The organism is Embleya sp. NPDC020630, from assembly GCF_044334985.1.
GTDB lineage: Bacteria > Actinomycetota > Actinomycetes > Streptomycetales > Streptomycetaceae > Embleya.
In genome coordinates, this window is sequence record NZ_JBIRUB010000006.1 from 221,949 (window position 1) to 278,655 (window position 56,707).

General features: G+C 72.1%; 50 protein-coding genes and 1 pseudogene (1 of these 51 running past the window's edge). 35 read left to right on the forward strand and 16 right to left on the reverse strand.

The genetic code is table 11. The features are described 5' to 3' along the window. The 3 genes from ACH4XV_RS22410 to ACH4XV_RS22420 all read left to right on the forward strand — a co-directional run. Positions 1-17, forward strand: the 3' end of a protein-coding gene (locus ACH4XV_RS22410; RefSeq protein WP_395792416.1) for an NmrA family NAD(P)-binding protein. It extends 850 nt beyond the left edge of the window; only the last 17 of its 867 coding nucleotides appear in the window; its start codon lies beyond the left edge, outside the window; it ends in the stop codon at positions 15-17. Positions 18-194: 177 nt separating this feature from the next. After that, positions 195-566: a VOC family protein gene (locus tag ACH4XV_RS22415; protein ID WP_395792418.1), complete on the forward strand. Its 372-nt coding sequence runs from the start codon at positions 195-197 to the stop codon at positions 564-566. After that, on the forward strand, positions 563-853 hold the full coding sequence (locus tag ACH4XV_RS22420; RefSeq protein WP_395792420.1) for a hypothetical protein: 291 nt from the start codon (positions 563-565) through the stop codon (positions 851-853). The genes ACH4XV_RS22415 and ACH4XV_RS22420 overlap by 4 nt, the downstream gene beginning before the upstream one ends. 10 nt (positions 854-863) lie before the next feature. On the opposite strand, the gene sigJ is transcribed toward ACH4XV_RS22420, so the two are convergent. After that, positions 864-1,841 (reverse strand): RNA polymerase sigma factor SigJ, encoded by a 978-nt coding sequence (sigJ, locus tag ACH4XV_RS22425; RefSeq protein ID WP_395792422.1) that lies wholly within the window; start codon positions 1,839-1,841, stop codon positions 864-866. A gap of 296 nt (positions 1,842-2,137) precedes the next feature. Here sigJ and ACH4XV_RS22430 point away from each other — a divergent pair, with 296 nt between their 5' ends. Beyond that, positions 2,138-3,373 (forward strand): epoxide hydrolase family protein, encoded by a 1,236-nt coding sequence (locus tag ACH4XV_RS22430; protein WP_395792424.1) that lies wholly within the window; start codon positions 2,138-2,140, stop codon positions 3,371-3,373. A gap of 42 nt (positions 3,374-3,415) precedes the next feature. Here ACH4XV_RS22430 and ACH4XV_RS22435 read toward each other — a convergent pair whose 3' ends face one another. After that, positions 3,416-4,198, reverse strand: a complete 783-nt coding sequence (locus ACH4XV_RS22435) for a response regulator (RefSeq protein WP_395792426.1) — start codon at positions 4,196-4,198, stop codon at positions 3,416-3,418. Positions 4,199-4,649: 451 nt separating this feature from the next. Here ACH4XV_RS22435 and ACH4XV_RS22440 point away from each other — a divergent pair, with 451 nt between their 5' ends. From ACH4XV_RS22440 to ACH4XV_RS22450, 3 genes are all read left to right on the forward strand, one after another. Continuing rightward, positions 4,650-5,558, forward strand: a complete 909-nt coding sequence (locus ACH4XV_RS22440) for a universal stress protein (RefSeq protein ID WP_395792428.1) — start codon at positions 4,650-4,652, stop codon at positions 5,556-5,558. Positions 5,559-5,706: 148 nt separating this feature from the next. Next, positions 5,707-7,377, forward strand: a complete 1,671-nt coding sequence (locus tag ACH4XV_RS22445; RefSeq protein WP_395792430.1) for a GAF domain-containing protein — start codon at positions 5,707-5,709, stop codon at positions 7,375-7,377. 119 nt (positions 7,378-7,496) lie between these two features. Continuing rightward, on the forward strand, positions 7,497-7,955 hold the full coding sequence (locus tag ACH4XV_RS22450) for a pyridoxamine 5'-phosphate oxidase family protein (protein ID WP_395792432.1): 459 nt from the start codon (positions 7,497-7,499) through the stop codon (positions 7,953-7,955). A 40-nt stretch (positions 7,956-7,995) separates the two neighbouring features. Here the strand turns inward: ACH4XV_RS22450 and ACH4XV_RS22455 are convergent, their stop codons facing one another. Continuing rightward, positions 7,996-8,238 carry a hypothetical protein gene (locus ACH4XV_RS22455; RefSeq protein WP_395792434.1) on the reverse strand — a complete coding sequence of 81 codons (243 nt, stop codon included), beginning with the start codon at positions 8,236-8,238 and terminating at the stop codon, positions 7,996-7,998. Positions 8,239-8,273: 35 nt separating this feature from the next. On the opposite strand from ACH4XV_RS22455, the gene ACH4XV_RS22460 reads away from it, so the two are divergent. Together ACH4XV_RS22460 and ACH4XV_RS22465 are read left to right on the forward strand one after the other, a co-directional pair. Continuing rightward, positions 8,274-8,564: a hypothetical protein gene (locus ACH4XV_RS22460; RefSeq protein ID WP_395792436.1), complete on the forward strand. Its 291-nt coding sequence runs from the start codon at positions 8,274-8,276 to the stop codon at positions 8,562-8,564. Positions 8,565-8,635: 71 nt separating this feature from the next. Beyond that, positions 8,636-9,295: a hypothetical protein gene (locus tag ACH4XV_RS22465; RefSeq protein WP_395792438.1), complete on the forward strand. Its 660-nt coding sequence runs from the start codon at positions 8,636-8,638 to the stop codon at positions 9,293-9,295. 41 nt (positions 9,296-9,336) lie between these two features. On the opposite strand, the gene ACH4XV_RS22470 is transcribed toward ACH4XV_RS22465, so the two are convergent. Beyond that, positions 9,337-10,113, reverse strand: coding sequence for a hypothetical protein (locus ACH4XV_RS22470; protein ID WP_395792440.1), 777 nt, complete (start codon positions 10,111-10,113; stop codon positions 9,337-9,339). A 572-nt stretch (positions 10,114-10,685) separates the two neighbouring features. Here ACH4XV_RS22470 and ACH4XV_RS22475 point away from each other — a divergent pair. The 8 genes and pseudogenes from ACH4XV_RS22475 to ACH4XV_RS22510 all read left to right on the forward strand — a co-directional run bounded on the left by ACH4XV_RS22475 (position 10,686) and on the right by ACH4XV_RS22510 (position 21,034). Next, complete coding sequence (locus ACH4XV_RS22475) at positions 10,686-11,342, forward strand: maleylpyruvate isomerase N-terminal domain-containing protein (protein WP_395792442.1); 657 nt, start codon at positions 10,686-10,688, stop codon at positions 11,340-11,342. Between the two features lie 53 nt (positions 11,343-11,395). Beyond that, positions 11,396-11,887: a DinB family protein gene (locus tag ACH4XV_RS22480; RefSeq protein ID WP_395792444.1), complete on the forward strand. Its 492-nt coding sequence runs from the start codon at positions 11,396-11,398 to the stop codon at positions 11,885-11,887. 257 nt (positions 11,888-12,144) lie between these two features. Beyond that, positions 12,145-13,368: an alpha/beta fold hydrolase gene (locus ACH4XV_RS22485; protein WP_395792446.1), complete on the forward strand. Its 1,224-nt coding sequence runs from the start codon at positions 12,145-12,147 to the stop codon at positions 13,366-13,368. A 302-nt stretch (positions 13,369-13,670) separates the two neighbouring features. Then, positions 13,671-15,491, forward strand: coding sequence for a hypothetical protein (locus ACH4XV_RS22490; RefSeq protein WP_395792448.1), 1,821 nt, complete (start codon positions 13,671-13,673; stop codon positions 15,489-15,491). 157 nt (positions 15,492-15,648) lie between these two features. Then, positions 15,649-15,990, forward strand: a pseudogene (locus ACH4XV_RS22495) (ATP-binding cassette domain-containing protein); the annotation flags it as partial. A 188-nt stretch (positions 15,991-16,178) separates the two neighbouring features. After that, positions 16,179-19,190, forward strand: coding sequence for a LuxR C-terminal-related transcriptional regulator (locus ACH4XV_RS22500; RefSeq protein WP_395792450.1), 3,012 nt, complete (start codon positions 16,179-16,181; stop codon positions 19,188-19,190). 276 nt (positions 19,191-19,466) lie between these two features. Next, on the forward strand, positions 19,467-20,150 hold the full coding sequence (locus ACH4XV_RS22505; RefSeq protein ID WP_395792452.1) for a papain-like cysteine protease family protein: 684 nt from the start codon (positions 19,467-19,469) through the stop codon (positions 20,148-20,150). Next, positions 20,147-21,034 carry a hypothetical protein gene (locus ACH4XV_RS22510; protein WP_395792454.1) on the forward strand — a complete coding sequence of 296 codons (888 nt, stop codon included), beginning with the start codon at positions 20,147-20,149 and terminating at the stop codon, positions 21,032-21,034. The genes ACH4XV_RS22505 and ACH4XV_RS22510 overlap by 4 nt, the downstream gene beginning before the upstream one ends. A 132-nt stretch (positions 21,035-21,166) precedes the next feature. Here ACH4XV_RS22510 and ACH4XV_RS22515 read toward each other — a convergent pair whose 3' ends face one another. The 4 genes from ACH4XV_RS22515 to ACH4XV_RS22530 all read right to left on the reverse strand — a co-directional run bounded on the left by ACH4XV_RS22515 (position 21,167) and on the right by ACH4XV_RS22530 (position 26,172). Beyond that, positions 21,167-22,003, reverse strand: coding sequence for a hypothetical protein (locus ACH4XV_RS22515; protein ID WP_395792456.1), 837 nt, complete (start codon positions 22,001-22,003; stop codon positions 21,167-21,169). Positions 22,004-22,215: 212 nt separating this feature from the next. Then, complete coding sequence (locus ACH4XV_RS22520) at positions 22,216-22,719, reverse strand: SigE family RNA polymerase sigma factor (RefSeq protein WP_395792458.1); 504 nt, start codon at positions 22,717-22,719, stop codon at positions 22,216-22,218. A 355-nt stretch (positions 22,720-23,074) separates the two neighbouring features. Continuing rightward, a complete protein-coding gene (locus tag ACH4XV_RS22525) occupies positions 23,075-23,887 on the reverse strand; it encodes a helix-turn-helix transcriptional regulator (RefSeq protein WP_395792460.1) in 813 nt (270 codons plus the stop codon). Between the two features lie 113 nt (positions 23,888-24,000). After that, positions 24,001-26,172, reverse strand: a complete 2,172-nt coding sequence (locus ACH4XV_RS22530) for a transporter substrate-binding domain-containing protein (RefSeq protein ID WP_395792462.1) — start codon at positions 26,170-26,172, stop codon at positions 24,001-24,003. 135 nt (positions 26,173-26,307) lie between these two features. On the opposite strand from ACH4XV_RS22530, the gene ACH4XV_RS22535 reads away from it, so the two are divergent. Then, on the forward strand, positions 26,308-27,777 hold the full coding sequence (locus tag ACH4XV_RS22535; protein ID WP_395792464.1) for a S28 family serine protease: 1,470 nt from the start codon (positions 26,308-26,310) through the stop codon (positions 27,775-27,777). A 56-nt stretch (positions 27,778-27,833) separates the two neighbouring features. Here ACH4XV_RS22535 and msrA read toward each other — a convergent pair whose 3' ends face one another. The 3 genes from msrA to ACH4XV_RS22550 form a co-directional block, all read right to left on the reverse strand. Next, positions 27,834-28,346, reverse strand: coding sequence for a peptide-methionine (S)-S-oxide reductase MsrA (gene msrA, locus ACH4XV_RS22540; RefSeq protein WP_395792466.1), 513 nt, complete (start codon positions 28,344-28,346; stop codon positions 27,834-27,836). Positions 28,347-28,455: 109 nt separating this feature from the next. Further along, entirely contained in the window at positions 28,456-30,213 is a 1,758-nt protein-coding gene (locus ACH4XV_RS22545) for an alpha/beta hydrolase (protein WP_395792468.1), read from the reverse strand. Positions 30,214-30,345: 132 nt separating this feature from the next. Then, positions 30,346-31,800 carry an amidase gene (locus ACH4XV_RS22550; RefSeq protein ID WP_395792938.1) on the reverse strand — a complete coding sequence of 485 codons (1,455 nt, stop codon included), beginning with the start codon at positions 31,798-31,800 and terminating at the stop codon, positions 30,346-30,348. A gap of 127 nt (positions 31,801-31,927) precedes the next feature. Here ACH4XV_RS22550 and ACH4XV_RS22555 point away from each other — a divergent pair, with 127 nt between their 5' ends. Beyond that, positions 31,928-32,524: a TetR/AcrR family transcriptional regulator gene (locus tag ACH4XV_RS22555; protein WP_395792469.1), complete on the forward strand. Its 597-nt coding sequence runs from the start codon at positions 31,928-31,930 to the stop codon at positions 32,522-32,524. A gap of 896 nt (positions 32,525-33,420) precedes the next feature. Continuing rightward, positions 33,421-34,296 carry a hypothetical protein gene (locus ACH4XV_RS22560; RefSeq protein ID WP_395792471.1) on the forward strand — a complete coding sequence of 292 codons (876 nt, stop codon included), beginning with the start codon at positions 33,421-33,423 and terminating at the stop codon, positions 34,294-34,296. A 615-nt stretch (positions 34,297-34,911) separates the two neighbouring features. On the opposite strand, the gene ACH4XV_RS22565 is transcribed toward ACH4XV_RS22560, so the two are convergent. After that, the gene (locus ACH4XV_RS22565) at positions 34,912-35,286 is read right to left on the reverse strand and encodes a VOC family protein (protein WP_395792473.1); all 375 of its coding nucleotides are present in this window, start codon (positions 35,284-35,286) and stop codon (positions 34,912-34,914) included. Between the two features lie 239 nt (positions 35,287-35,525). Here ACH4XV_RS22565 and ACH4XV_RS22570 point away from each other — a divergent pair, with 239 nt between their 5' ends. The 3 genes from ACH4XV_RS22570 to ACH4XV_RS22580 all read left to right on the forward strand — a co-directional run bounded on the left by ACH4XV_RS22570 (position 35,526) and on the right by ACH4XV_RS22580 (position 39,096). Further along, positions 35,526-36,983 (forward strand): aminopeptidase P family protein, encoded by a 1,458-nt coding sequence (locus ACH4XV_RS22570; protein WP_395792475.1) that lies wholly within the window; start codon positions 35,526-35,528, stop codon positions 36,981-36,983. 310 nt (positions 36,984-37,293) lie between these two features. Next, a complete protein-coding gene (locus tag ACH4XV_RS22575) occupies positions 37,294-37,662 on the forward strand; it encodes a hypothetical protein (protein ID WP_395792477.1) in 369 nt (122 codons plus the stop codon). Positions 37,663-37,899: 237 nt separating this feature from the next. After that, entirely contained in the window at positions 37,900-39,096 is a 1,197-nt protein-coding gene (locus ACH4XV_RS22580; RefSeq protein ID WP_395792479.1) for a sensor histidine kinase, read from the forward strand. Positions 39,097-39,128: 32 nt separating this feature from the next. Here the strand turns inward: ACH4XV_RS22580 and ACH4XV_RS22585 are convergent, their stop codons facing one another. Next, a complete protein-coding gene (locus ACH4XV_RS22585; RefSeq protein ID WP_395792481.1) occupies positions 39,129-40,472 on the reverse strand; it encodes a GAF domain-containing protein in 1,344 nt (447 codons plus the stop codon). A 172-nt stretch (positions 40,473-40,644) separates the two neighbouring features. Here ACH4XV_RS22585 and ACH4XV_RS22590 point away from each other — a divergent pair, with 172 nt between their 5' ends. Both ACH4XV_RS22590 and ACH4XV_RS22595 read left to right on the forward strand, forming a co-directional pair. After that, a complete protein-coding gene (locus tag ACH4XV_RS22590) occupies positions 40,645-41,454 on the forward strand; it encodes an alpha/beta fold hydrolase (protein WP_395792483.1) in 810 nt (269 codons plus the stop codon). 99 nt (positions 41,455-41,553) lie between these two features. Then, the gene (locus ACH4XV_RS22595; RefSeq protein ID WP_395792485.1) at positions 41,554-42,492 is read left to right on the forward strand and encodes an SAM-dependent methyltransferase; all 939 of its coding nucleotides are present in this window, start codon (positions 41,554-41,556) and stop codon (positions 42,490-42,492) included. Positions 42,493-42,796: 304 nt separating this feature from the next. Here ACH4XV_RS22595 and ACH4XV_RS22600 read toward each other — a convergent pair whose 3' ends face one another. Beyond that, entirely contained in the window at positions 42,797-43,555 is a 759-nt protein-coding gene (locus ACH4XV_RS22600; RefSeq protein WP_395792487.1) for a DeoR/GlpR family DNA-binding transcription regulator, read from the reverse strand. Between the two features lie 274 nt (positions 43,556-43,829). Between ACH4XV_RS22600 and ACH4XV_RS22605 the strand changes: the two genes are divergently transcribed. From ACH4XV_RS22605 to ACH4XV_RS22630, 6 genes are all read left to right on the forward strand, one after another. Continuing rightward, the gene (locus ACH4XV_RS22605; protein WP_395792940.1) at positions 43,830-44,681 is read left to right on the forward strand and encodes an endo alpha-1,4 polygalactosaminidase; all 852 of its coding nucleotides are present in this window, start codon (positions 43,830-43,832) and stop codon (positions 44,679-44,681) included. 198 nt (positions 44,682-44,879) lie between these two features. Then, a complete protein-coding gene (locus ACH4XV_RS22610) occupies positions 44,880-46,208 on the forward strand; it encodes an extracellular solute-binding protein (protein ID WP_395792489.1) in 1,329 nt (442 codons plus the stop codon). A 26-nt stretch (positions 46,209-46,234) separates the two neighbouring features. Next, the gene (locus tag ACH4XV_RS22615; RefSeq protein WP_395792491.1) at positions 46,235-47,194 is read left to right on the forward strand and encodes a carbohydrate ABC transporter permease; all 960 of its coding nucleotides are present in this window, start codon (positions 46,235-46,237) and stop codon (positions 47,192-47,194) included. Further along, the gene (locus ACH4XV_RS22620; RefSeq protein WP_395792493.1) at positions 47,191-48,072 is read left to right on the forward strand and encodes a carbohydrate ABC transporter permease; all 882 of its coding nucleotides are present in this window, start codon (positions 47,191-47,193) and stop codon (positions 48,070-48,072) included. Before ACH4XV_RS22615 ends, ACH4XV_RS22620 begins: the two co-directional genes overlap by 4 nt. Positions 48,073-48,139: 67 nt before the next feature. Beyond that, positions 48,140-49,096 carry a carbohydrate kinase family protein gene (locus tag ACH4XV_RS22625; protein ID WP_395792495.1) on the forward strand — a complete coding sequence of 319 codons (957 nt, stop codon included), beginning with the start codon at positions 48,140-48,142 and terminating at the stop codon, positions 49,094-49,096. Continuing rightward, entirely contained in the window at positions 49,096-50,406 is a 1,311-nt protein-coding gene (locus ACH4XV_RS22630) for an alpha-glucosidase/alpha-galactosidase (RefSeq protein ID WP_395792497.1), read from the forward strand. Before ACH4XV_RS22625 ends, ACH4XV_RS22630 begins: the two co-directional genes overlap by 1 nt. 295 nt (positions 50,407-50,701) lie before the next feature. Here ACH4XV_RS22630 and ACH4XV_RS22635 read toward each other — a convergent pair whose 3' ends face one another. Next, entirely contained in the window at positions 50,702-51,955 is a 1,254-nt protein-coding gene (locus ACH4XV_RS22635; protein ID WP_395792500.1) for a GNAT family N-acetyltransferase, read from the reverse strand. Between the two features lie 160 nt (positions 51,956-52,115). Between ACH4XV_RS22635 and ACH4XV_RS22640 the strand changes: the two genes are divergently transcribed. The 3 genes from ACH4XV_RS22640 (at position 52,116) to ACH4XV_RS22650 (ending at position 54,508) form a co-directional block, all read left to right on the forward strand. After that, on the forward strand, positions 52,116-53,309 hold the full coding sequence (locus tag ACH4XV_RS22640) for an MFS transporter (protein WP_395792502.1): 1,194 nt from the start codon (positions 52,116-52,118) through the stop codon (positions 53,307-53,309). A gap of 129 nt (positions 53,310-53,438) precedes the next feature. After that, positions 53,439-54,029 (forward strand): CGNR zinc finger domain-containing protein, encoded by a 591-nt coding sequence (locus ACH4XV_RS22645; RefSeq protein WP_395792504.1) that lies wholly within the window; start codon positions 53,439-53,441, stop codon positions 54,027-54,029. Continuing rightward, a complete protein-coding gene (locus tag ACH4XV_RS22650) occupies positions 54,026-54,508 on the forward strand; it encodes a protein-tyrosine phosphatase family protein (protein ID WP_395792506.1) in 483 nt (160 codons plus the stop codon). The genes ACH4XV_RS22645 and ACH4XV_RS22650 overlap by 4 nt, the downstream gene beginning before the upstream one ends. Here the strand turns inward: ACH4XV_RS22650 and ACH4XV_RS22655 are convergent. Next, the gene (locus ACH4XV_RS22655) at positions 54,499-55,464 is read right to left on the reverse strand and encodes a polysaccharide deacetylase family protein (protein WP_395792508.1); all 966 of its coding nucleotides are present in this window, start codon (positions 55,462-55,464) and stop codon (positions 54,499-54,501) included. The two genes, ACH4XV_RS22650 and ACH4XV_RS22655, sit on opposite strands and share 10 nt — an antisense overlap. A gap of 153 nt (positions 55,465-55,617) precedes the next feature. On the opposite strand from ACH4XV_RS22655, the gene ACH4XV_RS22660 reads away from it, so the two are divergent. After that, a complete protein-coding gene (locus ACH4XV_RS22660) occupies positions 55,618-56,292 on the forward strand; it encodes a formylglycine-generating enzyme family protein (protein WP_395792510.1) in 675 nt (224 codons plus the stop codon). Positions 56,293-56,707: the final 415 nt, after the last annotated feature.

The following is a 56,707-nucleotide window of genomic DNA, read 5'->3' on the forward strand; positions in this document are numbered from 1 at the left end:
CCCACCACTTCCAATAGCCCTGAACGCACACGCAGGCGCGCCGAGGCCGAAGCCGAAGCCGCAAACTCTGCCGATGCCGCCCACCGCCCTGATCGTCGTCGTTCCTTCGCAACCACGACGATCAGGCGGCCGGGCACCGGAACACTAGGGTGGACGTCACGAGAGTCCGGTGACGTGATGGGTCCGGAGGCGCCATGTCCCCGCAGATGAAGTTGGTCGCGATAACGCTCGATTGCCCCGATCCACCGGCGTTGGCGGCCTTCTACCAGGAGGCGACGGGCTTCGAACCGCACCCGAAGTCGGATGCCGACTTCGCGGGGCTCAACCGCGAGGACGGGCTCTTCATCGGTTTTCAGCGCGTCGACGACTACCGGGCACCCGACTGGCCCGGACAGAAGGTTCCCCAGCAGTTGCACCTGTGCTTCGACGTCGTGGACCTGGACGAGGCCGAGGCCCGACTGTTGGAATTGGGCGCCGGTAAGCCGGACCACCAGCCCCATGACGCCGCCAAGACGCGGGTCCTTACCGACCCGGCGGGCCACCCCTTCTGCATCTGCCGGGCGTGACGGGGGATTCGGATTCCACCGGCTACTGCCCCGACCCCCGCTCGTGGCCGGCCGTCGCCGGCGCGCTGACCCGGGCCGGGATCGCGCACCCGGGCGGCTTCACCCACGGGGTGGTCTTCCGCCGCTGCCCCTCCTGTCGGCAGCTCAACATCGTGCGCGATCGGCACTACGTCTGCGCGGTCTGCGACGAGGCGCTTCCCCGCGCGTGGAACGTCGACGGGGCCCGACTTCCCCGACCACGCGAAGACTTCCGGGCGAGCCCGGGTCCCGGCCCACACGACACGTAGCCCGCCCCGGTCAGTCCGTCGGCAGCAGGCCCACATCCGACACCGGGCCGAGGTGGGCGAGCTTGTCCGGGTTCGCCACCGAGCGGATCGCCCGGATCATGCCGTCGGCGATGTCCAGTTCGACCACGCTGAGCACGCGGTCCTCGGCGTCGTGGAACACCACACCCGGTCTGCCGTTGACCAGGACCGGGTGCAGGGACGCCCCGAGCTTCCGGATCCGGCGCAGGCCGCCGACCAGCAGTTGCGCGACCCGCCGAGGGTCGGTCATCGGCCGACCGAGGGCGCGTGCCTTGCCGCCGCCGTCGCCGTGGAAGACGACGTCGGGCGCGAGCATGTCGAGCAGCGCGTCCAGGTCGCCGCCTCCGGCGGCGTCGAAGAATCGGCGTGCGAGTTCCGCGCCCTCAGCCCGCCGCGCCGGGGGCTGTGCGCTCTCTCCCGCCTCTCCGGCGGCGGCGATGCGCTGTTTGGCGCGCGTGAAGATCTGCCGGCAGTTCACCTCGGTCTTGCCGGTGATCCGTGCGACGTCCGGATAGCCGTGTCCGAACACCTCGCGCAGCATGAACACCGCCCGCTCCACCGGCGACAGGGATTCCAACAGCACCAGAAACGCCATCGACAACGAATCGGCCAGCTCGGCGTGTTCGGCCGGTCCCGGCGCCTCGGCCGAGGTGACGACCGGTTCGGGCAGCCAGTCCCCCACGTACGTCTCCCGCCGTACCCGCGCCGAGCGCAGGTGGTTGATGCCCAGGCGCGTCACCGCCGTCGTCAGGTACGCCTTCGGCTCGACGATCGTCGTACCCGCCTGACAGGCGCGCGTCAGGCCCACAAACGCGTCCTGGACGATGTCCTCGGCGTCACCCACGGAGCCGGTCATCCCGTAGGCGATGGAGAACAGCAGCGGCCGGTATCCGATCGCGCCCGTCTCGTCCAGCGCTCCACTCACCGCTCCCCTCACGGAACCCCTCCCGCCCGGCTCATCACCGCTCATGTCCATGCCTTCCCGTCGGGGACGCCTCCGTGCGACGTCCGCAGGGTAGTCGCACGCGATGGTCGGCACCGAAGGCCGCCGTGTGTTCGTCACGCCCTCCAGGACAAGACACCCGGCCCGGCTGTGACACGGTGTGAGCGGCCTCACAGCCGGCCGCCCACGCCCGGACACACCCGGGCGCGCTTCCCATCCGTACCCCGCCCCAACCGTCCCGGCCGCCCGACACGACCCCGGGGCGAATGTGGAAACATCCCATCGTCGGAGCTCGCTTCCCCCGCCCGGTAAGGAACCACGCCATGACGACCTCGCGCGCCTTCCCCCTGGAGCCCACCCCGATCCACGTCGCCGACGAGGTCCTCGACGATCTGCGCGCCCGTCTCGCGCTGACCCGTGCGCCGCTGGACGAGGGGAACGAGGACTGGTCCTACGGCGTCCCGGACGGCTATCTGAGCGAGTTGGTCGCCCACTGGCAAAACGGCTACGACTGGCGCAAGGCCGAGGCCGCCATCAATGCCCACGAGCACTACCGGGTGAGCGTCGCCGGTGTCCCGGTGCACTTCATGCGCAAACCCGGCCGCGGCCCCCGCCCGATCCCGTTGATCCTCACCCACGGCTGGCCGTGGACGTTCTGGCACTGGTCGAAGGTGATCGACCCGCTCGCCGACCCGGCCGCGTTCGGCGGCGACCCCGCCGACGCGTTCGAGGTCATCGTGCCGTCGCTGCCCGGCTTCGGTTTCCCCGGCCCGCTCACCGGTTTTCCCGACGTCAACTTCTGGAAGGTCTCCGACCTCTGGCACACCCTGATGACCGGGACCCTGGGATACGAGAAGTACGCCGCCGGGGGTTGCGACATCGGCGGGCTCGTCTCCAGTCAACTCGGCCACAAGTACGCCGACCGGCTGTACGGCATCCACATCGGGTCGGGCCTGCCGCTCGACTTCTTCACCGGCCCCCGCGCCTGGGACTTCGCCCGGAACCGGCCCCTCACCGACGACCAGCCCGCCGAAGTCCGCGCCCGCATCGTCGAGATGGACCACCGCTGGGCAACCCACCTCGCCGTGCACATGCTCGACGGCGCCACGCTGGCCCACGGGCTGAGCGACTCGCCCGCCGGACTGCTCGCCTGGCTGCTGGAGCGCTGGAACGCCTGGAGCGACAACGGCGGCGACATCGAGTCGGTCTTCTCCAAGGACGACCTGCTCACCCACGCCACGATCTACTGGGTGAACAACTCCATCGCCACGTCGATGCGTTACTACGCCAACGCCAACCGCCATCCGTGGACCCCCGCCCACGACCGCACCCCGATCGTACCGGCCCCGGTCGGCGTCACCCTCGTCACCTACGAGAACCCGCCCGGCATCCACACCGCCGCCGAGCGGGTCCGGGCGTTCGAAACCGGCCCGCAGGCCGCGTGGTTCAACCACGTCAACGTCAACGCGCACGACCACGGCGGCCACTTCATCCCCTGGGAGAACCCCGACGCCTGGGTGGACGACCTGCGCCGCACCTTCCGCGGCCGCAGGCCCTGAAACGGCGGGACCCGGCCCTCGAACGCGGCTTCGGCGGTGCCGTCACCCGCGCCCGGGAGTTCGCGTCACCTCCGGTGACGGTGCGGCCGGGTGGGCCAGGGTGCCCGCGAAGACCGCCGCCTGGACACGGCGTTCGAAGCCGAGTTTGTGGAGCATCGTGGAGACGTAGTTCTTGACGGTCTTCTCCGCGAGATGCATACGCTCGGCGATCTGGCGGTTCGTCAAGCCCTCGGCGACCAGGTCGAAGGTGCGCCGTTCCTGGTCGGAGAGGGTGGCGACGAGCGAGTCCTCGCGGTTTCCGGTACGCACACGTTCCAGGACCTTCGCGGTACTGGCCGGATCCAGCAGCGACCGGCCGGCTGCGATCTCCCGGACGGCGCGCACCAGATCGTTGCCCCGGATCTGCTTGAGGACGTAGCCCGCGGCGCCGGCCATGATCGCGGAGAACAGCGCGTCCTCGTCGTCGTACGAGGTCAGGATCAACGCGTTGATCTCCGGGAACGACGAACGCACCGCACGACACACATCGATCCCGCTGCCGTCCGGCAACCGGCCGTCCAGGATGGCGACATGCGGGCGCAGCGCCGGTATCCGGCGGGTCGCCTCCGCCGCCGACGCCGACTCGCCGACCACCTCGATGTCGCCCTCTGCGCCGAGCAGATCGGCCAGGCCGCGGCGGACGATCTCGTGGTCGTCCAGGAGGAACACCCGGATCGTCTCGCCCGGTTGTCCGGTCACCCGCCCCGGCGCGGAAGTTCGCGTGGCACCGGTGTCGCGGGGCAGGCGCGCTCCGGCGACGACTTCGGTGGTGGACCCGGCTTCCATGGTGTGTGCTCCCCGACGATGACGAACAGGCGCCACCCGGTCGGGTCGGCGTCGTGCTCATTCTGCGCGGGGCGAACCGCGCCCGACAGGGCCGGAGGTCCCGAAACCACCAGGGCCGAGAGACCTTGATCGGCGACCGCGAGCGGCGGGGCGCACCCGGCGAGAGCGATGACCCTGGCCGAACGGCCCTGGGGACCGGGTATTGCGGCCCTGCCGGGCCGGCCGGATCGCCGCCATGCTCGACGGGTCCGGCCGAGGACGCCGATGCCGTCGGCGACTCTTCACCTGCGGGCAAGGGGGTACGCATGGGTGCACGGGACGAGCGACGACATCGTGCCCCGGCGGCCACTGCGACGCGAACCCCCGGACGAGAGCCGGGACTTCGCCGGACCGGCCGCGTCACCAACCTTACGGGCGCATACCCCTACCCCACCCGACTCGGGAGCAGTCCATGAACCACAACCCCTCGCCCGTCCCCACCCCCGAGCGCAACGGCGCGCCCCTGCGCGACCACGTGGTCGTCGGCGTCGACGGATCCGGGCTCGCGGACCTCGCCGTCGAACAGGCCGCCGACGAAGCGGCCTTCCGAGGCGTGCCGCTGGAGGTGCTGCACGTCGTCGACCGGGCGCCGGACCGCGAGGAGGACCAGTCGGCGGCGGAACTGCGGGAGGAAGCGGAATCCCTGGTCCGAACGGCCGCCGAGCGGGCCCGGCTGCGCCATCCGGACCTGGCGATCGTCACCACGGTCGCACTCGCCCGCATCGTGCCGACCCTGGAGCAGGCCACCGACCGCGCGGCGCTCGTCGTCCTCGGCAGTCGCGGACTGGGCGGCTTCGTGGGCCTGTTGCTGGGTTCGGTGTCGTTGTCCGTCGCCGCCGCCGCGCGCTGCCCGATCCTGGTGGTCCGCGCGCCGCACTCAAACGTCCCGCTGGACGCACCCGGCACGGTCGTCGTGGGGGTGTCCGGCATCGACTGCGCCCCCGCCGTCGAGGCCGCGTTCGCCGCTGCCCAGGCGCGCGGCGTGGCACTGCGCGCGGTACACGCGTGGGCACCCCCGATGTCGCCCGCCGCGCCCTACGCGGCCCCGTTGTGGGTCGGCGACGATGGCCGCAAGACCGCCGAGGCCACCCTCGCCGCGGCCCTCGAACCCGTCATGAACCGCTATCGCCAGGTACCGCTGACCGAGCAGATCGTCTGCGACATCCCCACCCACGCGCTGCTCGCCGCCGGCGACGAGGCCGAGCTGGTCGTCCTGGCCGCCCACCGCCGCCACGGCCGCTTCGGACCCAACCTCGGCCGCGTCACCCACGCGCTGCTGCACCACTCCAAGGCACCGGTGCTGCTGGTCCCGATCGCCTGACCGGATCCCGTCGCCTGCCGGGCCGACCGGACGCGGCGGCCACACCCTCGACCCGGTTTGACACGATGGTCCCGAGAAAGCGTTTTCGACGGATCATCGATGGTGGGGAGAGGTTGTGGCGTCGGAGCAGCGGCCGGCTTTGCCGCGGATGCGTCTGGATGAGTTGTTGGATGAGTTGCAGGCGCATGTGGAGGTGGTGCGTTCGGCTCGGGATCGGGTGAACGGGCTGCTGGAGGCCGTGCTGTCGGTGGGCAGTGATCTCGATCTGGAGACCGTCCTGCGTCGCATCGTGGAGTCGGCGGTGTCGCTGGTGGACGCCGAGTACGGTGCTCTCGGTGTGATCGGTGACGAGGAACGACTGGCCCGGTTCCTGCCGGTGGGTATGGATCCCGCCACGATCTTGCGCATCGGTCCGTTCCCGACCGGGCGTGGGATCCTCGGTCTGATCATTCGCGATCCGCATCCGCTGCGGTTGCACGATCTCTCCGAACACCCCGACTCGTTCGGTTTTCCCGCCGGTCACCCGCCGATGAACACGTTCGTCGGTGTGCCGATCCGTATCCGTGACACCGTCTTCGGGAACCTCTATCTCACGGAGAAGCGCGGTGGCGCGGACTTCGACGAGGACGACGAGGCCGTTCTGCGCACCCTGGCCGCCGCCGCGGGCGTGGCGATCGACAATGCCCGTCTGTACGACGACGTGCGCCGCCGGGAGCGATGGCTCACCGCCAGTTCCGACCTCACCCGCAGCCTCCTGTCCGGTCAGCCCCCCGCCGAGGTGCTGCGCTCGTTCACCGCCACCATCCGGGAGATGGCCGACGCCGACCTGGTCACCCTCGCCGTGCCCGTGCCCGGCAGCGACGACCTCGTCGTCGAGGCCGCCTCCGGACCCCTCGCCGACGGCATCCACGGACTGGTCCTGTCCGGGGAGAGCACCCTGATGGGCAAGGTGTTCGGCTCCGGCGAGACGATCGTCACCAACAACCTCAGCCAGGACCCCGGCGCCGTGGTCGCCGGCGCGGTGGGGCCCGATCTGGGGTCGGCGTTCCTGCTGCCGCTCGGCACCCCCGACAGCATCCGCGGCGTGCTCCAGGTCGCCAACCGCGCCGAACGCCCCCCACTGTCCGACGCGGTGCTGCGCATGGTCACCGGCTTCGCCGACCACGCCGCACTCGCCCTGGAGATCGCCGAACGACGCCGCGACGCCGAGTTGTTGACCGTGTTCCAGGACCGCGACCGCATCGCCCGCGACCTGCACGACCTCGCCATCCAACGACTCTTCGCCACCGGCATGACCCTCCAGAGCGCCACCCGCTTCATCGACCACCCCCAAGCCCTCGAGCGCGTCGAAACCGCCGTGGACGCCCTCGACGACACCATCAAGGTCATCCGCTCCACGATCTTCTCCCTCAAGGCCCGCGACCGCGACACCACCACCGGACTACGCTCCCGCTGCCTCCGCGAGGTCGACACCGCCACCCAAACCCTCGGCTTCGCCCCCACCCTGCGCGTCGACGGCCTCCTCGACACCACCGTCCCCGAACCCGTCACCGTCCACCTCGTCGCCGTCCTGCGCGAAGCACTCGCCAACACCACCCGCCACGCACACGCCACCCGCGCCGAAGTACACGTCGAAACCGACGGAACCGACGTATGGATACGCGTCCGCGACAACGGCATCGGCCCACCACCCACCCCAACCCGCAACAGCGGCCCGGCCAACATGCGCGAACGCGCCGAAACCCTCGGCGGAACCTGCACATTCGGCCCCGCACCCGACGGCGGCGCACAGCTCGAATGGCGCGTACCGCTGCCCTGACGGCCTCGCGGGGCGTCCGGCTCCCGGCGGCGCGGCACGTGGTACCGCAGCGCTCGACAGCGCGGGCTCAGGGCCGTTCGGCCCTGTGCCACGCCCGCGCCCGGTTCGAAAGTTGAGCCATGAGCAAGCCCCCACCCACGAGCCACCCCCTCGGCCGCCGCGAAACCCTCCGCCTGATGGCAAGCGAACCGATGGGGCGCGTCATTGTCAGCGAAGGCGCCCTCCCGGCCGTCCACGTGGTGCCGTTCGCCCTCGACCGGGAATGCGTGGTGTTCCGCACCCCGCCCGACTCCCCCCTCGCCAAGGCCGCCCTCGGCACGGTGGTCGCCTTCCAAACCGACCACATCGACCCCACCGCACACACCGGCTGGGCCGGCACCATCACCGGCCACGCCTCCCGGATCGACGACCCCACCACACTCACCCGCCTGAACCACCTACTCCCCATCCCCCACGACCCCCACCAGGCATGGTTCCGAATCACCTCCGAACTCGTCACCGGCCACGCCCTCCACCCCCGCCGGCCCCCCACCCCTCCCACTCACCCCGAAGCCGCCTATAGAAGGCTTCCACCGTGACCACCACCAACAACCCGCGACGAACCGTCCGCCCCCACGCCTACACCCCGGCGATCGGGTACGCGTCGTCTCCCCCGCCGGTCCACCCACCCGCGAACCGGTGCGGCCCCGCCTCGGCGACCGCGCTGACCACCACCACGCCGGTCACCCTGCACCGGGACCCCACCGAGGTCACCGCCCCGATCACCTTCGGGGGCACCGCGGTCGGCGTCCTGGTGGGCGGCAACCTCGATGCGATCCGCACCGAGGCCGGGGCCGGGCTGCCCGCGCTCGACGGAACCATCCTCTTCCTCGAACACCAACGAGGCACGGGACTGGGTGAGGTCGATCGTGCACTCACCCCAACTCGCCCGCAGCGGAGCCCTGGACGGTCTGCGCGGCGAGGTGCTCGGGCAATCCTCGGCTTCGAGCGGGACGCCGACGGCCCGACCCTGGGCGGACGGGGGCATCGTGGACGTCCCGCGTGACCGACTGGGCCCGCTGGGCATCCCCGTCCTCGGCGGCATCCCCGCCGGGCACGGCCCCCACCCGCCGACGATTCCGCTCGGCACCGAGGCGGCCCTCGACACCGCCGCCGGAACCCTCACCATCCAGGCGGCCGTGGTCTGAGCAGCAACCGCAAAACGCCTGTGCCGTCGGGGGTTCGGGATTCCCGGGGTCGGCGCGCCTACACTCCCCGCATGGCAGGACACGCGACTACGACGGCACTGTCCGATGTGCGCTTCGTGGGGCTTCGCTTCCGGTTGGTGACCCGGGGTGTGCAGCGCCCGGCGCCGGTGGAGGTGGCCGCCCTCGCGCATCACGGGATCGGGGACCTCGTCTCCTGGCGGGCGCACGCGGTGATCGAACCGCCCGGGCCCGGGAGCCCTCCCCCCGCGCCGATCACGGCCCCCGTCCCGCCGGCCGAGCCCGGATCCCTGGCCGAGGCGCTGGCCGCGATCGACCGGCGGATCTCGGGCGACCATCCGCACGCGCTGATCGCGGTCCCGCCGTTCGCCGAGACGACGATCATCCGCGAACAACGCGCGTACTGCCCGGCCCTGGCGTCCTGCGTCGTGCTGGACCTGATGACTTTGGCCGCCGTCGTCCGGCCCACCGCCACGCCGCAGTCCCTGGACGGCCGCCTGCGCGCCATCGGCCTCCAGCCGCCGCAGGACCGCGCGGCCACCTGGGACGCCTACGCCGTGACCCACCTGTTCCACACCCTCGTCGGCGAGGGCATCGCCGGCCGCCGCTGGTCCACCCTGGAGGACCTCGCCCGAACCGCGGGCACGTACCCGCCCCCGATCGAACCGGAGTTCCTCCCCCCGAGGGACGTACAGGAGTCCCTGTTCGACTGAATGCCGGCCGCCTGCTTCGCCGAATGTGATCCGGCCGGTGATCAGTCGGGGCGCAGGTCGCCGGCGGCGTAGCGTTTGGAGATCCTGGCGCCCGTGTCGGTGCGGAGCAGGAAGTACCAGGTGCGGTCGCGGTAGTGCCAGAGTTTGTGCCGGATCGAACCGCTGTGGGGTGTGCGGTTGCGATCGTCGACCACGACGCGGACGCGGTCGCCCTCGTGGTAGGCGGGCTTGGGGATGTCCACGATTGCGGACTCCAGGACCAATGCGCGCGCCTGGTCGGTGAGTTGATCGGCTTCGAGCGCGGCACGCAGCGCCGAGGCGGCGGCCGAGAGGTCGTGGCGGGTGCCGAACGGGGTCAGCTCGTGCAGGTCGAACCGCCGGTCCGGCTCGGCTCGCAGGCGGGCGATCGCATGGTGGTACATCGGGACCTCGGTCCAACCCCCGGGCGGGAGTTCGCGGTGCACCTCGCCCGACGCACCCATCGCGGACAGGATGTCGTCGGACACCAGCGGGTGCCGGACATAGGCCTCCACGACGGCCAGGCGCAGTTCAACGTCGGCAACGGCCCGGCACAGCAGGACCAGGTCGCCCGGCCTCGTGATCAGGTTGACGTAGGTCTGGTCGACGAACCGCCGGGCGTCGCGGTGCTGTTCGTCGCGCCCGAAGACGAGTCGTGCGGCGTCGGCGAACACCGTGGCGAAGACGTCCTCGTGTGCCCACAACCGGGTGGCGTGCAGTCGATCCGCGAGCAATCGGTAGCGCTGGTAGGCGGATATCGACATCAACTCGTGGACCGGCACGTGGTCGTCGATGTACATCCGCCCGCTTCCGTCGTCCCTCGCCCCGCCCCGTGCCGTGCGTGCCGGATCGGCGCCGACAGTCTAGCCGGCGCCGATCCGCGGTCGATCCGTGGTCGATTCTCACCGGGGCCGGCGGCCGCGCCCCCGCTCCGTACCCGCGCGGGTCCAGGAAGCCCGGTGCGGTGGCCGGGAGGGTGCCGAGCCGACGACGATCACGCCGGTCGCTTCCCCGATCGTGTGGGTACAGCGCTCGCTCGCGCCCAGGCATCGCGGGCACGACATGGCGCGTCGACGTCGCCCGTCGCCGGCACCGCCCCCCGCCTCGCCACCCGGCGTGTTCTTCGCCGCCCCGGTCGTCGTACGCATGTTCACTCCCATTCGGTGAGGCCGATCGCCCACACCAGAAAAGCCGCCCTCGCCGCATCACGCATACGCACGACCGGACCGCCCCGGCCCCACAGGGCACATGTCCCGGGGAAATCCCAGCTCCGACCGACGCACCCGTGCGGGTGAACGGCCCGGTCGACCGATCCGTATCGCGCCGGGCAAAAGCGTTTGTCGGGTGCCGTGGTGCGGACTAGCGTGCCCGTGTGGATCTCTTCTCACGCTCGTGGACGGCGTTGCGCGCGGCGGTTGCCGAGCTTTCGGACGAGGACTTCGCCCGGCCGTCGGGGTGTACCGGCTGGCTGGTGCAGGACCTGGTGTGCCACCTGGTCATCGACGCGCAGGACGTCCTGATCACACTCGTGACGCCCGCCGACACGGAGCCGACGCGCGATGCGGTGACGTATTGGGAGGTCGCCGAGACGCCACCGACCGGTGACGATCCGCTCGACGCGTTGACGGTTCGGCTGGCCGCCGCGTACCAGGATCCCGGGTTGCTGAAGTTCCACCTCGACGACGTGGGCTCGGCCGCCGGGCGTGCGGCCGAACTGGCGGATCCGGAGCTGCGCGTCGGTACGCGGGACCAGGTGCTCACCGTGGCCGACTACCTGTCCGTGTACGTCCTGGAGTGGACCCTGCACCACCTCGACCTCATCGCACACCTCCCGGACGCGGCGGACCCGCCCGCCGAGGGACTGGCCCGGACCCGCGAGCTGCTGGAGCGGATCGCCGGGGCCTCCTTCCCTGCGTCGTGGTCGGACCGGGACGCGCTGCTGATCGGTACCGGGCGGCGCGCGGCGACGGACGGGGAGCGGGCCGAACTGGGCGATCTCGCCGCGCGGCTGCCGCTTTTCCTCGGCTGACGGTTCGGGGCGGGGCTCACGAAGTGCGCCGGGTGCGCTGTTAGGGTCCGTCGATGACAAGAATCGTGCCCTACACCGGTGCCGAGAAGGAGAGTCTGCTCGCCAGTCTCGATCGGCATCGTGATGCGGTCCTGTGGAAGCTCGACGGTCTCGACGACGACGCGCTGCGGCGACCGATGACGCCCTCGGGGACCAATCTGCTGTCCCTGGTCAAGCACTTGGCGGCGGTCGAGTACGGGTGGTTCTGTACGACCTTCGGGCGCGAGACCGAGCCGCTGTGGTTCGACCCGGAAGACGACATGACCGTGCTGCCGAGCGAGTCCACGGCCGACCTCGTCGCCTTCTACGGCCGGGCGCGGGTCGCCGCCGACCGGGTCGTCGGCGAACTCGGCCTGGACGACGTCGGCACGTCCTGGAACGGCAATACGGTGTCCCTGCGCTGGGTCCTGATCCACATGATCGAGGACACGGCGCGGCACGCCGGCCACATGGACATCGTGCGCGAACTCCTCGACGGGGCGACCGGCGACCACCCGCGTCCCTGATTCCTGCTCCGCCGCAGCGACTCGGCCCCGGTGCGGCGTGAAGACTACTTCCGGGAGAGCATGGGCTTTGCTGTGCCATGCCGCCCACGGAGCACGCGAGGAGCCTTCTCCCGTCGGATGCGGGCGCCGGGGGGCGCGGGCGAGAGTTGTTCTCGTCAGGGCGGCTGCGTGGGCGGAGGCGTCCGCCCCACCCGGTGCGCCGCCGCGTCCGGGCCGGGTCGTGTACCGGCGCTTTCGACCATCGACGGGGAACTGCTGTGGAGCACCGACCAGCCGAGAACGGCACCGACGACGAAGCCGGTCCCGAGGTCGGCGCCGACACCGGCGCCGACGGGGCGGAGGGTGGCGGCCGGGGCGACGAGGCCGGCTCGGCCACCGAAGCCCGGCCGGGCGACGCCCAAACGACCGCGACGGTGACCGAGGCGGCGGCGGGTGTAGGTGCCTCCACGGCCGACCCGCCCTCGGACGCCGACCATCAGGCCACGGACCCGCCCTCCGACGGGACCCCGCCGCCCCGGACGCGGTCGCGGCTTCGCCGTTGGGGGCGACGGATCGCGTTGACCTGCGTCGTGACGCTGGTCGCCGTGACGCTCGCGTCGTTCACGTACAACGCATTCACCGACGACCGGGCCGACCCGCCTGAAGGGCTGACCTACGTACAGGCGGCCGACATCCGTACTCGCTACCAGACGTGGGGCACGTCCGGGCCGCCCGTCGTCCTCGTGCACGGTGCCTTCGAGTCCGTCGACACCTGGTCGCGGCTGGCTACGCTGCTGGCCCGCGACCACCGGGTCTACGCGCTCGATCTGACCGGATACGGCTACAGCCAACGGCGCGGGCCGTACACGGTCGACCACCTCACCCGGCAACTCCTGGGTTTCCTCGACGCGATGCACCTGGGTGGTCCGGGTGAACGGCCGCTGCTGGTGGGCCACTCCAGCGGGGCCGCGATGGTCGCGGAGGCGGCCCTGCGCGCGCCCGAGCGCATCGGGGGCATGATGCTCCTCGACGGCGACGCGCTCGACACCGGCGCCGGCCCGCCGTCCGCGCTCAAGTACGTGCTGATCGACCCGTTCCGCACCAGCCTGCTGCGGATAGGGCTCGGTACGGACTGGCTGATCCGGAAGGTGTACGGCTCGCAGTGCGGACCGGAGTGCCCTCGGCTCGACGGCGCGGGGGTCGACCAGTGGCGGCGGCCCTTCCAGGTGGCGGGCGCCGAGGGCGCGCTGTGGAGCATGCTCGGCGAGGGCGTGTTGGGTATATCCGCCGACCGCCTGCAGCGGCTGCGCGACGTGCCCATGCCCAAGTCGGTGGTCTTCGGCGCGAACGACGACGTGTTCGACCACAAGACCCCCACCGAAACCGCCGACCGCATAGGCGCCCCGCCCCCCACGCTCATCCCCAAGTCCCGCCACCTCCCCATGATCTCCGCCCCCGAGGCGGTAGCCACCGCGATCGACGCGGTCCCGGCCCGGCAATAGCCGGCAAACGACGGTCGGGCCCTGCTCGGCTCACGCCCGGTGCTGACCCGCGCCCCGTGAGAATCACCCGATCGAGGTCGTCACAGGGACAACGGCCGCGCCCAAACGCGACATCATCGACACCATGCCCGGCGAACCGACGGCCGGGGTCAATGACTCGCACGTGTTGTCGATCGCCTCGACGCCTCGATCGTGACCGGCTTCGCACACGCACGCGGTCCGGCGCGACAGCGCCCCGACGGCCGTCCACCCACCGAACCGGAGCATCGAAGCGGAACACCGACCCGGAACACAAGGACGACATGACCGGCACCACCACGCCCGCCCTGGCACCCGACGCGGTCCCGGACGTCACCGCGCCGTCGGAGCCCGCCGCCGGCCCACGGAGGGGCCTCGCCCGCCGAATCAGGCTCCTCGACCACCTCGCCATCGCTCTTCCGGTGCTGATCCTGGCCGGCATGGGGTGGCACCGGCGGTGGATCACCGACGACGGGTTGATCTACGTACGCGCGGCCCGGCAGATCCTGGCCGGCAACGGTCCGGTGTACAGCCCCGGCGAGCGCGTGGAGACGTCGACCGGCACGTTGTGGCAGTGGCTGCTGGTGCTGCTCGACGCGTTGGTCCCGGGCGATCCGGCCCGCGTCGCCGTCTACGCGGGCCTGGCCCTGTCGGTCGCCGGGCTGTGGCTCGCCCTGTCGGGCACCCGTCGACTGCTGCGCGCGGAGACCGGCCGGACCCTCGCCCCCGCCGGCGCCCTCGTCCTGGTCGCCCTGCCCCCGGTCTGGGACTTCGCCACGTCCGGACTCGAAACCGGCCTGCTCGTCGCCTGGATCGGCCTGTCGTGGCGATTGCTGATCGCAGACGACCCCCGGGCATGGACGACCCGGCATCGCCTCGGCACCGCGGCGGTCTTCGGGCTCGGCTTCCTGATCCGGCCCGAACTGGCGGCGACCGCAGTGGTGTTCCTGATCGCCCTGGTCCCGGTGTCGGGATCGGGACGGCGCGCCGTCGTGGCGATGTTCCTCGCCGCCGGCGCGCTTCCCGCGGCGTATCAGGTCTTTCGCATGGGCTTCTACGGCCTGCCGTATCCGATGCCCGCCGTCACGAAGAGCGCGACCCGCCTGTACTGGGGGCGCGGTTGGGACTATCTCCTCGACGTCGACCGGCCCTACCACCTGTGGATGCCCATCCTCCTGATCCCGGCCGTCGTGGCGCTGCTCCTGCTGCGCCGTCGCCCGCGCGAGCGGCGCACGCTCGTCGTCGGTGCGGCGCCGGTCGTGGCCGCGCTCGTCCAGGCGCTGTATGTCGTGGGCGTCGGCGGCGACTTCATGCACGGTCGTATGTGGGTGCCGGTGCTGGTCCTCGCCCTGCTGCCGGTCCTGGTCGTGCCCGTGGACCGTCGGGTGGCGGCCGTGGTCGGGTTGGTGGCGATGTGGGCGCTTTGGTGCGGCGTGTCGCTGCGGTCCGGTCTGACCACCACCGACGGGCCGCGTGCGGGGGTGTACCAGACGTGGAACGAGCGCATGGTGTATGTGAATTGGACCAGGACCACCAACCCCACCACCTCCCACGCGCACAGCGAGACCCTCCCCGGGCTGCGCGCGGAGTTGTTCCGCATGGACGCCCAGGGCCGGCACCTTCTGGTGTTGGACGGCAATTACCTCTCCGCCGCCGGTGGTCCGCCGCCGCTGCCGCTGCGACCCGACGTGCGGGCCGCAGAGGGCCTGGTGATGGGGCGGCTGGGCGTCGGCGGCGTGGTCACCCCACTGCGCGGGATCGTGGTCGACGTGTGGGGGCTGAGCAACACGGTCGGCGCGCACATCGAACGCACCCAACACGTCGCCGCCGGCCACGAAAAGCTCCTCCCCCTCGCCTGGAACATCGCCCTGTACGTCGACCCGACCGCCTGGTCCCGGATCCCACCCAACGCGGCACCCCCGGAGGACATCCGCGCCGCCCGCGCCGCCCTGGACTGCGGCGACCTGAAAGAGTTGGTGCGCTCCACGACGGAACCGATGACACCCGGCCGATTCCTGCGCAACCTCACCGGCTCCTTCGACCGCGCCCGACTGACCATCCCGGCCGACCCGAAAGCGGCCGAACGCACGTTCTGCCGCCACTGACCCAGGCCCGGCCGGCGCCGGGACACCACCCCGCAGGGTGTGGTTTTCCGCAGGTGGACCCGGCGCTCGGCCCCATATCGCGGCCGTCCGCGCTCCGGCAGGCTGCTTGTACCGGTGATTCGGGGCCCGTTCGAGGGAGCGGGTACGCGCCGGCCACATCGCCGGTGGCGGCGCGGGCGCGGGGTTGGTCAAGGAGTACGGGTCCGGCGCCGGTCCGGTCACGGCGTTGGCCGGGGTGGACGTGGAGCTGATGCGCGGCGGCTTCACCGCGATCATGGGGCCGTCCGGTTCGGGCAAGTCGACGCTGATGCGGTGTTTGGCCGGGCTGGACACCGCCACCCGGGGCGACGTGGCGATCGGGGACACCGAGCTCGGCGATCTGGACGACACCGCGCTGACCGAACTGCGGCGCGACCGGCTCGGGTTCGTCTTCCAGGCGTTCAACCTGCTGCCGACGCTCTCCGCGCCGGAGAACATCACGCTGCCGGTCGAGATCGCCGCCGGGTCCTGGCCATCCTGCGCTATCTGGGCTCCTGGCCCCACCGCGAGCGTCGACGGGCCGAGGACATCCGGGAAGCCCCGCCGCGCGCACCCGTTGACGCCCGGCGGGAGCCGCGTGACGATGGGTCCGGCCGCGGGCGGGTGGCGGTCTCGGCGGACGTGGATCCGGCATGGTGAGGACGACGCGTGGCGCACACCGACCGTACGCGACACGAACTGACCGCGCTGGCCCGGGATCGGCTCGCCTCGGGCGGCGTCGTCCTGCACGGCCCGGTCGGGATCGGCAAGTCCCACGTGCTGCGCGCGTTGCTCGCCGGTGACCGTGGCGCACCGCTGCTGCGGACCGAACCGGCGTCGGCGGAGCGGGAGTTGGCTTTCTCCACGCTCGCCGATCTGCTCGATCCGGTCACCGACGAGGTGCTGCGCGCACTGCCCGCGCCGCAACGCTCTGCGCTGCGGGTCGTGTTGTGCCGCGAGCCGGCCGAACCGGGTGGACCGGATCCGCTGGCACTGCGTCTGGGTACGCTCGCGGTGTTGCGGGCGTTGTCGGCGTCCACTCCGGCGATGGTGGCCATCGACGGTGCGCAGTGGGTGGATCCGGCCAGCGCCGAAGTGCTGACGTTCGTCGCGCGGCGCCTGGATCCCGCGCGGGTGCGCGTGGTCGTCGCCGAGACCACGGATCCGCCGGCCGGGCCGATCCACGGCGGCCGGTTCTGTCCCGGCGACGTGCTCGAACTCGAACTCCCGCCGCTGGGCTTGGCGGAGACCCGCGATCTCCTCCACCGCACGGACCGCACGGACCGCACGGATCGGACGGATCGGACGGATCGGATGGACCGAACTGCCGGTTCCATCGAGGCTCTCGGGGCCATCGGCGCCCTCGAAGCCGGTGGGCCCTTCGGCGTCCTCGGCGCCGTCCCGATACCGCCCGGCCCCGACGATCCGACGGACGAACGCCCCCTGCCGCACTGGCTCAGCCGGCAGGTGCATCGGGCCGGCGCGGGCAATCCGATGTACGCCCTCGAACTCGCCCGCGCGCTGCGCCGGTTGGACCGGTTCCCGACCCGCGACCAACCGTTGCCCGTGCCCGATCGGCTGCGCCGGCTGCTCACCGCCCGCCTGGAGGGTTGGTCGACCGATGCCCGCTGGTTGTTGCTGCTCGCCGGGGCCGCCGCCCGTCCCACCGTCGCGACGTTGCGGGCGGCGGCCGGTTTCGTGCACGCCGCGCACGACGCGCCGATCCACACGGCGGACCCGAGCGGCGACGATCTGGTCAGGCGCACCGTCGCCGACGCGACCGCGGCCGGCGTCCTCCACGTGGGCGAGGACGGTGATCGACTGCGTTTCGTGCACCCGCTGTTCGCCGCCGCGCTGTACGACGGCGGCACCGCGGAGGAGCGCCGCGCCGCGCATGCCGCGCTCGCCGAGGTGTGCGGCGAACCGATCGAACGGGCCCGCCATCTGGCCCTGGCCCTGCCCGGTCCGGACGAACGGGTGGCCGGCACGCTGATGGCCGCCGCCGAACAGGCCCGCCGCCGGGGCATGCCCGACGAGGCCGCCGCGCTGGCCCGCCTCGCCGTGGCGCGCACGCCGGACGAACACGCCGACCGCAGATGCGAACGCAGCCTCGACGGCGCCGGGCACGCCTACGCCGCCACCGACTACGAGCTGTGTCGCGAACTGGCCGGTCACGTCTTCGCCCTCGGCCCCACCCCCGCGCAGCGTGTCCGGGCCTGCATCCTGATCATCAACGCGGCCAACCAGGCGCTGCACGACCTGGACGAGGTGTTCGCGGAGGCGTTCGCGCAGGTCGGCGACGACACGTGCGGGCGGGCCCGGTTGCACTATCTGCGCGCGTGCAAGGCGCACATCAGCGACGGCGACTCGGCGATCGCCTGGACCGAGGCGGCGCGCGCCGCGACGCTCGCCCGGCGCGGCGGCGACCGCTCCACCGAGCAGGTCGCGCTCGCGCTCCAGGCGTTCGTGGGCACCCTCCAGGGCCGGCCGAACGCGCGCGAACCGCTGACCCGGGCGCTGGCCCGGCCGCAGGACGCCGGGCCGACCGGCAGCCACAACGGCCCTCGCGGGGTCAAGGCGCGATTGGACTTCTTCGCCGACCGGCTCGTCGACGCCGCGGCCGAACTCGACCGCATGTTGCGCCGGGCGAAGGAGTCCGACGACGCGGAGGAGAAGGTGTTCCTGCTCTGTGCCAAGGTCGACGTGGACGTCCGGGCGGGGCGGTGCGCCCAGGCGTTGTCGGCCGGGCACGAGGCGTTGCGGGTGGCGCGCGAGATCGGCGCACAGCTCGGTCCGGCCTACTATGCGGCGGCGGTGGCCGAGGCCGCCGGGGGCGATCCGGCCCGGGGCGCGGAACTGGCCCGCGAGGGCATACGCGTGGGTCGATCCGAGCAGGATCAGGTGTATCTGCCGTTGGCGCTGTGCATCCTGGGGCAGATCCAATACCGGCTGCGCGATCCGGTCGCGGCGGTGGGCTGTCTGAGTCGGGCCCGCACGATCGCCGAGCGGCGGGGCATCGTGGATCCGGCGGCGATCCCGTGGGGCGTGGATCTGGCCGAGGCGCTGGTGGCAGTGGGCGATCACGATCAGGCGCGCGCGGTAGTGGAGGAGGTCGGGGAGGCCGCGCAACGGTTGGGCCGTGACGGGGTGTTCGCGTCGTTGTCTCGGGCAGACGCCCTGGTCCGGGGCGAGTCCGGTGACCTGGCCGGCGCGGCCGAGTGCCTGCGGGCGACCGCCGAGCGGCATCGCGAACTGGGCCTGCCGATGGAGCACGGCCGCGACCTGTTGGCGCTCGGCGTCGTGGAGTTGCGCCGCCGGCATCCGGCCGCCGCACTGGCCGCCTGGCGCGGCGCGGAGCTGGCGTTCGTCCGCACGGCGGCGCGTCCCTGGCTCGATCAGGTCCGCACCGAGTTGGAGCGGGTCACCTTCGCGGACGACCCGGCCGCGGGTCGTCCGGCCGCCGAGGCACGCTCACGGGCGTTGACGCCGGCGGAGCATCGGGTCGCGGAGATGGTCGGCGACGGCGCGACCAACCGCGAGATCGCCACGCGCCTGTTCCTGTCCGCCAAGACGGTCGAGTCCACGCTGACCCGGGTGTACCGCAAGCTCGGGATCCGCTCGCGCGCCGAGCTGATCCGGCTCTCCCTGGGCGCGAACGGCCGGTCCCACCAGGCGGAATAGCCGCGCTTCGCGGTTGGTCGCGGCACCGAGGGGGGCTCGGGGGAACCCCCTGCTTTGCGTCCGGGGGGTTCCGGAGCGGGCCTTGGAGGATCAGCGTTGCCCATGTTCCCCCGCACGACCGGCGAGGGACTTCCTCCGCGTCCCGGACGACTCATCGCGCGTGTCGTCCGGGATGTCCGGCACCGCGTGTCCCGTTCCATCCGCGGTGCCCCCTCGCCGGTCGCGTCCCCCTCGATCTCCGTCCGGTGCCCCCTCGCCGGACGAGAAGGAGACACGATGATTCTGCGGAATCACGGTACGGTTCGCGGCGCCGCGAACCCGCCGGCCACGCCGTCGCGGCGCTGGAAGTCGGTCTGTGCCGGAGTGACCGCCGCGCTGTGCCTGGCCGTTCCGTTGGCCGGCAACGCGTCGGCGGCGCCGGCCAAGCCGTCCGTCGCCGCGCCCCTGAAGGTCGCCCCGGGCACTGCGCACGCCGCCTATGGAGCACGGCAGTTGGCCCTCACCGAACTGACCCAGGTGCAGAACCAGTGGTGCTGGGCAGCCACCGGACTGTCCGTGGCCAGGTATCTCGGCCGCGGTCTGAACACCAGTCAGAACACCTTCTGCGACTACGCCCGCGGCCTGCCCACCAACTACCAGTGCCCGAACCAGCCCGGTGAGCTGAGCGACGTACAGCGGGCCTGGTCCCGCCTCGGCATGCGACCGGGACGGGTCGCCGGGACGCTGGACCTCGGCACGGTGGCGTCCTCGATCGACGCCAACTCGCCGATCGTGGTGGGCATCTACTGGACCGCGGGCGGTGGGCACGCGAACGTCCTGTACGGCTACGACTCGGACAACGGAACGCTGATGTACTCCGACCCCTGGCCGTCCAGTCAGCGCTACGGCGAGATGGATTACAACTCGTACGTCAGCAACTACGAGTTCCAGTGGGCCGAGTCGCTGTACGGAGAGGCGTGAGTGTGATGACCGACATCTTCCGTTCCCGGCCCGACCACTCCCGCGCGCCCGTCCGGCGCGTCGGGGTGTTGGCCACCGTCGGTATCGGTGCGTTGCTGTTCCTCGCACCGACCGCGTCGGCCGCCGGTGACGCCGCCCTGACCGGTGGCGACTCGCCGACGGCCGCCGACCGGAACGCGGCGCAGCAGGCTCTGGTCTCCCCCGAGACCACGAACCGGCTGGCGACCTTCTTCGTCCACCTCGACCAGCGTGCGACCGCGCAAAACGGCGCGGTGGTCCAGTCGAAGGTCGCCCCCGAGGCCGCGGCGGCGCAGGCCCCGCAGCTCGTGGGCGCCGCGGTTCCGGTGTACTCGCTCAACGCGGACTTCGTCCGCGGCGGCAACTCGTCGGCGCCGGTGGCCAATTTCGCCTATCTCGCCACCGAGGCCCGTTCGGCCGCCGGGGTCGAGGCGACCGTGTGGACGGTGCGCGACCGCGCCTCGGGCGCGTGGCGGGTCACCAACGTGCTGTCGGGTGCCGACGAGGTCGGCTATGCCCGCCAGGCGGGCGGCGACACGGTGTTCACCGAGCCGCAGATCGCGGCCTGGTATCGGGTACACGCGGGTCGTGTCCTGCCGCTGAACCCGGCCGCGCAGCAGTCGGTCGGCCCGAACGGCGCCACCCTGGCCGACTATCGCACGCTCGTACACGACCGGTACGCCGACAAGTTGCCCGGTTCGACGTACCGACGCGACGGCAAACTGGGCGGCTTCGCGGCCACGCCGAGCACGCATCGCGGTGGATCCTCGGCGGCCGACATCGCGCTGCCGGCGAGCGCCGCCGGCGTGCTGGTCCTGGGCGCCGGCACCCTGGTGATTCGCCGCCGTCGGTCGGCAACGGCCTGATCCTGCACATCGGTTCATGCTCCGTGCGGACGTCTCCCAACCGCCGCGGACCCCAATCCCACCGCCCCGCGGGCCGAAGTCGCGGGGCGGTGGCCGTTTCGCCCCGAGCGGGCGATCGGGTGGGCCGATGGGTCAGCGCGCGCCGACGGGTTCGGTGGGGGCGGACGGGATGGTCGCGATCACGTCCCGGTTGGCAACGAGAGTGAGCAGCTCGGCGCTGTTCAGGGCCGGTCCGTCGTGAATCGCGCCGAACTTGTCGCGGTTGCTCGACGCGACGTAGTAGGTCAGGCCGGCGGGCGTGATCAAGGAGACCGAGATGCGGGTCTCCTTCCCCGAGCGCAGTTTGTCGGTGATCGCCTTCGAGCCGTCCGGTAGGATGCTGCGCTCGCACTCGGAGTAGTCGGGTTGGATCATCCGGCCCGTCTTGTTGTCGAGTTGCGGACCGAGTTGGCACAGGTTGTCCGGCTCGGCACCCGGGATGGCGGGCTTGCCGCCGGTGAAGTCGATCGTGGTGACGGTGCCGTCCTGGCGGGTCAGTAGGAAGAACAGCGTCTTGTCGCCCTCGTCCTGGTCCTGGGCCTTGACCACACCTGCGGGCAGGTGCGCGCGCAGCGCGGCGAGGACCCGGTCGTGGAAGGGGCCGGGGTTCAGCAGGAATTCGTCACCGGACACGGTGGGCGGCGGCGCGATGGCGGATTGCGATGGCTGCGGTACCGCTTGGCTGGGGGCGGCGGCGGGGCCGCCCGTGGCGGGTTCGTCGTCCCCCCTCAACGCCAGTGCGCCGACGGCGGTGCCGGCGAGCAGGGCACCCGCGGCGAGGCCCGCCACGCCGACACCGAGCCGACGGCGACGTCGGCGGCGGACACCGCCGGCTCGGACTCCGGGCAGGACGTCGGGAATCGGCGGCTCGGCATCGGCCGCCGGCAGCATCTCCCGCAGCAGTCCGGGCATCTCGTCTTCGAGAGGCATCGTGCGCTCCTTGGTGTGTGTTGTCGTGCCGGGCTTGTCGTCGCCGGGCTTGTCGCCTTGGGGCGGGTTGTCGTCGTGCGAGTTGTGCGATCGTTCGCCGTGGCGTGCGGCTTTGTCGCCACTCGGGGAGTTCGCCGTCGTGTACGGCTGGTTGTTGCGCGGGTTCGCCGTCATGTCGGGCCCGCTTGCCCCGCGCGATCGGACGCGATCGATCACGCGAGCGCGATGTCCGTCACCGACTCGCCGAGGATCGCGCGCAGTTGGCCCAGTCCACGGCTCGCGGCCGACCGTACGGCCGACGAACTCCGGCCGAGGATCGCCGCGGTCTCCTCGATGCTCTGGTCCTCCCAGTACCGCAGGACCAGCACGGCCCGATAGCCGGGCGACACCTTCCCCAGCGCCGCCAACAGCGCCAACCTGCGGGCACTGTCCTCCGGGACCGCCGATCCGTCGGGGACGGTCGCGGCCGGGAACTCGCGGCTGCCGCGCAGGCGTTTGCCGTCCACGAACCCCCGCACCATCACCCGTCGGGTATAGGCGTCCACCGCTCCCGGATCACGCATCCTGTGCCACGACGCGAACACCTTCTCCAACGCGTTCTGGACCAGGTCCTCCGCCTGGTGCCAGTCGCCGCACAGGAGATACGCCGTCCGGCGCAGCGCCTGGTAACGCGCCGCGACGAACTCGTCGAACATGCGCTCTCGTTCCTGCCTCATCCCCGGTCCAGCCTCATTCCGGCCCCTGCTTCCCGTGCGACCGATGTTCACGGCGGCCGTCTGCGCGCCGGTGTCGGGAGATAGACGGGTCGACGGCCCGGGAATGTTGCGTCACGATCGCGGACGGAGAGGACAACCGGCCCGGTCACGGAACATCGGGCCCTGCCAGTGCGAGGTTTGCACTGTCCGGGGTGGGTGTGGTGGTCGATGATCGGTGGGTCCGAGGCGATCGTGGGCGGTGTGGAGGGGATCCACGATCGTGCGGCGAAGGCGCGTGCCCCCATCCGTGCTCCCCGGATGGGGTCGCGCCGTCTCGGTCGGGGCGCCTCGGCCCGGCCGCGTCACCGAGGGTGTGTCACTGCTCGCCGTCGAGCAGGGCCAGCGCCGCCGCGGAGACCGCGTCCGCCGGCGCGTAGGCGATCACCACCTTGTCCGGGTCGTCGGACGGGTGCAGGGATTCGTAGGTCAGATCGAGCGCGCCGACGAGCGGATGCCGGATGCGACAGGTCCCGTGGGCCAGGTCGAACTTCGCCTGGGCCGACCACAGCCGGACGAAGTCGGGGCTGATCGCCGCGAGTTCGCGCAGATGTGCGGCCAGGTCCGGGTCCCGGGGCCGCTTGCCGACCTCGGTCCGCAGATAGGCGACGGTCTCCCCCGCCTTGCGCTCCCAGTCCGCGTACAGGGCTTTGGCGCGCGGGTCGCCGAACATCAGGCCGCCGATCGAGCGCCGCTCGGGCGGGACTTCGCCGAAGTCGAGGAACACCCGGGTGGCCGCGCGGTTCCACGCCACGATGACGCCGTTGCGGCCGACCACATACGCGGGCGGGCCCCACGCATCGAGCAATACGCGCAACCCCGGGCGTACCGCCGCCCGTTCCCGCGCGGGCGCGGCAGCGGGCCGGGCCAGGTTGCGCAGGTACTGCCGTTCGCCCCGGGTCAGACGCAGCGCCTCGGCGACGGCGTCGAGGACCGAGTCCGAGACGCGCGAGGCCTGGCCGCGCTCGAGGCGTATGTAGTGGTCGACGCTGACCGCGGCGAGCGAGGCCACCTCCTCGCGGCGCAGACCGACCACCCGTCGGTGACCGTCGTCGGACAGCCCCACATCGCGCGGCGACAACCGGGCGCGCCGGGACACGAGGAATTCGCGCAACGCGGTACTGGGGTCCACGCCGGCCAGTATCCCCATCCAAACGAGTGCTTGGGAAGCGTCTCGGTCGCCTCGATGCCGAGGTCGGCCGTCGTCCTGCGGCGCCGTCGGGTTCGGGGCGGCGGGTCGCCGGGTCAGCCGCCGTTGACCGTGACGCGCGGGACGGCGCCCGCGCCGAGTTGCCGGCGGTCCAGGATCGCCCGGTATTCCCCGGTTTGCAGCAGGCGCTCCAGCGCCTGCCGCACCGCGTCCCGCAGCGCGGTGTCGGACTTGCGCAGGGCGATGCCGTACGGCAGGGGGTCGATCTGCTCGCCCACGACTTCGAGGGCACCGCCCGAGGTCCGAGCGCCGTTCACCGCCACGGGGAGGTCGAACACGCCCACGTCCGCGCCGCCTTGGGCGATCTGCCGCGTGGCGGCCTCGATGCCGTCGTACTTGGTCGGGCTCGACGTACCGGGCCCGCAGCGGGTGGTTGCGCGGGTGACGATGTCCTCCTGGACCGCGCCGCGTTGCACCGCCACCTTCGCGCCGCACAGGTCGGCCGGGGTGCGAATGCCCCGGGGGTTGCCCTTCGGGACCAGGAACACGCTGCCGGCGGTGAAGTAGTCGACGAAGTCGACCGTGTTCGACCGCTCCTTGGTGTCGAACATCGACGACACGACCAGGTCGATCCGACCCGAAGTCAGCGACGGGATCAGGGCGTCGAATTGGGTGTTCTCCAACCGCGGCTTCACACCCAGCAGTTGCCCGATCGCACCGATCAGATCGGCGGACATGCCGATGACGCTCCGGCCGTCGGTGTCCAGGTACTCGTTGGGTGGGTAGGCGGCGTCCACGCCGATGACGAGGGGCCGTCCGGACCGGTACGGCTCGGGGAGGAGGTGGGCCAATGGGGCGGGGACGGGCGATTGTGCGCCGGCGCCGGTGCCGTTCGGCGCCGAGGCGGATGTGGTCGGGGGCGGGGGTGAACCGGTGCCGGACGGCGGCGGGTTCGCGGCCTTGCCCGCGCCGCCGGCGCCCTTGCCGTCGTCGCGGGTGAACAGATACGTACCGCCGCCGGCGAGCGCGGCGGCCACGACGGAACCGCCGATCAGGAGGCGGCGGCGCGCGATGCCGGGGCTCGATGGGGCCGGCGGGATGGGCCCGGGGACGTACGCGGGCCGGACGGGTGGCGGCGGGGGAATCATCGGCGGCTCCGACGGGCGGGCCGGGGGTTGGTCGGGCCGGGACGACGGGGTGGCTACCGGGCCGACGGTGGTGGTTGCCGACGGTGCGTCGGCCGGGAGGTCGGAGCGGTGCGGGGGTCGAAGGTCGGTCGACGGCGCGTCGGTTGGCGGCACGTCGGTTGGCGCCGCGTCGGTCGGCGGGGTGTCCGTCGGGCCCGTCGCATTCGTCGCGCCCGGTGCCACCGGCGCCGCCCCACCGCTCGCCGCCGCCGTCGCGGAACGGCTCCGGACCAGCGCGGAGTGTGCCGGCGGCAGCCAGTCCGCACCCATCGGGCGGGCCGCGGTGCCCAGCATCTCGAGGATCTGCGCCGGGATGGGCCGCTCGGCCGGATCCCGACGTAGACACGCGGCCACCACCGGCCTCAATTCCTCGGGGACGGCGTCCGGATCGGGGTCCTGGAACACCACCCGGAACATCAGCTGCGCCGCGTCGCCGAACCCGAACGGGGAGCGTCCGGTCGTCGCGTGCGCGACCACGAGGCCGAGCGCGAACACGTCACTCGCCGGCCCGACCTCGTCGCCCCTGGCCTGCTCGGGCGACAGGAACCCGGGGGTGCCGACCAGGTGTCCCGTCCGGGTCGGCCCGTTCGCCTCCCGCACCATCCGGGCGATGCCGAAGTCGATCACCCGGGGGCCGTCGGAGGCCAACAGCACGTTGGAGGGCTTGAGATCGCGGTGCACCAGCCCCACGGCGTGGATCGCGGCCAGCGATTCGGCCAGTCCGGCGGCGAGCAGTCGCGCGCTCGACGCGGGCAGCGGGCCGTGCGCGGCTATCGTCTCGGTCAAAGAGGGGCCGGCGATGTACTCGGTCGCCAACCACGGCGCCTCGGCGTCTGCGTCCGCGTCGACGAACGCGGCGGTCCAGAAGCCGCCGATGCGGCGCATCGCGGCGATCTCCGAGGCGAACCGGCGGCGATAGTGCGGATCCTCGGCCAGGTCGCCCAGGACCACCTTGATCGCGACGAGCCGCCCGCCGGGCGAACGGCCCAGGTACACCTGTCCCATGCCCCCGGCGCCCAGCCGGCCGAGCACCGCGAAGGACCCGATCCGGGACGGGTCCCCGACGCCGATCGATTCCACGCCGTACCCCCGTCGTCGAGCTGCCGATCCGTTCGAGGGCTCACCGTACGCGATGGGTCGTCTCCCCCGGCCGGGGGAGGCGTTTCCCCCGTTCCGGGGATCCGGCGACATGGGAGAGCGGGCTTTCCTGGGGACATGAAAAACGCAAGGCTTGATCGAGACCGGGCGCCGCGCGACCCGGGCGGCGTGCAGTGGGCCCCGGGTGGGGCGCGGCGGGCCTTCGGCGGCGGCACGACGCTGCGGGGCCGGCGCAGGCTCGCGGCGTGGGCGGTGGGCGCGGCGGTGTTGGTGCTGTCGGGGTCCGGCACGGCGGTGGCGGCCCCGGTGCAGGTCGCGGCCGGCGGCGCGGCGGCGGAGAGCAGCGGGATCGACATCCGGGACCGGATCGCCGCGATACCGGGCATGCGGGTGGTGGCCGAAAAGCCCGCCGCGCCGGGCATCCGCTATTTCGAGCTGACCTATCGCCAGCCCGACGACCACCGACACCCCGAGCGGGGATCCTTCGAGCAACGCCTGAGTCTGCAACACCGCTCGACCGAGCGGCCGATGGTCCTGTACACCAGCGGCTACGACCTGGGCGCCGGAGCAAGCTTTCGCTCCGAGCCGGCGACCCTGCTCGACGGCAACCAGATCTATACCGAACAGCGCTACTTCGGCACCTCCCGGCCCGTCGACCCCACCGATCCCGCCGACATGTCCGACCTGAACATCCGCCAGGCGGCCGACGATCACCATCGGCTGATCCAGGCACTGAAGTCGATCTATCGGGGCTCCTGGATTTCCACCGGCGGCAGCAAGGGCGGCATGGCCACCGTCTACCACCGGCGGTTCCACCCCGACGACGTGGACGGCAGCGTGGTCTACTCCGCGCCGAACAACGTCGACGACCGCGACGACAGCGCGTACGACACGTTCCTGGCCCGGGTCGGCACGCCCGAGTGCCGGGCCGCGCTGCAAGCGGTGCAGCGCGAGGCGCTCCTGCGGCGCGACGAGATGACGACCCGCTACGCCCAGTGGGCGGCGGCGAACGCGCAGACCTTCGAGACGCTCGGCAGCGTCGACCGGGCCTTCGAACTCGCGGTGCTCCGCCTGCCGATGATGTTCTGGATGTACGCGGGCGAGCCGAAGTGCGCCGGGATACCCGGGCCGGGTGCGTCCGCCGACGAGCTTTACGCATGGGTCGACGGCGTCACCCGGCTCGCGGTCTACGCCGATGAGAGCGTCGCGTTCTTCCGGCCGTACTTCCACCAACTCGGCACCCAGCTGGGCTACATGCAGCTCGCCACGCCCCATCTGGACGGCCTGCTGCGCTACCCCGGCATCCAGGAGGTGCGCAACTACCTGCCGGCGGGCACCGCGCTGCGCTTCGACTCCGGCGCGATGCCCGACATCGACCGCTGGGTCCGCCACCGCAGCGATCGCATCCTGTTCGTCTACGGCGAGAACGACCCGGTACGCGCCGAGCCGTTCCGACCGGGACCGGGCAGCCGGGACACCCGGGTCCTGATCGCGCCGCATACGGGCCACGGCGCGCGCCTGGGCACCCTCACCCCGGACGACGCCGCGCAGGCGAGCACCACGCTGCGCCGATGGGCCGGGGCCTGAGCCGGACCGGGGTGCGAGTCGGCCCGGGCCAGGGCCCGGCGGGTGCCCGGGCGGGGTCAGGCGCGGTCGCGGTGCGGGAGCTTCCAGCCCGGGCGCGGGAAGTGGCAGGTGTACCCGTTCGGGTAGCGCTCCAGGTAGTCCTGGTGCTCGGGCTCGGCCTGCCAGAAGTCGCCCAGCGGCTCCAGCTCGGTGACCACCTTGCCCGGCCACAGGCCGCTGGCCTCGACGTCCGCGATCGTCTCCAGCGCCGTCGCCTGCTGCTGCTCGTCGGCGTAGAAGATCGCCGAGCGGTAGCTGCGACCGATGTCGTTGCCCTGACGATCGCGGGTCGTCGGGTCGTGGATCTGGAAGAAGAACTCCAGGATGTCGCGATAGCTCGTCACCGAGGGGTCGAACAGGATCTCGATCGCCTCGGCATGGTCACCGTGGTTGCGGTAGGTGGCGTTCGGGACGTCCCCGCCCGAGTAGCCCACGCGGGTGGCCGTCACCCCGGGCTGCTTGCGGACCAGGTCCTGCATCCCCCAGAAGCAACCTCCGGCCAGAACCGCCTTCTCCACTCCAGCACTCATCTCGCAACTCCTGACCGACGCCGGTAATCACTCCTTCAATCGTATCGATCCCTACCCGAATGGCGGCGGGTGCGACGGATGCGGTGAACGTGGGCCGGGCCACACGGGGTCAGCCGCCGATGCGATCGAAGCCTTCGTCGACGCCCGGGAGGCCGGCGGACCCGGGAAGGCCCTGCATACCGGGCACCCCCGGCAGTCCGGGCACACCCGGGCCGCCCGCCACCGGGGGTGCCTGCACGGTCGCCGAGACCGGGTCCGGCTCGTCGGCGCAGACCGTGCCGCGTGGCGGGAGGGTCAGGTCCGTCAGGTAGCGGACGGTCGCCGCCTGCGCACACGCGCTGCGACCGAAGGCGGTGTGCCCCTCGGCACGGAACGTGAGCAGCCGCGCATTGTCCAAGCGCTCCGACAGCGCGACCGCGTCCTGATACGGGGTGTCGGGGTCACCCGTGGTCCCGAGCACGAGGATGGGCGCGGAGCCCCACGCCCGATACGAGCCCCGGTGCCGGCTGACGCGTTCGCCGCTCCACTGCGCACACGCCGGCGCGTGGTTGTGGTCGTAGGTCGGCGGCCCGAACCCGATCGGCGGGCCGAGCAGCGGCGCGTCGCGCACATTGGCCAGCACGTTCCGCTCCAGCCGGCCCGGGTCGCGCGGGTAGGCCCGGTCGATGCACTCGACCACGACGTTCGCGGTGAGGAAGTCGAAGCTCGCCGCCGACGGCGGTCGCAGCAGGAAGGCGGTACCGTCACGCAACTCCGCCTGCCGCAGGGCCGCGCCGAACCCGGGCCACACCGCCTTGCCCCCGTTGATGTTGAACATCAGCCGGTAGGCGAGCGTGTACCCGTTCGCCGCCACGCCCGACGGGGTGGGCACCGGGTGTGCGTCCAACTCCCGCATCAGGCGCTCGAACGCGCCGCGCGCGTCCCCTTGGCCGAACCCGCAGCGCACCGGCTCGGCGCTGCACCAGTCGAGGAAGCGCCCCATCGCCGCGTCCAGCGCGAGGTATTGCGGCCGGTCGTACTCGTACGGGCGCTCCGCGTAGTGCACCGGATCGTAGGCACCGTCCAGGGCCATGGCCCGCACCCGGCCGGGATACCGATCGGCATAGACGGTGCCGATGTAGGACCCGAACGAGCGTCCGTAGAAGGACAATCGCCGCTCTCCCAGCGCCCGGCGCAGCAGGTCCAGGTCGCGCGCCACGTAGTCGGTGCCCATGAACGGCAGTACGTCGCCGGCCTTTGCCGCGCAGGCCGCGTCGAAGTCCCGCGCCGTCGCCACCGCCCGATCGAACCCGTCGGGGCCGGGCCGACCCGGCGATTGTGCGACCTCGCGCGAGTAGGTGGCGTCGTCCCAGCACTCGTACGGCGCGCTGCGCCCGATGCCGCGCGCGTCGAAGCCGAACACATCGAAACGTTCCCGCAACTCGGCCGGCAGGGAGGCGTGGTTCCCGCGCACGAAGTCCACCCCGGAGTTGCCCGGCCCACCGGGTTGGAGCACCAACGTCCCCAGCCGCCGCGTCGGGTCCGCGGCCCGGTGGCGAATCACCGCGAGGGTGAGACGACGCCCATCCGGTTCCCGATAGTCCAAGGGGACGGAGGCATTCGCGCATTCGAAGCCGGCGTCCTCGACGCAGGGACTCCAGGCCAGGGTGGGGGCCGCCGTCACCTCCCCCGGTTCCGGTTTCGGTTTCGGTTCCGCTGTCGCGTTCGCCGAGGCGTCGACCACGCCGCCCCCGACCATCGCGAGGGCGACAGCCGCGACGGCGGCGGTTCGCCGGTACAGCGCCCGCCACCTCGCGCGCGCCGAACGGCGGGTCGGCTCGTGCACCGATTCGTGGGCCGGATCGAACACACGGCGGTGGCGTGTCATGCTCGTCGATTCCCTTCGCCGGACGGATTCGCACTCGTGTTCTTTTCCCCGGGGCACCACCGCCCGCACCACCTCCGCCGATCGGAACTCCCGCTACCTCAACGCGAGAACCCTTAAGCGGACACGCGGCGATCACCCACCCGCGCGCGGATCCACCGGCGTCAGTGTGCCCAGCCGGTCCTCGACGGCCTGGGCCGCGTCCAGGCAGAGGTCCTCCCGGAACGCGCGCCCGACGATCTGCGCCCCGGTGGGGAGGCCGTCGACCACCCCGGTGGGCACCGCCACCGCCGGCAGGCCGACGAAGCTGGTCACCGTACACAGCCGCATCGCCGACGCCACCCGATCCCGACCGGCCCGGTCCCGCGATTCCAGACCGGGTTCGACCGGGGGCTCGGTGAAGGACGGGCCGAGCAACAGCGGGTATTCGTCGAGGAATTCGGCCCAGGAACGACGGATGTTCAGCCAGGTGCCCATCAGCTTCACCAACTCGTCCGCGGTCGCCGGCGGGGTGCGCTCCATCGCCATCCCGATATAGCGGTCCCCGCCCGGGCCGAGCAGCGTGCGCACCACCGGCCAGGTCGGCGCGAACTCGGTCAGGGTGATCAGGTCGTACGCCTCCAGGGCCTCGTCCAGGCGCGGTACGTCCGGCACTTCGCGGACGTCGTAGCCGGCGTCCCGCAGCGCGTCGGCCGCCGCCTCGACCGCTCCGCGCACGGCCGGGTGTACGCCGCGTCCGCCGGGATCCGCCACCACCGCGACCCGCACCGGCCCGGCGATGGGCGGACCGTACGGCGGCACCGGCAGGGCACGCGGATCGCGGGGGTCGGCGCCGGCCAACACCTCGTACACCGCGCGCAGATCGCCCACCCCACGCGCCAACGGCCCATCGGTGACCAGGATTTGCGTCGCCGGGCCGGGATCGTCCGGCCCCAGGACCCGATGGTCCGCCGGGAACCGTCCCGTCGACGGCTTCAGCGCGGCCACTCCGCAGAACTGGGCCGGGATCCGCAACGACCCGCCGGAGTCGTTGCCGAGCCCGATCGCGGCCATCCCGGCGGCCACCGCCACCGCGTCGCCGCCGCTGCTGCCGCCCGGGGTGCGGCCGGGGTGCCAGGGGTTGACCGTGTCGCCGAAGAGTTCGCTGCGGGTGTGCATCCCGGCCAGGATCAAGGTCGGTATGTTGGCCCGCCCGATCGGGATCGCCCCGGCCGCCCGCAACCGCGCCACGGGCGGCGCGTCCGCCGCGGCCACCAGGTCCCGGAAGCGCGGCACGCCGAACGTGGTCGGCACGCCGGCCACGGCGGTGCTCTCCTTCACGGTGAAGGGCACCCCCGCGAGCGGCCCCAGCACCTCTCCGGCGGCGCGCCGACGATCCGTGCGCAGGGCCTGCGCGCGAGCTTGGTCGGCGAGCACCCGGGTGATCGCGTTCAGCTCCGGGTCGACCTCGGCGATCCGCCCCAGGTGCGCGTCGACGAGGTCGACGGCCGAGACGACCCCGTCCCGCACGGCCTGCGCCTGCGCCGTGGCGGACATGGCCCACAGCTGCTCCGACGTGGTGCGCGCTTCTGCACTTTCGCCCCGGCCCATGTGTCCCGTCGTTTCCATCGTTCCTTCGCTTCCGTCGTTCCGATGCAACTGCATCGGAACGATAGCCTGGAAACCGATGCACCCGCATAGCAATTACGCGCACCACGACCGGAAGGGCGCAGCAGCCATGCCCAGACAGGTGGACCACGCGAGCCGACGCCGCCTCATCGCCGAGGCCGTATGCCGGCTCGCCGACGAACGCGGACTCGAAGGCGTGACCCTGCGCGACGTCGCCGCGCGCGCCGAGGTGTCGATGGGCGCGGTCCAGCGCTGCTTCCGGACCAAGGAGGAGATGCTCGTCTTCGCCCTCGGCCACGTCGGCGAACAGGTCGCCGCCCGGGTACGGGCCCGCCTGGTCCGCAGCCCCGCCCAGTCGGCCGCCACCGCCCTCGGCCACGCTGCCTCCGAGTTCGCCCTGCTCCGCGACGAACACCGCGCCGAGGCCCGCGTCTGGCTGGCGTTCCTGGCCCAGGCCGCGATCAGCGCCCCGCTGGCCGAGATCCTCAAGGCCAACTACGCCGCGCTGGAGGAATCCTTCACCCACCTGATCACCACGGCCGCCACCACCCCGAATCCCCCCATCCCCCTGGACCCCCACCACGAGGCCCGCACCCTCCTGGCCCTCGCCGACGGCCTCACCACCCACGTCCTCCTCGGCCACCTGACCCCACCCGAAGCCGAGGCCGTCCTAGACACGCACCTGACGAAACTGTGGGCGGCATAGGGCACGGGCAACCGCCGCCGCAGCCCTGCGGCCGGCGCCGAGGCGGATCCGGGAGGGGCGGGGCGGCCGGCAAGGCCGCCGGGGAGCCTGACCGAGCGGGTCGGGTGCTGCTTGGCGGGGGTGCGCTTCCGGTTGCGGGCCGGCTGGTGCGGGGCTGGTCCGGGCCGGTAGTGGGCCGCCGGGGTGCGGGGCTCCGAGACTTCGGCTTTCGGCGAGGCAGGTGTACTGGTCGGCGAAAAAGCGGCCGGCAGCGGCGGGCAGGGAAGGCGGTCAGGTCGAGTCCCCCGAGGGGCCCTCCCGAGTGGGTCTGGTCTGGTGCTTTCGGCGCGCGTTGCGCCTTGAGCTGTGGGTGGCCGGTCCGGGGCTTGTCAGAGTCGGTGATGGGCCGCCGCCGGTGTGCGGGACCCGAGGCCCCGGGGCTTGCGGCGACACGTCCGCGCTGCTCGGTGAAAACCGGCCGGCAGCGGCGGGGAGGGTGGTCGGGTCGGGTTCTCCGGGGGCCTTCCCGGGTGGGCCGGGGTGCTTCGGGGGCGTTTGGAGGGGGTTGGGGGTTCGGAACCGGATCGCGGTGGGTGGTTTTGGGCCTCGGGCTTCGGTGACCTGCGGTTTTGCAATATGCGGGCGGGAATTGGGGTGTCGAGTGCGGGTTTCGTGGGGCTGTTGGCTTCGGATACGTCGCTGCGATACGGGCGGCGGCTGAAAAGTCATACGCCCACCGACGTCCCACGGCAGGCAGGCTGGAACAACCGGGCAAACCAACGGCAATCCCGATCGGATGGATTTCGTCTGCTTTGACGCGGACTTCGTTGTCGGCTTCCTGGAGTGTCGCCGGCGGGCGGTATTTTGCGGCGACCCATGTGACACACATCGAAACATCGATAGGAGCGCTCATCGTGATGCCCGAGACGACCGTGGTGACTGACCCTGACGGGTGGGATGCCGCGCTGACCGGCGCCTTCGAGATACTGCTCGACGGCCGGCCGGCCGTTGATCCCGCTGCCCGGTACGGGGTGTACTACGTCTCGGATTCATTCGACGAGTTCCTGTTCCCGAATTCCTGGATCACCCCTGCTGCGTTGGTGGGTCGGGAATCGAGGCAATTGCCGGATCCGGACGGGGAATACCCCTTCTCTCCGTGGGCATGGCGATTCGACCTGCGCGAGTCGCTGTTCCTCTTCGACGCCGACCTTCTGGCCGGGGCGGGACCGTGGGGTCACGGTGGGCACAAGGGTCGACGCCCGTTCGACGATGCCTTCGTCGCCGACTTGCGGACCCTTTCGGCGGTGGATGAGGCCGATGAAGTCTTGGTCTACGGCGCGGAGTTGGGGGCGCTCCTGGACCGCCATGGGGTCGACCTGACCGACAAGGCATCCGAGAAATTGAACGGCTGGCTGTCCGTGCTGCTGCGGGTCGCCACCGACGGCACTCCGACCGACGCGATGCGGGCCGCCACCTTCACCGGGCGCGGCCCCGAGCATCTGGTGTCGATCCACGACATGAATGCCGTCCGCACCGCCGCCGAGCCCTGGGAGGAAAGCCTGAGTGCGGTCGCACATCCCGCCCTCCGCGACCATCTCCGCATGCTCTGCCTCAGCGAAAGCGACGCACGAAGCGAGGGCGGCTTCTACTACGGCAGCGGCCGCTGGCCGTGGACCGATGTCCTGGAAGCGGTCGGCTGTTCCCTTGTCGCAGGCTGGGGGTTCGGCGAGTCCCAGGCCGGCGTGGCCGTTGTGCAGTTGCCCGAGAGAGCGGACACATCCGGGACAAAGTGAGTACGCCCGCTGTCACGGCGAATCGGCGCCCTCTCCGGGCGCCGATGTGCCCACCCGGCTGAAACGGCAGGTCGCACAGCTACGCCGGCGCCGCGAGTGTCCTCACTCACCGTGCAGGATCACGGACGGCGCCCGACCGCAGTCGGGTGGCGAGTTCAATGGATTTTCGGCCCACCGAAGCTTGCTGACCTGCGGTTTTCTCTCACCCCGCGTCCGCAACACCCCACGCAATCCGGATTCGTGCACTTTCACCGAACCTCCACCGCCCAACCCCCCTCGGGAACGCACGCCCGGCGAACCCAACCCGAGCACCCACCCCGCCCGCCGCTGCTGGTCGCTTTCTCGCCGACCGACACGCCCGTCTCCTCGGGACCTCGAAGTCTCGGAGCCCCGCACGCCGGCGGCGGCCCACCACCGACTCAGACCCGCCCCGCACCAGCCACCCGCAACCCAAAGCCCAACGCGCGCCGAAAACACCCGACCCACTCGGGAAAGCCCCCGACGGACTCGCTCCGACCGCCCGCTCTCCCCACCCCTGCCCAGGCCCGCCCGCCCCGAGCCGGAGCCAAATCCCGGCCCCGACCTCGACCTCGACCCACGTCGCCTACCTCGGCCTCAGTGGAAGCACAAGCAGAACGGGTGGCCCGCCGGGTCTGCCAGTACTCGCCAGTTGGCTCCCTCGCGGACCTGGTCCGTGCGTTCCAGGACCGTTGCGCCGAGGGCCACGGCGCGCTTTTCCTCGCCGTCGAGGTCGTCCACGTCGAAGTCCAGGTGGAGTTGTTGCGGGGCCTGTTGGCCCGGCCATTCCGGTGGGCGGTAGCCCTCCACGCGTTGGCAGGCCAGTGGCGTGCCCTCGAAGCCGTGTACCTCGATCCAGTCCGGGTCGTTCGCATCCGCGACCACCCGGCCCCCGAGAAGTTCGGCGTAGAACTGCGCGAGCCGTGCCGGATCGGCGCAGTCCAGTGCGATCGCCTGCAGCTTTCGAATCACTTCGACCCCCTGTGTCTCCTCGGCCACTGTCCGCGGCACCGTACCCGAGGGGTCGTACCCACCGCCCCGGTGGCCATGCCCGACCACGCGCCGGCCTGCCGGGGGTCGCGCCCGGGCGTCGGGAAGAATGGGTGGGAACGTGCGATCGACAACCGATCGGCAGTCGAGTCCGGAAGTCCGGAAAACTCGAAGATCGAGAAGCCCGGAAGTCCGGAAGTCCAGAGGTTCAGGAGGCAGGCGTGGGTGCCGAGAAGCGGTCGTCCGACGAAGAGCGGGCGCAGGCCATCAAGCAGCGCAAGAACGGCCTCTACCGCGGCGAGGTGTCGGAGGAGCTGGCCGCGAACATGCGCACCGGGTGGGCCGACACCGAGCGCGTCGACTTGGCGCCGATCGAGCAGGCGCCGAACACGGCCCGCCGCCGCGCGGCTCTGTCGGCCCGGTTCCCGGGTGAGCGTCTGGTGATCCCGGCGGGCAATCTCAAGACCCGGTCCAACGACACCGAGTACCCCTTCCGGGCATCGACCGAATACGCGTACCTCACCGGCGACCTGACCCAGGACGGCGTCCTCGTCCTCGAACCGGTCGCCGACGGTCACGAGGCGGTTTTGTACCTGCTGCCCCGGTCGGACCGGGGCAACGGCGAGTTCTGGCTGGACGGGCAGGGCGAGCTGTGGGTCGGTCGGCGCGCCGGGTTGGCCGAGGGCGAGCTGCTGTACGGGCTGCCGTGTCGGGACGTGCGCAAGGTCGTCGAGGAGCTGACCTCGGCCGAGGGGCCCGTGCGTGTGGTGCGCGGTCACGACGCGGGGCTGGAGAGCGCCCTGGGCGAGCGCCTCGACGCCGGGCGGGACGAGGAGCTGCGGGTCTTCCTGGCCGATGAGCGGCTGGTCAAGGACACGTTCGAGATCGGGCAGCTCCAGGCCGCGGTCGATTCGACGGTGCGCGGTTTCGAGGACGTGGTCCGGGTCCTGGATCGGGCCGAGGCCACCTCGGAGCGGTACATCGAGGGCACCTTCTTCCTGCGCGCGCGGCTGGAGGGCAACGACGTCGGCTACGGCTCGATCTGCGCCGCCGGGCCGCACGCGACCACGCTGCACTGGGTCCGCAACGACGGCGCGGCGCGGGCGGGCGATCTGCTGCTCCTGGACGCGGGTGTCGAGACGCACACCCTCTACACCGCCGACGTGACCCGTACGCTGCCCGTCTCGGGCCGCTTCACCGCGCTTCAGCGCCGCATCTACGACGCCGTGTTCGCCGCGCAGGAAGCGGGCATCGCCGCGGTGCGGCCCGGCGCCAAGTACCGGGAGTTCCACGACGAGGCACAGCGTGTACTCGCCGAGCACCTGGTCGAGTGGGGCTTGGTCGAGGGCCCGGTGGAGCGGGTGTTGGAGCTGGGTCTGCAGCGCCGGTGGACGCTGCACGGCACCGGCCACATGCTCGGTCTGGACGTGCACGACTGCGCGGTGGCGCGGACCGAGTCGTACGTCGACGGCGCGCTGGAGCCGGGCATGTGCCTGACCGTCGAGCCCGGCCTGTACTTCCAGGCCGACGACCTGACCGTGCCCGAGGAGTATCGCGGGATCGGCATCCGGATCGAGGACGACATCCTGGTGACCGAGGACGGCAACCGGAACATGTCCGCCGCCCTGCCGCGCGGCGCCGACGAGATCGAGTCGTGGATGGCCCGCCTGCGCGGCTGACCCCACCCAGCCGGCATCACACCACGACACGGGCCGCCCTCCCCGGACACGCCTCGGGGCGGGCGGCCCGCCCCACGCCGCCCCGCGAACCGTCATGGCGACCCGAACACCCCACGTGCACCCGGCTGTTGCCACCCGCCCCCGTCGCTTTTCGGCCGCACGCCGACGATCACCGGCCAATCCCCGCGGCAGCGCCAAGCGTTATCGACCGGTGACCTTCGCGGGGTGCGGGGATTGCCATGATCATCTTCGCGGCGCGCAATCCGGCCCGCCGCCGCGTGAAACGCACATCCACCAGGAAAGAGAAGCGATGCGCAAGAAGATCGCCGCGACGCTCGCGACAGGTGCCCTGACGGTGACGATGGCCGCGGGGGCCGTCGTGACCGGTGCCGGCACCGCGTCCGCCGGGACGAACGGGCAGCAGATCCACTTCGTGGACCTGTACGGCAAGACCCAGTCGATTCGCATCGAGGGTCCCAACCAGAACGGCCAGTGGGCCGCGCTCTGCGTCAACACGCCGAGCGAGCACAAGTACGTCGACGGCTGGTGGTGGAAGGGCAACATCACCTTCACCCACTACGCGTACTCCGACTGCCAGTTCCAGTACCAGAGCCAAAAGACCGAGTACGTGGCGCCGTACCTGCCGAACACCGACTGGTTCCTCACCACCAACCGGTAGTCGTCCGGCTCGGGATCGAACACCCGTCGGCGACCGGCCACTTGGTCGGTCGTCGGCCGGGGCGTACGGACACGGCACCGCGACGGCGAGGCGGGCGGCCTCGGGAGTCGACCTCGCCTCCCCCGTGGATCGCGCTCAGGTCGTGCCTCCGTGCGCACCACATTCGACCTGCGGTGGACGTGGCGATGAGCGCGCAGGGTGATGCCGAACCCGCGCTCCGGGTCGTACCGTCGCCCCGTGCAACGAATCTATGCCTGGCTGCGGGCACATCCCCTGTGGGTCGACTCGGTGTGCACCATCCCGGCGTTCGGCCTCGGTGTTCTCCAGATCCTGTCCTACGAGTACGGCATCGTCATGTCGCTCTGGGCCTACACGATCGTGGTGACCCTGAGTCTGGGCATGGCGCTGCACCGGGTCCGGTTCCGAGTGGCGACGATGCTCGTGGTCGGGGCCGGGGTGGCCCAGTTGCTCTGCGACGGGACGATCACGTTCGCGAACTACGCGATGCTGGTGATCGTGTACACGGCCGCCAAGTCCGGGCCGCGTTGGCTCTCCCGGGCCGCGCTCGCCGCCACGGTGTCGGCGCCGGCGGTGCTGCTGGTGCGTTTCCCGCACGCCGACGGCGGGACCTTCAGGGCCAACCTGTCCGCGTCCGGCTTCATCGTCGTACTGCTCGCCATCTCCTGGGTGTTGGGCGATTCGATGCGTACCCGGCGCGCGTTCTACGCCGAGTTGATCGACCGGGCCGCACGCCTGGAGGTCGAGCGCGACCAGCAGGCGCGGCTCGCCGCGGCGGCCGAACGGGCCCGGATCGCCCGCGAGTTGCACGACGTGGTCGCGCACAACGTCTCGGTGATGGTGGTCCAGGCCGACGGCGCCGCGTACGCGATCGACGCCGCGCCCGACGCGGCCCGGGAGGCCCTGGGCGCGATCGCCGCCACCGGCCGCGAGGCGCTCGCCGAGATGCGGCGCCTGCTGGGTGTACTGCGTTCCGAGAGCGATGTCGAGACGTTCGTGCCCCAGCCCGGCGTCGACCAACTCGACGAGTTGCTCACCCGGGTCCGCGGCGCGGGCCTGACGGTCGACCTGCACGTCGAGGGCCGACCCGTCGAACTGTCCCAGGGCATCGGCCTGACCGTGTACCGCATCGTCCAGGAGGCCCTGACCAACACCCGCAAACACGGCGGGCCCGGCGCCGGCGCCCGGGTCGTCCTGCGCTACACGGGCGAGGACATCGAACTCGACGTGCGCGACGACGGCCGCGGCGCGGCGGCTCCCGGCGACGGCATGGGCCACGGCCTGGTCGGCATGAACGAACGGGTCGCCCTGTTCGGCGGTCGCCTCGAAACCGGCCCCTACCCGGCGGGCGGCTGGCGCGTACACGCCCTGCTCCCCACCCGCCCCCGCACACCCGCCCTCCCGGGCCGCCCATGAACGACACACGGCCACCCACCCGCAGCGCCCGCTCAGCCCGCCGCCGTACCCGCCCACCGCATCGCCGTGTCCACGTCGGCCGTCTCGACGACTCGGTTCCGCAGCCGTTCGTGCAGCGCGGCCCGCAGTTCGAGGACGCGCGGCGCCGTCGAGCCGGGCAGCAGCGGCCCCCGGTAGCGGTCCAGGAGGGTGTCGGCCGTGGTGTTCCGATTCGACAACGCGTGGTCCAGGTCGAGGAAGTCGGCCTCGCAGTCGCCGGTCAGCCGATACGGGTCCGACGCCAGCCGATGGCCCAGGATCGCGCGCAGCCGGGCGAGTTCGGCCCGCACCGTGGCCGGGCGACCGGTCGGGCCGTACACCGCGTCGGTGATCGCCTTCGCCGTCATCCCGCCCGGTTCGCTCAGCAGGGTGGTGACGATCTCCGCGTGGCGGCGGGTGAGTTCGTGGGTGGCGCCGGCCACGTGCAGCCGCGCCCGGCGCAGCCCGAGCGCCTCGAGGCGCATCGGCGCGGCGGTCACCGGCCCGGAGGCGCCGTCCTCGGCGATGAGCAGGAACAGGCCGCCCGCGGCCAGCCGTTCGACGAGCACGAGTTGTCCGCCGGGCAGCAACATCGGGCCTTCGCCGACCGGCATCGGGAGCCGATTGGGCAACCAGCCGGGCGGATCCGCGCGCACCACGCGCCCGCCGGCGTCGACGATCGCGCTGCGGGTGCCCAGGCGGCGGGCGATGCGCTCGACGTAGCGGGTGCGTACCCGCATCTCCTCGCGCAGCCGGACCGTCTCCAACTCCGACTGGGCCAACCGCCGGGCGGTGTCGAGCAGGGGGATCGCCAGTGGCTGCCAGTGCCGTTCGGGGCAGGTGAAGTCCAGGATCCCGAGCAGGTCGCCGCTGATCGGGTCGTGGATGGGCGTGGCGGTGCAGGTGTAGGCCGTGGCCGCGGACAGGAAGTGCTCGGCGCCGAACACCTGGAACGGCCGACCGGTCGCCAGCGCGGAGCCCACCCCGCTCGTGCCCGCCGCGTCCTCGCTCCACAGCGCGCCCGGCAGCAGGTGCACCCGCTCGGCCGAGCGCAGCGACGTGTGGTCGCCCTGTACCCACAGCAGGTGGCCCCGGGCGTCGCTGAGGAACAACAACCGGCCCGGATCCTCGGTCAGTCCGCCCAGCGAGCGGCGCAGCAGCGGCCAGATCCCGGTGAGCGCGTGTTCCTCGCGGTGGCGGGCCAGTTCGTCGTCGTCGAGGCACACCGGCGGCAGGTAGGCGTCGGGTGCCAGCCCGTGTCGCCGGGCGCGCGACCACGAAGCCCGGATCGGGCCGCGCACCCCCGATGCCGTGCCGCCGCTCAGCGCCCGTTCCCGTGCGTCCGATCGGTGTGCCATGGAGTCATCATGCCGGCACGGTCGGTCGCCGGCCGGGCGGGTGTCGTCGCGGGTTCTGCAACGTTGGTGCAACCCCCCTGCGACGTCTGGCGGAACGGCTCCCGGCTCGCGCAGACTGCCGGCAGTGCGGCGCGGCGAACGGGGTGCCGTGACCGAGACCGGAGGAGATGGCGTGCCCTACCTGGAACTGTCCGACACCGTCCCGCTCTACTACGAGGAGCACGGCGAGGGCCGGCCCGTCGTCCTGCTGCACGGATGGACGATGAACGGCACCTTCTGGTCCGGGAACGTGGCCGCGCTGGCGGCGGAGAACCGGGTCATCGTGCCGGACTTCCGCGGCCACGGCCGGTCCGGGAAGACGCCCGAGGGTCATTCCCTGGACCAGTACGCCCGCGACATCCGCGAGTTGGTTCGGGCCCTCGATCTCGCCGAGGTGACCGTGGTCGGTTGGTCGATGGGTACCTCGGTACTGCTGTCGTATGTGCGGCAGTTCGGGTGTGAGGGGCTGCGCGGCGCGGTGTTCGTCGATCAGTCGCCGCGCTTTTTGGACGGCCCCGACTGGGAGTTCCCGCTGCTCGGCGGGTATTCCCCCACCGATCTGGCGGTGTTCGCGCAGACCGTACGGCACGGTCGGCCGATCGCGGTGAAGCCGTTCATCGAGGCGTGTTTCGCCGAACCCCCGGCCGCCGAGGCGGTGGACGCGGTATACGCGGAGACCACCCAGACGCACACGTCGTCCGCGCTCGACGTCTGGATGGACATGGCGCACTCGGACTGGCGGTCGGTGCTGCCGCAGGTGACGGTGCCGACCCTGCTGGTCTACGGCGAGCGCAGCCGGGTCTTCCCGGGTGATCTGGCCGGGTGGCTGGCGGGTGTGTTGCCCGATGCGCGGATCGAGAGGTTCCCCACCAGCGGGCACGTACCCTTCGTCGAGGAACACGAGCACTTCGACGCAGTCGTCACGGATTTCCTCCGCCGCTGATCTCCCCCGGCGTACCGGAGGAATACGCGGGCCCGCCCGGGCGGGTACCCCCGCCTCGCCCGATCCGGGCGGCCCGTGACCCGAGAATCGGGAAGGCCGATGATTGTGATGCCCCAGCAGGCGCCGGAGACCCGATCGTGCGTGGGCCGGCCGGTGCCGGTCCGACCGCCGGTCCAGGTGCCCGCGACGCGCCGGTCCGGACTGCGCACCGATCTGCCGCATCCCGCGCGCATGTACGACTACTACCTGGGCGGCAAGAACAACTTCGGGGTCGATCGCGAGGCCGCCGACGCGGTGCTCGGGGCGGCTCCCGAGGTGCGCGCGATGGCTCGGGCGAATCGGGCGTTCCTGCGTCGCGCGGTGTCGTTCGCGGCGGGGTGCGGGATCCGCCAGTTCCTGGACATCGGGGTCGGCATGCCCACCGCCCACGACACGTACGAGTGCGCGGTGGCGGCCACCGAGGAGGCGCGGGCGGTGTACGTGGACAACGATCCGCTGGTGCTCGCGCACGCCCGGGCGTTGTCCGGTCGGCCCGGTCGGGTGCGGGTGGTGGAGGGCGATCTCCGCGATCCGCACGCGCTGTTGGCGCGGGTGTCCGGGCGTTCGGGGCTGGATCTGGATCGGCCGGTGGCGGTGGTGCTGACCGCGGTGTTGCACTACCTGTCGGACGCGGACGATCCCCGGGCCGTGGTGGGCGCGTTGGCGGGTGCGCTGGTGCCGGGCAGCATGCTGGTGCTCTCGCATGTCGCCGCGGATCTGCGGCCGGAGGCGGCGCGGGCCACGGCCGAGGCGTATCGCCGCTGCGCCGCCCCGCTGTTCCCGCGCACGGCCGCGCAGGTACGGGCGCTGTTCCCGGGCCTGGACCCGGTCCGGCCCGGCGTGGTGCCGATCTCGTCCTGGCGCGCCGACCGACTTCCGCGTCCGCTGGTGGAGCGGGAGTGGATGTACGCGGGGGTGGCGCACAAGCCGCCTCCAGGACGCCGGGAGTGCTCGGGTGCGGGTCGTGTCCCCGCCCGGGCACTGCGCCCCTGCGCCTGAGCCGGTCGCAGCCCCGCAGGGGAGGGCTGCGACCGGCTCGGAAACGGGCGGGTCCGCCCACGCACGCCGGCCGCCGGGTCGGCGTGCGTGGGCAGCCCGCGAGCCCGGCTCCGGATCGCCCGCCCTGGCGCAAAGACTGCCCAGCCGCGCCGTCGAACCATCGCGGCACAGCCGGGTCGAACCGCCCGCACCGCCGCCTCGCACCGTCCCCGCACGACCACGCCGAACCACCCGGACCGCCGCGCCGAACGGCCCCTGCACCGCCGCCTCGGACCGCCCCCGCACCGCCGACAACGATCGCCCCTCAGACCACCGTCACCGCGACCCCCGCCTCCGTGATCCGGGCCAGTTCGTCCTTCGGTGCGTCCGCGTCCGTGACCAGGTGGCCGATCCCGGACAGCGGGCAGATGCGGGCCAGGGTGGCCTTTCCGATCTTGGAGTGGTCCGCCACCACGATGGTGTGGTTGCTGCGGTCGGTGAAGGCCCGGTCGGTGGCGGCCTCGAGTTGGTCGTGCGTGGTGCAGCCGTGTGCGGCGCTGATGCCGTCCACGCCCAGGAAGGTCACGTCGGTGTAGTAGTCGGCGAGGGTCTTCTCGGCGATCGGGCCGACCAGTTCGTAGCTCTCCTTGCGGGCGGTGCCGCCGATCACCACGAGCGTGACGTCCTTGTGCAGGACCAGTTCGGCGGCGATGTTCACCGCGTTGGTGACGATGGTGACCGGTCCGCGCTCGGCCAGAATGCGGGCGATCTCGGTGGCGGTGGAGCCGCCGGTCAGGCCGACCACGGCCTCCGCCGGGACCAGGGCCGCCGCGGCGCGGGCGATCGCCAGCTTCTCCGGTCGGCGGCGTTCGCTGCGGTACTGCATCGGCGTCTCCAGGCCGATGTTGCCCACGGACGCCCCGCCGTGGGTACGGCGCAGCAGGTTCACCGCGTCCAGGTGTTGGAGGTCGCGGCGCACGGTGGCTCCCGAGACCGCCAGGATCGCGGACAACTCCTCGACGCTCACGCTCCCGTGTGCGGCAACGTGTTCGAGGATGCGCGCGTGGCGCTCGGTTCTCAACATCCGCGCAGCATATCCGTGCGCATTCGCGCAGTCACGGGTCGGGGGACGGCATTTCCGGCCTCCGTATGGCAACTCCCGTGAGCATTGTGCGCACTGACGATCTCTTGACATGACGAATGTTGCTCGATTTACTGCTCCGACGCCGAGCAGCGCAATCGGCGTCAAAGGTACGCCCAGCCGGTAGTCGGCGTGAAGCCGCAAGCCCGGACAAAGTCGCCAGGATGCCAGTCGACATCCGAGGCGGGGACGTATCCTCCGCACCTGGAGTTCGATGATGAACACCTTCCTCCCGGGTAGATCGGCCCGCCGTCTCGCCGCCGTCGCGGCGACCACCGCGGCGATCGCGGGATCCCTGTTCCTCACCTCGTCCGCGAGCGCCGGCACCGCCGGGCCCGCGAACGCCCCCAAGAGCGCCGCCGTCACCCTGCCACCCACCCACGCGAACTTCGACTACCAGATCGGCGGCGCCTACACGCCGCCCACCGGGGTCAAGGTGGTCACCCGTGATCACTCCGCCACCCCTGCGCCCGGCCTGTACAACATCTGTTACGTCAACGCCTTCCAGGCCCAGAAGGGCGCCGAGGGCGACTGGAAACCGGGCGAGTTGCTCCGCCGCGACGACGGCACCGTGGTCTACGACGGCAAGTGGAAGGAAGCGCTGCTCGACATCCGCACCCCCGAGAAGCGCACGTCCGTCGCCGCCAAGGTGAACGCCCTGATCGACGAGTGCGCGGGCAAGGGCTTCCAGGCCGTCGAGCCGGACAACTACGACAGCTACACCCGCTCCGAGGACCTGATCACCGCCGAGAACGCCAAGGCGTTCGTCACGCTGCTCTCCGCGCACGCGCACCAGCGCGGACTGGCCATCGCCCAGAAGAACACCTCCGAACTGGCCCCCGACCGCGCGAGCACCGGGCTCGACTTCGCCGTCGCCGAGGAATGCGGCCAGTGGAACGAATGCGGTGAGTACACCAAGTCGTTCGGCAACAACGTGATCGTGATCGAGTACACCGCCAAGGGCCTGAACACCGCCTGCTCCCAGTGGGGCGGCAAGCTCAGCGTCGTGCGCCGCGACCTGAACGTCGTCCCGGCCGGCAGCAGCGGATACCTGCGCAAGACCTGCTGATCCCCGGCCACGATCGTCGGCCCGGCGCCTCGATCCCGCACGGATCCCGCCGCCGGGCCACCCCCTCCGCCACGCGCCCCCTCGCCCTCGCCCGTCCGAGCCCGCCCCGGGGCGACCGCCGGCGCGCGCCCACCCGCTCTCGCCTTTGCCTCGCCACGCCCCGCCCCCGTACGCGTTCCGACATCTCCCGGAGGTCCAGTGGTTCTCGACCGGTTCCATCCCACCGGCCTCTCCCGACGCGGCCTGCTCCGCATCGGCGCCGGTGCCGCCGCCGCGACGGCGCTGTCCACGACGCTCGCCGGGTGCGCCGGCACCGACGACGGCGTGGGCGCCGACGGCCGGGTCACGATCGAGATGTGGCACGGCCAGACCGACACCGGGCGCGCGGGGTTGGAGGCCCTGGTGGAGCGGTTCCACCAGGCCCAGTCGGGCATCCGGGTCGACCTCGGTGGCGGCGTACTCGCCGATGCGATGCTCCAGAAGATCACCGCGGCCCTCGCCGCCGGCTCCTACCCCGACATCGCGTACGTCTTCGGCTCCGACCTCGCCGGCGTCGCCCGCAGCCCCAAGGTGGTCGACCTGGGCGACACCGTGCGCTCGGCCCCCACTCCCTGGGACGACTACTGGGACCCGGCCCGCCAGGCGGTCACCATCAACGGCCGGGTACGAGCCGCGCCCGCCGTCCTGGACGCGCTCGCCGTGATGTGCAACAAGAAGCTCTTCGAGGACGCCGGCGTCCCGCTCCCGCAACCCGGCTGGACCTGGAACGACTTCCTGGCCACCGCACAGCGCCTCACCGACGCGCAGCGCGGCGTCTTCGGCACCGGCTGGCCGGGCGCGGGCGACGAGGACACCGTCTGGCGGTTGTGGCCGATGATCTGGGACCTCGGCGGCGACGTGGTCGCCGCGAACGGCCGCGACATCGGCTTCCACGAGGTCGGCGCCCGCGCCCTGGAGACGGTCGAGGCGCTGGCCCGCGCCAAGAGCGTCTACATCGACCCCAAGCCCGGCGGCGAGCAGATGTACCAGGTCTTCGCCTCCGGCCGGATGGGCATGGTGGTCACCGGCCCCTGGCAGATCCCCGACGTCACCGAGGCGGGCATCGACTACCACGTGGTGCCGCTGCCCAGCTACAGCGGCCGGCCGATGACCATCTGCGGGCCCGACACGTGGACCGTCTTCGACAACGGCAGCGCCCGGGTACGCGCCGCGCGCACCTTCGTGTCCTGGCTCAACCAGCCCGACCAGGACGTCGAATGGGGCGTGCGGGTCGGCAGCCTGCCGCTGAGCCGGACCTGCGAGGCCAAACCCGAGTGGCGCACCCACGCGGCCGAGACGCCGGGCCTGGACGTGTTCACCCGCGCCCTGGAGACGGCCCGGGTACGGCCCGCGCACCCGGCCTATCCGCAGATCTCCACGGCCCTCGGCGAGGCCATCGTGTCCGTGCTGCTCGGCAAGAGCAGTCCGAGCCGGGCGCTGAACCGCTGCGCCGCCGCGGCCAAGGCCGCCCTCGTCATCCCGCGTTGACGAATCCCGCGTTGAGGAGCCCCTCCATGTCATCCCTGCCCGCTCCACTCACGCTGTCCGACCACGATCGCCGCCACCGCACGCTGCGTCGCAGACGCCGGCGCGAGACGGCGACCGCGTGGGCGTACATCCTGCCCGCCGTCCTGGTCGTACTCGGCCTGAGCATCGTGCCGTTCGTCTGGTCCCTGCTGCTGTCCTTCCGGGCCGACGACCTGGTCACCCCCAGCCGCTGGGTCGGCGTGGACAACTACGACGCGCTCACCCAGGACCCGCACTTCAGCCAGGCGGTGCGCAACACCCTGCTGTACACCGCGCTCTACGTGCCGCTGAGCATGGCCCTGGGGCTGTTCCTGGCGCTGGTGCTCAATCGGCGGATCAAGCTGGTGGGCCTGTACCGCACGCTGATCTTCGTGCCGTTCGTGATCTCCGCGACGGCGCAGGGCGTGTTGTTCTCGTTCATCCTCGACCCGGAGTTCGGCGCGGCCAACTCGGTGCTGCACGCGCTCGGGATCAGTCGGCAGGGCTTCCTCACCGATCCCGGGCAGGCGTTGCTGGTCCTGGTGGCGATCTCGGTGTGGAGCGGCACCGGGTTCTGCGTGGTGATCTACCTCGCCGCGCTCCAGGACGTGCCGCCGTCGCTGTTGGAGGCGGCACGGCTCGACGGTGCCGGGCGGTGGCAGTTGTTGCGGCACGTGGTGATGCCGACGCTCACCCCGGTCAGCCTGTTCCTGGTGTTGTGGCAGACGATCAACGCGTTGCAGGTGTTCGACCTGGTCTATGTGACCACCAAGGGTGGTCCGCTCGGGTCCACCACGGTGATCGTCTACTTCATCTGGGAGCAGGCGTTCAAGAACTTCACCGCCGGATACGGCGCGGCGGCGGCCTACGTGCTGGCCCTCGCGCTCCTGGTGATCGCAGTCGCGTCGAGGCTCGTGCGAGGCCGCAAGCCCGCCGGTGCCGTGCTGGTCGAAGGTGGTGCCAAGTGAGCGCGACGACCGTCGAGGCCGCCCCCGCGCAGGCCCGGCCGGCCCCGGTCGCGGCGCCGCGCCGCCGGCTCCCGTTCAGCCCGTGGCATCTGCTGCTGATGCCGCTGTCCCTGCTGTTCGCCCTGCCGCTGGTGTGGCTGGTGCTCAGTTCGGTGATGACCAACGCGGAGATCAACCGGTTCCCGCCCGCGTTGTGGCCCTCCGGGATCGACCTGGGCGGCTACCGCTACGTGCTCGGCAATGCGATGTTCCCCCGCTGGTTCGCCAATTCGCTGATCGTCTCGGCGGTGGCGGTGGCCTCGAACCTGGTGTTCGGGGCACTGGGGGGCTACGCGTTCGCCCGGATGCGGTTCGCCGGGTCGCGCGTGTTGATGGTGGCGATGTTGGCGACCATGGCGATCCCGTTCCAGCTCACCATGATCCCGACGTTTTTGATCATGAAGCGGCTCGGGCTGATCGACACGCTCGGCGCGCTGATCATCCCGTCCCTTGTGACGCCGTTCGCGGTGTTCCTGCTGCGGCAGTTCTTCCTGTCGCTGCCGAGGGAGTTGGAGGAGGCCGCCTGGATCGACGGGTGTTCGCGACTGCGCGTGTTGTACCGGATCGTGTTGCCGCTGTCCCGGCCGGCGCTGAGCACCGTCGCGGTGCTCACCTTCCTCACCACCTGGAACGACCTGACCTGGCCGTTGATCGCGATCAACCACGACACCAAGTACACGCTGCAACTGGGCCTGACCACCTTCCAGGGGCAACACCACACCCAGTGGGCCGCGGTGATGGCGGGCAACGTGATCACCGTGCTGCCCGTGCTCGTCGCCTTCCTCTTCGCGCAAAAGGCGTTCATCCAATCGATCACCTCCAGCGGTCTGAAGGGGTAGCGATGTCCCGGGAGTTCGACCCTCTCGTGATTCGCCCCCCGTCCACCGCACACACCCGGGAAGCCCGATGCCGCACACCTTCGACCTGCTCGTCCTCGGCGACGCCAATCCCGACGTCGTGGTCGGCCCCCTCGACCGGCCGTTGGCCTTCGGTCAGCACGAACACCTCGTCCCCACCGGCCTGCTCACCCTCGGCGGATCCGGCGCGATCACCGCCTGCGGCGCGGCCCGGCTGGGCCTGTCCGTCGCGATCGCCGGCCGGATCGGCGACGACGACGCGGGCCGCTTCGTGAGCGCCGCGCTCGCGGATCGCGGCGTGGACACCTCGGCGCTGCGCGTCGATCCGAGCCTGCCGACGCCGCTGACCACGGTGCTCACCCGCACCGACGGGGACCGGGCCATCGTCACCGCGGGCGGCACGCTGGCCGCGACCGGACCCGACGACGTGCCCGAGGAGTTGCTGCGCCGAAGCCGGCACGTGCATGCCTCCTCCTACTTTCTGATGCCACGACTCGCGCGGGCGCTGCCCGAGTTGTTGCGCATCGCCCGTGCGGCCGGCGCCGCCACGTCCCTGGACACCAACGACGATCCCGCCGGGCTCTGGGACCCGACCGGGCTCGCCGCCGTACTGCCCGCCGTGGACTACCTGTTGCCCAACGCCCAGGAGGCCCGGGCGTTGGCCGGTACCCCCGCCGCGACCACCGAGCAGGCCGCCGCGCGGCTGGCCGGGCACGGCCCCGTCGTGGTGGTCAAGGACGGCGGCGCCGGCGCCTTCGCGCACGACGGCGTGAACGTGCTGCGCACCCGGGGCATCCCCGCCGAGCCGCTGGACACCGTCGGCGCCGGCGACAGCTTCGACGCCGGCCTGATCGCCGCCCTGCTCGCCGGCGAACCCCTCGCCCGAGCCCTCGATTTCGCCGCCGCGTGCGGCGCCCTGTCCACCCGAGCAACCGGCGGCACCGCCGCCCAACCCACCCGGGACGAGGCGCTGGACGCGCTCGCCCGCAACGGAAAGAACCAGTGATGACCCGCACCAAGATCGTCTTCGTCGGCGCCGGCAGCGTCGTGTTCACCCAGGGCCTGTTGGCGGACCTGTTCGCCTTCCCGGAGTTGAAGGACGCGCACATCGCGCTGCACGACATCGATCCCGAACGCCTGGCCACCGCGCACGGCGCGGCCCGGCTGATCGCCGACGACCGGGGCGCGAGCCCGCTGATCACCGCGCACGCCGACCGCCGCGAGGCGCTGGCCGGCGCCCACTTCGTGATCAACATCATCCAGGTCGGCATGCGCGAGGCCACCCGGACCGACTTCGACGTGCCCGCCGGCTACGGTCTGCGCCAGACCATCGGCGACACCCTCGGCATCGGCGGCGTCTTCCGCGCGCTGCGCACCTTCCCGGTGTTGCGCGCGCTGGGCGAGGACATCGCCGAACTGTGCCCGGACGCCTGGCTGCTCAACTACACCAACCCGATGGCGATGAACGTCGGCTACCTCCGGCGCGCCACCGGCCTGACCCGCGTGGTCGGCCTGTGCCACTCGGTCTACTGGACCATGCAGGGCCTGGCCGAACTGGTGGGCGTGCCCTACGACGAGGTCGACTACCTCGCGGCCGGCGTCAACCATCAGGCGTGGGTGCTGCGCTTCGAACACGCCGGCGCCGACCTGTACCCCAAACTGGACGCGCTGATCGCCCGGGACGAGCAACTGCGGCGCCGGGTAAGGGTGGACATGTATCGCCGGCTCGGCTACTACCCGACCGAGACCAGCGAGCACTCCAGCGAGTACGTGCCCTGGTACCTGGGCCACGACAGCGAGATCAGCCGACTGCGGCTGCCCGTCGGGGCCTACCTCGACATCGTCGACGAGAACGTCGCGGCCTACGAGAGCACCCGCGCCGCACTCGCCGCCGGACAGCCGGTGCCGGTGGAGTCGACCATGGAGTATGCCCCGCAGATCATCCACAGCATCACCACCGGCACCCCGCGCACCGTCTACGGCAACGTGCCCAACCAGGGCCTGATCGACAACCTCCCCGCCGACGGCGTGGTCGAAGTCCCTTGCCTGGTGGACAGGTTGGGCGTACAGCCGACCCGAGTCGGCGCGCTGCCGGCGCAGTTGGCCGCCCTCAACCGCACCTATCTGAGCGTCAACGACCTGGTGGTGCGCGCCGCGTTGGAGGACGAGCCCCGACACATCCGCCACGCCGCGATGATCGACCCGGCCACCGCCGCCGTACTTCCCGTCGAACGCATCTGGGACCTGTGCGACGACCTGGTCCGCGCCCACGGCAACCTCCTCCAGCCGGCCCTGCGCGCCACACTCGGCCACTGAGATCCGGTGATCGACGTGCCCGGCCCGGAGTCCGGCAAGCCGCGACCCGCCGCCCCCCGCGCCGGCCCCCGTTGGCGCGTCAGCGCCCACGCCCCGGGCCACCCCCCGGGATCGACGCGCGCAGCGCGGAGAGCGGCGGAGCCGCGAAGTTCGGGCTGGGTGACCCGGAGCGAAGCGGAGGGGCATCCGGCCCCGAGCGAGGGGCCGCTTTTCTGCGGAGGAGCGAAGCGGGGGAGCGGAAAAGTGGTCCCTCGCGAGCCGGCGCGAAGCGCCCAAAGAGAGCCGCCCCCGTCGCTCAGTAGTCCTCGTGCGCGTACGGCAGCAACTCCGTGCGGAGCGCCGCGTCCAGGCGGTGCGCCGCGCCGGGTGTGGCCTCGGTGACCAGTCCGGCGGCCACCAGCCGGCGGATCGGCGTGCCGCCCAGGTAGCAGGTGGCCAACTCGCGTACGTCCAGGGCCAGATCGGGCGCGGCGTCGGTGGCGGTGTAGGTCGCCCCGGTCGGATCGGCGGTGAGCCGGAAGCGGCCCTGGTTCGCGGGCAGCGCGGCGTCGCGCACGTCCAGGACCAGGTCCACCGGCGCCGCCCAGGACCGCGCGGTCAGCGCGGTACGCACATCGACCAGGCGCAGCCGCAGCGCCGGATACTGCCTGGTCACCCGCACCTGATCGCGGTCCCCGGCGAACTGCAGCAGCGGATCGTCGAGCGGCCGGGCCCAGGCCACCACCTTGTCGATCAGGTCGATCGAGACGAGATAGGCCCACAACGCGGCGGCCACCGGGGCGTCCTGCGCCTCCAGTTCGAACACCTGGAGCATGTTGGCCGAGCCGGCGGGCCCCTTGACCTCCTCCACCCGGTAGACGACGTAGCCGGCCGGGGTCTCGCCCCGCTCGCCGAGCGCGACGACCCGGATCGGCTCCTCGTCCTCGTCGTCGAGGAGCACCATGGTGCGCCACCACTCCTCGTCCCGGTCCAGCCGCCCGCCCCGCCTGCCCCGCACCGCCGCGTAGACCGGACCGAGCAGGCCCGGCGCCTTGGCCGGGTCGACCAGCCGCAACGGCCGGGGGTCGGGTGTGATGCGCAGGTCGAGCGGCCGGCGGGCGTCGATCTCGATGCTGCACCCGAAGGTTCCGTCGCCGTAGCCGAAGCGGCCGTAGATCGTGTCCTCGGAGGCCCACAGGCAGGACAGCGGCTGACCGAGTTCGGCGCACCTGCGCCACTGTTCCGCGATCATCCGGGTCAGCAGTCCGCGCCTGCGGTGGGTGGGCGCCACGGCGACGTAGTCGAGCCCCGCGCAAGGCAGTTCGCCGCCCGGCACGGTCAGCTTGAAGCGGTGCGCGACGACGGCCCCGACGAGGGCGTCGTCCTCGTAGGCGCCGATCCGCCCGCAGACGCGCAGCCTGCCCCGGTGTTGTTTGCGTTCGTCGGCCGAGTCCGCCTCGTGGAAGGCCAGATCGGCGAGATCCACGATGCGATCCACCTGCGACTTGGGGATTTCTCGGATGTCGAGGGTCACCCTCGCGACGCTAGCCGGGTCGGGTTCGCCGCGCATCGAGTTTTCTGCGGGCCTGCCCTGCGCGGCCCGGGGCCGGCCCGGCTCATCCCCCACTTGAGGGATGGGCCGGGGCCCTCGCGCACGCGATCGTCGTCGGCACAGTCACCCGCGGGCCCGAGAACGCTCGTCCGCGGGCCCGAAACGAAAAGGAGCGGTCATGCGGCTGCGTTTGATCGTCCTGGCCGTCGGCACCTTCGCCATGGGGGTCGACACGTTCGTCATCGCGCCGATCCTGGGGCCGATGGCCGACGACCTCGACGTGTCCAGAACCGCGGCGGGGTGGCTGATCACCGCGTTCGCGCTCGCCTACGCCCTGGGCGGGCCGGTACTCGCCGCCGCCGTCGGACACCGGGCGCCGCGCGGCCTGTTGCTCGGCGGCCTCGCGGTCTTCGCCGTCGGCAACGCGCTGAACGCGGTCGCCGGCGACTACGGCCTCGCGATGATCGGTCGTGCCCTCGCCGGCGCCGGCGCCTCGCTCTACACCGTCAACGCCTTGGCGGTGGCCCGGGCCACCGCGCCGCCGGGGCGGGAGGGGCGGGCCACCTCGGTGGTCGTCGGCGGCCTGACCACCGCCATCGTGCTCGGCCTGCCGCTCGGCGCCTGGCTCGGCTCGACCACCGGCTGGCGCGTGGCGCTGTGGCTGATCGTCGGCCTGGCCGCGGTGGCCGGCGCGGGCATCGCCGCCGTGGTTCCCGACCTGTCGGGGCTGCCGCGCCGGACGCTGCGCGAACGCGTCGCGCCGCTCACGGACTTCCGGGTCGTGGTGATCCTCACCGCCACCCTGCTGTGCCTGACCACCAGTTGGACCGTTTACACCTACTTCGACAAGGTGACCCGGCCGGCCACCGACGGCGACGCCGGGCGCACGTCGCTGATTCTGCTGACCTTCGGCATCGGCGCGGTCTGCGGGAACTTCCTCGTCGGCCGCCTGGCCGACCGCTTCGGTCCCGCCCGCACCATCGTGGTCGCCGCGCCGCTGCTCACCGCCGTCGCCGCCCTGGTGCCGGCGCTGTCCCGGTCGATGGCGGCGGCGTGTGTCGTGGTGCCGCTGTGGGGGCTGCTGCACTGGATGATCAACGTGCCGCAGCAGTTGCGGGTCACCGCCGCCGCCCCGGACGCGGTCCCGCTGGTCCTCGGCCTGCACCAGAGCACCATCTACCTCGGGATCAGCGCGGGCGGCGCGGCCGGCGCGGCGGGCTTCGCCCTCGGTGGCCGCGCGGGCATCGGGTGGGCCGCGCTGGCCACGGGCGTGGTGGCGCTGGCCGTGCTGGCCTGGTCGTTGCGGGTCGGGCCGGGGTCTCGGGACGAACTGCGGTCCACCCCGGCCGAGGTGCCGGCGACGTCCGGCTGAGCCCGGGTCCGGAACAACCCGTACGGCCCCGTTCCGGCGGGGCCGTACGGGTGTCGCGGCCGGCCACCCACGAGAATCGAGTAAGGGTTATAGTTCTACTTCACCGCTTACTTCGGCGAAGGGCAACGTGTGCGCATCCCGATGGCCGACTACGTCGCCGGCGCGACCTTCGCGTCCGACCTGGTCAATACCTCGCCCACCGTGCGCACCGACACCGGCGACGCGCTCCCCGATCCGGCCGCGTTGGCGGGCCTCCTGACCGGGCACGACCTGCGGCTCGATGCCCTTGCGGGCAAGGGCGCGCCCACCGACGACGACCTCCACGCGGTTCGGCTGCTGCGCCGGGAGGTGCGCGGCGTCGTCGAGACCGAGACGGCGGAGCAGGCCGTCGCGGGCTCCGGTGTGCTCGTCGCCCGGGCGGGGCTCGCCCCCGTCCTGGACCGGGCGGCCGACGGCGGTTGGCAGTGGTACGTCCCGACCGCGCCGGGGGCGTCGCTCGCCGAGGAACTGGCCGCGTTCGTCGCGGTCGGGCTGTTCGGCGCCGTCCGCACCCTCGGCCACGACCGTTTCCGCGCGTGCGCGGGCCCCGACTGTCGCGGCGTGTTCGTCGACACCAGCCGGGCCGGCCGGCGCCGCTACTGCCTGCCGGACCTGTGCGGCAACCGGGTCAACGTGGCCAACCACCGGGCCCGGCGGCAGCGGGCGGGGGTGGCCCGATGAGCGCCGCGATCGAACATCCGCCCCTGACCGGCGCGCTCCGCCTCCCCGACGGGGCCTGGATCCGGGCGCGCGGGCTGCGCCGTCTGCGGCCGGCGGGTCCGACGCCCGACTTCGGCCTCTATCTCGGCGACGAGCGGTTGCGCCGCCGCCACGACGCGGCGCTGACGTGGCCGCACGTCTGGCTCGACTGGCCGGACTTCCGGCTGCCGCGCGATCGGGAGCGGGCGATCCGGGAGATCCGCGCGCTGCACGAACGGGCCCGCGCGGGTGAGGCGGTCGAGGTGGCCTGCGGGGGAGGCATCGGGCGTACCGGGACCGTCGTCGCGTGTCTGGCCGTACGCGCCGGCATCGCTCCCGCGGACGCCGTCGCCTGGGCCCGCGAACACCACCACCGCCGGGCCGTCGAGACACCGTGGCAACGCCGCTGGGCGCGCCGCTTCCCGACGGACGGCTCCGGATCGTCCGGGCCCTACAGGTAGTCGTCCAATCGGGCCAGGGCAAAGCCCTGCGCGGTGGCCGTGTCCACGACGCGGCGCAACATCTGGGCCATGTCGCCCTTCCACTGCCCGGGGCCCCGGAAGTGGGTGAGGATGATGTCGCCCGGCTTGAGCCGATGGTCGTAGCGATACTCGATCCGGTCCGGGAACGCCTCCTGGTTCCAGATCGGGAGCGCCACGATCCCGCACGACTGCGCCGCACGCAGGGTGTCCTCGTTGAACTCGCCATACGGCGGCCGGAACAACCGCGACGCGACGCCGATCTCGCGTTCGGCGGTCTCCTGTTCCCCGCAGATCTCCTGCTGCTGCCGCGCATAGCCCAGCTTCCGCAGGTCCGGATGATTCACCGTGTGGTTGTTCACCGCGACACCCTGCTCGTGCAGGCCCCGGAAGTAGTCCCAGCCGCCGCGAGCCAGATAGCCGCTGACGAACGCGCTGAACGGCACGCCCAGTTCGCGGGCCATCCGGGCGAACTCCGGGTCCTTCTCCGCGCCGTCGTCGACGGTGAGGAAGACCACCCGGTCCTCGGTGGGCACCCGGTGCACCACCGGCGGCAGATCGCCGTAGCGGGTCACGCCGGGACCCGACCTCAGCACGGGCCGTGTGGCCGGCGGCGCGGGGGCCGCGATCGGCGCCTCGGCCAGGCCCCACTTCCGCGCGGCGGCGGCCCGACTCGCCGCGATCCGGGCGGCCTCCTGCTGCTCGGCACCCAGCCGGGCGGCCCGGATCTGCGCGTCGGCCTGCTCCCGGACGGCGTCCGGAATCGGCGCGGCCGGTGCGGCGGGCACGCCGGGCGCGTTCGCCGCCGCGATCGGCTGCCCCGGCTTGGTCCGCGGCGCGCCGGCGTCCTCGTCCGCGCACCCCGAACCGGCCAGGCAGGCACACAGGCCGAGCGCGACACCCCATCGGGTGAGCGCGCGCCACGACGGGGACCTCATCGCATCCACACAGCTCATGGCGCCCCTTGTTGCCCGCTCCCACCGACTTCGAACCCGGACGTTTGTTCGCCTCGAATGCCTCCACGCCTCGCACGGCCGAACGAACCGAGGTCCGTGACGGCACGCGAGCCGGCCACCACTAGGTTTCCGATCATGGACGCGACTGTGGACGACGCGATGGTCCCCCTCCCCGCCGGACGGGTCACCCTGCGCGATCGGCGCACCCGACACAGCTGGTCGGTCGACATCGCGCCGTTCCGGCTCGCGGTGTTCCCGGTCACCCAGGCGCGGTACGCGCGGATCACCGGCGAGCACCCGAGCGCCGCCGTCGGGGACCGGCTACCGGTCGAGGGCGTGTCCTGGTACGACGCGGTGCGCTTCTGCAACGCCCTGTCCGTACACGAGGGCCTCACCCCGGCGTACCACCTCGCGGCGGGCGTCGAGCCGGTCGCCTGGGACACCTCGACCGACGGCTACCGACTGCCGACCGAGGCCGAGTGGGAATACGCCTGCCGCGCCGGAACCACCGGCCCCCATCACGGCCCGCTCGACCACATCGCCTGGTATCGCGCCAACTCGGCGGAGCGTATCCACGACGTGGGCGGCAAGCAGCCCAATGCGTGGGGCCTGCACGACATGCTCGGCAACGTCTGGGACTGGTGCTGGGACGTGTACGACGCCGAAGTCTATGGCGAATACCGGGTGTTGCGCGGTGGTGGTTGGTTCGACGAACACTGGAGCCTGCGCGCCGGCGCCCGTCGGCGCAGCCATCCGAGCTACCGCGTGGACGATGTGGGATTCCGCGTCGCCCGCTCGATCCTGCCCTGAGCGGGCGACCGCGTCGCAACTGCCCTACACGGACGGCCGCGCGGGGCGAATGGAGGCGGCCCGGCGAGCGGACGGGGGGCCGGACGCCGGGCCGCGGCGGGCCCGGCCACGGGGGGAGCCGGCGCCCACTCGCACCACTTTCCGCCCCGGCACCGGTGCCGCACAAGCCCGAACACGCCGACACCGGAGGATAGCCGGCCGACGCACGCCGTGGGAGCGCGCTCATCGGTATCCGGCGCACCCCCGGCGCGCGCCCGGCCCGGGTATGGCCGATTCCATACCCTCGCCCGAACCGGCTCGCACCCGAACCCGGACCGGGGCCGGGGCCGGGGCCGGCTTGGGCATTACTCCCCAGGTCCCTTGAGCCGGCGGCACCGACCACCGCCGACAGCACCGACCCGACCCCCGCTCCGGC

Bases quoted from the DNA above. Each gene is read 5' to 3' on its own strand.
- ACH4XV_RS22555 (WP_395792469.1), top strand. From the start codon at position 31,928: ATGCCCAGACAGGTGGACCACGCGAGCCGACGCCGCCTCATCGCCGAG.
- ACH4XV_RS22450 (WP_395792432.1), top strand. From the start codon at position 7,497: ATGAGCAAGCCCCCACCCACGAGCCACCCCCTCGGCCGCCGCGAAACC.
- ACH4XV_RS22430 (WP_395792424.1), top strand. From the start codon at position 2,138: ATGACGACCTCGCGCGCCTTCCCCCTGGAGCCCACCCCGATCCACGTC.
- ACH4XV_RS22550 (WP_395792938.1), bottom strand. From the start codon at position 31,800: ATGGGCCGGGGCGAAAGTGCAGAAGCGCGCACCACGTCGGAGCAGCTG.
- ACH4XV_RS22560 (WP_395792471.1), top strand. From the start codon at position 33,421: ATGCCCGAGACGACCGTGGTGACTGACCCTGACGGGTGGGATGCCGCG.
- ACH4XV_RS22470 (WP_395792440.1), bottom strand. From the start codon at position 10,113: ATGTACATCGACGACCACGTGCCGGTCCACGAGTTGATGTCGATATCC.
- ACH4XV_RS22595 (WP_395792485.1), top strand. From the start codon at position 41,554: ATGATTGTGATGCCCCAGCAGGCGCCGGAGACCCGATCGTGCGTGGGC.
- ACH4XV_RS22635 (WP_395792500.1), bottom strand. From the start codon at position 51,955: ATGCGCGGCGAACCCGACCCGGCTAGCGTCGCGAGGGTGACCCTCGAC.
- ACH4XV_RS22585 (WP_395792481.1), bottom strand. From the start codon at position 40,472: ATGGCACACCGATCGGACGCACGGGAACGGGCGCTGAGCGGCGGCACG.
- ACH4XV_RS22415 (WP_395792418.1), top strand. From the start codon at position 195: ATGTCCCCGCAGATGAAGTTGGTCGCGATAACGCTCGATTGCCCCGAT.
- ACH4XV_RS22640 (WP_395792502.1), top strand. From the start codon at position 52,116: ATGCGGCTGCGTTTGATCGTCCTGGCCGTCGGCACCTTCGCCATGGGG.
- ACH4XV_RS22660 (WP_395792510.1), top strand. From the start codon at position 55,618: ATGGACGCGACTGTGGACGACGCGATGGTCCCCCTCCCCGCCGGACGG.
- ACH4XV_RS22515 (WP_395792456.1), bottom strand. From the start codon at position 22,003: ATGCCTCTCGAAGACGAGATGCCCGGACTGCTGCGGGAGATGCTGCCG.
- ACH4XV_RS22600 (WP_395792487.1), bottom strand. From the start codon at position 43,555: ATGTTGAGAACCGAGCGCCACGCGCGCATCCTCGAACACGTTGCCGCA.
- ACH4XV_RS22435 (WP_395792426.1), bottom strand. From the start codon at position 4,198: ATGGAAGCCGGGTCCACCACCGAAGTCGTCGCCGGAGCGCGCCTGCCC.
- ACH4XV_RS22650 (WP_395792506.1), top strand. From the start codon at position 54,026: ATGAGCGCCGCGATCGAACATCCGCCCCTGACCGGCGCGCTCCGCCTC.
- ACH4XV_RS22655 (WP_395792508.1), bottom strand. From the start codon at position 55,464: ATGAGGTCCCCGTCGTGGCGCGCGCTCACCCGATGGGGTGTCGCGCTC.
- ACH4XV_RS22445 (WP_395792430.1), top strand. From the start codon at position 5,707: ATGCGTCTGGATGAGTTGTTGGATGAGTTGCAGGCGCATGTGGAGGTG.
- ACH4XV_RS22520 (WP_395792458.1), bottom strand. From the start codon at position 22,719: ATGAGGCAGGAACGAGAGCGCATGTTCGACGAGTTCGTCGCGGCGCGT.
- ACH4XV_RS22455 (WP_395792434.1), bottom strand. From the start codon at position 8,238: ATGGTTCCGTCGAGCGCGGGCAGCCCGGCCCCGGCCTCGGTGCGGATC.
- ACH4XV_RS22490 (WP_395792448.1), top strand. From the start codon at position 13,671: ATGACCGGCACCACCACGCCCGCCCTGGCACCCGACGCGGTCCCGGAC.
- ACH4XV_RS22545 (WP_395792468.1), bottom strand. From the start codon at position 30,213: ATGACACGCCACCGCCGTGTGTTCGATCCGGCCCACGAATCGGTGCAC.
- ACH4XV_RS22605 (WP_395792940.1), top strand. From the start codon at position 43,830: ATGAACACCTTCCTCCCGGGTAGATCGGCCCGCCGTCTCGCCGCCGTC.
- ACH4XV_RS22535 (WP_395792464.1), top strand. From the start codon at position 26,308: ATGAAAAACGCAAGGCTTGATCGAGACCGGGCGCCGCGCGACCCGGGC.
- ACH4XV_RS22440 (WP_395792428.1), top strand. From the start codon at position 4,650: ATGAACCACAACCCCTCGCCCGTCCCCACCCCCGAGCGCAACGGCGCG.
- ACH4XV_RS22630 (WP_395792497.1), top strand. From the start codon at position 49,096: ATGACCCGCACCAAGATCGTCTTCGTCGGCGCCGGCAGCGTCGTGTTC.
- ACH4XV_RS22625 (WP_395792495.1), top strand. From the start codon at position 48,140: ATGCCGCACACCTTCGACCTGCTCGTCCTCGGCGACGCCAATCCCGAC.
- ACH4XV_RS22480 (WP_395792444.1), top strand. From the start codon at position 11,396: ATGACAAGAATCGTGCCCTACACCGGTGCCGAGAAGGAGAGTCTGCTC.
- msrA (WP_395792466.1), bottom strand. From the start codon at position 28,346: ATGAGTGCTGGAGTGGAGAAGGCGGTTCTGGCCGGAGGTTGCTTCTGG.
- ACH4XV_RS22505 (WP_395792452.1), top strand. From the start codon at position 19,467: ATGATTCTGCGGAATCACGGTACGGTTCGCGGCGCCGCGAACCCGCCG.
- ACH4XV_RS22615 (WP_395792491.1), top strand. From the start codon at position 46,235: ATGTCATCCCTGCCCGCTCCACTCACGCTGTCCGACCACGATCGCCGC.
- ACH4XV_RS22575 (WP_395792477.1), top strand. From the start codon at position 37,294: ATGCGCAAGAAGATCGCCGCGACGCTCGCGACAGGTGCCCTGACGGTG.
- ACH4XV_RS22465 (WP_395792438.1), top strand. From the start codon at position 8,636: ATGGCAGGACACGCGACTACGACGGCACTGTCCGATGTGCGCTTCGTG.
- sigJ (WP_395792422.1), bottom strand. From the start codon at position 1,841: ATGAGCGGTGATGAGCCGGGCGGGAGGGGTTCCGTGAGGGGAGCGGTG.